This window comes from Streptomyces sp. NPDC090741 (genome assembly GCF_044769045.1).
Classification (GTDB): Bacteria; Actinomycetota; Actinomycetes; order Streptomycetales; family Streptomycetaceae; genus Streptomyces.
In genome coordinates, this window is the sequence record NZ_JBIVXF010000005.1 from 330,263 (window position 1) to 371,338 (window position 41,076).

Annotated in this window: 37 protein-coding genes (1 of these 37 running past the window's edge); 20 read left to right on the forward strand and 17 right to left on the reverse strand. The window is 71.6% G+C overall.

Features of this window, described 5'->3' with window-relative positions:
* The 4 genes from ACIQU4_RS16500 to ACIQU4_RS16515 all read left to right on the forward strand — a co-directional run.
* Nucleotides 1-524, forward strand: the 3' portion of a protein-coding gene (locus ACIQU4_RS16500) for a hypothetical protein (RefSeq protein WP_403730483.1). The gene continues 184 nt to the left of window position 1, outside the view; the window shows 524 of its 708 coding nt (coding positions 185-708); the start codon falls outside the window, past its left edge; the stop codon is at nt 522-524.
* A complete protein-coding gene (locus ACIQU4_RS16505) occupies nt 521-1,795 on the forward strand; it encodes an ATP-binding protein (protein ID WP_403730486.1) in 1,275 nt (424 codons plus the stop codon). Before ACIQU4_RS16500 ends, ACIQU4_RS16505 begins: the two co-directional genes overlap by 4 nt.
* Nucleotides 1,796-1,992: 197 nt before the next feature.
* Nucleotides 1,993-2,535: a hypothetical protein gene (locus tag ACIQU4_RS16510; RefSeq protein ID WP_403730489.1), complete on the forward strand. Its 543-nt coding sequence runs from the start codon at nt 1,993-1,995 to the stop codon at nt 2,533-2,535.
* A 202-nt stretch (nt 2,536-2,737) separates the two neighbouring features.
* Nucleotides 2,738-3,358 carry a class F sortase gene (locus ACIQU4_RS16515; RefSeq protein ID WP_403730492.1) on the forward strand — a complete coding sequence of 207 codons (621 nt, stop codon included), beginning with the start codon at nt 2,738-2,740 and terminating at the stop codon, nt 3,356-3,358.
* Between the two features lie 16 nt (nt 3,359-3,374).
* Here the strand turns inward: ACIQU4_RS16515 and ACIQU4_RS16520 are convergent, their stop codons facing one another.
* Nucleotides 3,375-4,151: a sulfite exporter TauE/SafE family protein gene (locus ACIQU4_RS16520; RefSeq protein WP_403730495.1), complete on the reverse strand. Its 777-nt coding sequence runs from the start codon at nt 4,149-4,151 to the stop codon at nt 3,375-3,377.
* A 420-nt stretch (nt 4,152-4,571) separates the two neighbouring features.
* The gene (locus ACIQU4_RS16525; RefSeq protein WP_403730498.1) at nt 4,572-5,867 is read right to left on the reverse strand and encodes a ferric reductase-like transmembrane domain-containing protein; all 1,296 of its coding nucleotides are present in this window, start codon (nt 5,865-5,867) and stop codon (nt 4,572-4,574) included.
* Nucleotides 5,868-6,130: 263 nt separating this feature from the next.
* Here ACIQU4_RS16525 and nirB point away from each other — a divergent pair, with 263 nt between their 5' ends.
* Both nirB and nirD read left to right on the forward strand, forming a co-directional pair.
* On the forward strand, nt 6,131-8,683 hold the full coding sequence (nirB, locus tag ACIQU4_RS16530; RefSeq protein WP_403730501.1) for a nitrite reductase large subunit NirB: 2,553 nt from the start codon (nt 6,131-6,133) through the stop codon (nt 8,681-8,683).
* On the forward strand, nt 8,680-9,024 hold the full coding sequence (gene nirD / locus ACIQU4_RS16535) for a nitrite reductase small subunit NirD (RefSeq protein WP_403730503.1): 345 nt from the start codon (nt 8,680-8,682) through the stop codon (nt 9,022-9,024). Before nirB ends, nirD begins: the two co-directional genes overlap by 4 nt.
* 7 nt (nt 9,025-9,031) lie before the next feature.
* Here nirD and ACIQU4_RS16540 read toward each other — a convergent pair whose 3' ends face one another.
* The 5 genes from ACIQU4_RS16540 to dusB form a co-directional block, all read right to left on the reverse strand.
* On the reverse strand, nt 9,032-9,436 hold the full coding sequence (locus ACIQU4_RS16540; RefSeq protein ID WP_385583090.1) for a VOC family protein: 405 nt from the start codon (nt 9,434-9,436) through the stop codon (nt 9,032-9,034).
* Between the two features lie 151 nt (nt 9,437-9,587).
* The gene (locus ACIQU4_RS16545) at nt 9,588-10,052 is read right to left on the reverse strand and encodes a group III truncated hemoglobin (RefSeq protein ID WP_403730506.1); all 465 of its coding nucleotides are present in this window, start codon (nt 10,050-10,052) and stop codon (nt 9,588-9,590) included.
* Nucleotides 10,053-10,249: 197 nt separating this feature from the next.
* Nucleotides 10,250-11,302 (reverse strand): helix-turn-helix domain-containing protein, encoded by a 1,053-nt coding sequence (locus ACIQU4_RS16550; RefSeq protein WP_385583085.1) that lies wholly within the window; start codon nt 11,300-11,302, stop codon nt 10,250-10,252.
* 389 nt (nt 11,303-11,691) lie between these two features.
* Nucleotides 11,692-14,400 (reverse strand): pyruvate, phosphate dikinase, encoded by a 2,709-nt coding sequence (ppdK, locus tag ACIQU4_RS16555; protein WP_403730509.1) that lies wholly within the window; start codon nt 14,398-14,400, stop codon nt 11,692-11,694.
* Nucleotides 14,401-14,776: 376 nt separating this feature from the next.
* On the reverse strand, nt 14,777-15,919 hold the full coding sequence (gene dusB, locus ACIQU4_RS16560; RefSeq protein WP_030162758.1) for a tRNA dihydrouridine synthase DusB: 1,143 nt from the start codon (nt 15,917-15,919) through the stop codon (nt 14,777-14,779).
* A gap of 64 nt (nt 15,920-15,983) precedes the next feature.
* Between dusB and ACIQU4_RS16565 the strand changes: the two genes are divergently transcribed.
* Complete coding sequence (locus ACIQU4_RS16565; protein WP_403730512.1) at nt 15,984-17,435, forward strand: MFS transporter; 1,452 nt, start codon at nt 15,984-15,986, stop codon at nt 17,433-17,435.
* 46 nt (nt 17,436-17,481) lie between these two features.
* On the opposite strand, the gene ACIQU4_RS16570 is transcribed toward ACIQU4_RS16565, so the two are convergent.
* Nucleotides 17,482-17,937: a MarR family winged helix-turn-helix transcriptional regulator gene (locus tag ACIQU4_RS16570; RefSeq protein WP_403730514.1), complete on the reverse strand. Its 456-nt coding sequence runs from the start codon at nt 17,935-17,937 to the stop codon at nt 17,482-17,484.
* Nucleotides 17,938-18,028: 91 nt separating this feature from the next.
* On the opposite strand from ACIQU4_RS16570, the gene ACIQU4_RS16575 reads away from it, so the two are divergent.
* The 4 genes from ACIQU4_RS16575 (at nt 18,029) to ACIQU4_RS16590 (ending at nt 20,916) form a co-directional block, all read left to right on the forward strand.
* The gene (locus ACIQU4_RS16575; RefSeq protein ID WP_403730516.1) at nt 18,029-18,373 is read left to right on the forward strand and encodes a DoxX family protein; all 345 of its coding nucleotides are present in this window, start codon (nt 18,029-18,031) and stop codon (nt 18,371-18,373) included.
* A gap of 56 nt (nt 18,374-18,429) precedes the next feature.
* Entirely contained in the window at nt 18,430-19,458 is a 1,029-nt protein-coding gene (locus ACIQU4_RS16580) for an aldo/keto reductase (protein ID WP_403730518.1), read from the forward strand.
* A 21-nt stretch (nt 19,459-19,479) separates the two neighbouring features.
* Complete coding sequence (locus ACIQU4_RS16585) at nt 19,480-20,073, forward strand: TetR family transcriptional regulator (protein ID WP_403730520.1); 594 nt, start codon at nt 19,480-19,482, stop codon at nt 20,071-20,073.
* 135 nt (nt 20,074-20,208) lie between these two features.
* Entirely contained in the window at nt 20,209-20,916 is a 708-nt protein-coding gene (locus ACIQU4_RS16590; RefSeq protein WP_403730522.1) for a VC0807 family protein, read from the forward strand.
* Between the two features lie 82 nt (nt 20,917-20,998).
* Here ACIQU4_RS16590 and ACIQU4_RS16595 read toward each other — a convergent pair whose 3' ends face one another.
* Nucleotides 20,999-22,381: a glycine--tRNA ligase gene (locus tag ACIQU4_RS16595; protein ID WP_403730525.1), complete on the reverse strand. Its 1,383-nt coding sequence runs from the start codon at nt 22,379-22,381 to the stop codon at nt 20,999-21,001.
* A 155-nt stretch (nt 22,382-22,536) separates the two neighbouring features.
* Between ACIQU4_RS16595 and ACIQU4_RS16600 the strand changes: the two genes are divergently transcribed.
* The 4 genes from ACIQU4_RS16600 to ACIQU4_RS16615 all read left to right on the forward strand — a co-directional run bounded on the left by ACIQU4_RS16600 (nt 22,537) and on the right by ACIQU4_RS16615 (nt 25,679).
* The gene (locus ACIQU4_RS16600; protein WP_403730527.1) at nt 22,537-23,499 is read left to right on the forward strand and encodes a metal ABC transporter substrate-binding protein; all 963 of its coding nucleotides are present in this window, start codon (nt 22,537-22,539) and stop codon (nt 23,497-23,499) included.
* 23 nt (nt 23,500-23,522) lie between these two features.
* Complete coding sequence (locus tag ACIQU4_RS16605; protein WP_403730530.1) at nt 23,523-24,314, forward strand: metal ABC transporter ATP-binding protein; 792 nt, start codon at nt 23,523-23,525, stop codon at nt 24,312-24,314.
* Entirely contained in the window at nt 24,314-25,180 is an 867-nt protein-coding gene (locus ACIQU4_RS16610; RefSeq protein ID WP_403730533.1) for a metal ABC transporter permease, read from the forward strand. The genes ACIQU4_RS16605 and ACIQU4_RS16610 overlap by 1 nt, the downstream gene beginning before the upstream one ends.
* A 61-nt stretch (nt 25,181-25,241) precedes the next feature.
* Entirely contained in the window at nt 25,242-25,679 is a 438-nt protein-coding gene (locus ACIQU4_RS16615) for a Fur family transcriptional regulator (RefSeq protein ID WP_385583050.1), read from the forward strand.
* 87 nt (nt 25,680-25,766) lie between these two features.
* Here the strand turns inward: ACIQU4_RS16615 and ACIQU4_RS16620 are convergent, their stop codons facing one another.
* From ACIQU4_RS16620 to ACIQU4_RS16635, 4 genes are all read right to left on the reverse strand, one after another.
* On the reverse strand, nt 25,767-26,591 hold the full coding sequence (locus ACIQU4_RS16620) for an isoprenyl transferase (protein ID WP_266667195.1): 825 nt from the start codon (nt 26,589-26,591) through the stop codon (nt 25,767-25,769).
* Nucleotides 26,592-26,602: 11 nt separating this feature from the next.
* Nucleotides 26,603-27,349, reverse strand: coding sequence for a DNA repair protein RecO (gene recO, locus ACIQU4_RS16625; RefSeq protein ID WP_403730537.1), 747 nt, complete (start codon nt 27,347-27,349; stop codon nt 26,603-26,605).
* An 87-nt stretch (nt 27,350-27,436) separates the two neighbouring features.
* The gene (locus ACIQU4_RS16630; RefSeq protein WP_403730540.1) at nt 27,437-29,017 is read right to left on the reverse strand and encodes a nucleobase:cation symporter-2 family protein; all 1,581 of its coding nucleotides are present in this window, start codon (nt 29,015-29,017) and stop codon (nt 27,437-27,439) included.
* A gap of 486 nt (nt 29,018-29,503) precedes the next feature.
* Nucleotides 29,504-30,199 carry a TerB family tellurite resistance protein gene (locus ACIQU4_RS16635; protein ID WP_385583040.1) on the reverse strand — a complete coding sequence of 232 codons (696 nt, stop codon included), beginning with the start codon at nt 30,197-30,199 and terminating at the stop codon, nt 29,504-29,506.
* A 160-nt stretch (nt 30,200-30,359) separates the two neighbouring features.
* Between ACIQU4_RS16635 and ACIQU4_RS16640 the strand changes: the two genes are divergently transcribed.
* Nucleotides 30,360-31,118, forward strand: a complete 759-nt coding sequence (locus ACIQU4_RS16640) for an SDR family NAD(P)-dependent oxidoreductase (RefSeq protein WP_403730542.1) — start codon at nt 30,360-30,362, stop codon at nt 31,116-31,118.
* Between the two features lie 60 nt (nt 31,119-31,178).
* Here ACIQU4_RS16640 and leuA read toward each other — a convergent pair whose 3' ends face one another.
* Complete coding sequence (gene leuA, locus ACIQU4_RS16645) at nt 31,179-32,942, reverse strand: 2-isopropylmalate synthase (protein WP_403730545.1); 1,764 nt, start codon at nt 32,940-32,942, stop codon at nt 31,179-31,181.
* 364 nt (nt 32,943-33,306) lie between these two features.
* On the opposite strand from leuA, the gene ACIQU4_RS16650 reads away from it, so the two are divergent.
* The 3 genes from ACIQU4_RS16650 (at nt 33,307) to ACIQU4_RS16660 (ending at nt 35,416) form a co-directional block, all read left to right on the forward strand.
* Entirely contained in the window at nt 33,307-34,371 is a 1,065-nt protein-coding gene (locus ACIQU4_RS16650) for a M4 family metallopeptidase (RefSeq protein WP_403730547.1), read from the forward strand.
* Nucleotides 34,372-34,381: 10 nt separating this feature from the next.
* Nucleotides 34,382-34,651, forward strand: a complete 270-nt coding sequence (locus tag ACIQU4_RS16655; RefSeq protein ID WP_385583029.1) for a protealysin inhibitor emfourin — start codon at nt 34,382-34,384, stop codon at nt 34,649-34,651.
* A 96-nt stretch (nt 34,652-34,747) separates the two neighbouring features.
* Nucleotides 34,748-35,416, forward strand: coding sequence for a class I SAM-dependent methyltransferase (locus ACIQU4_RS16660; RefSeq protein ID WP_403730550.1), 669 nt, complete (start codon nt 34,748-34,750; stop codon nt 35,414-35,416).
* Here ACIQU4_RS16660 and era read toward each other — a convergent pair.
* From era to ACIQU4_RS16675, 3 genes are all read right to left on the reverse strand, one after another.
* Nucleotides 35,413-36,363, reverse strand: coding sequence for a GTPase Era (era, locus tag ACIQU4_RS16665; RefSeq protein WP_403730956.1), 951 nt, complete (start codon nt 36,361-36,363; stop codon nt 35,413-35,415). The genes ACIQU4_RS16660 and era overlap by 4 nt on opposite strands.
* 898 nt (nt 36,364-37,261) lie before the next feature.
* Nucleotides 37,262-38,545 carry a beta-xylosidase gene (locus ACIQU4_RS16670; RefSeq protein WP_403730959.1) on the reverse strand — a complete coding sequence of 428 codons (1,284 nt, stop codon included), beginning with the start codon at nt 38,543-38,545 and terminating at the stop codon, nt 37,262-37,264.
* Between the two features lie 137 nt (nt 38,546-38,682).
* On the reverse strand, nt 38,683-39,675 hold the full coding sequence (locus ACIQU4_RS16675; protein ID WP_403730553.1) for a GlxA family transcriptional regulator: 993 nt from the start codon (nt 39,673-39,675) through the stop codon (nt 38,683-38,685).
* Nucleotides 39,676-39,746: 71 nt separating this feature from the next.
* Between ACIQU4_RS16675 and ACIQU4_RS16680 the strand changes: the two genes are divergently transcribed.
* On the forward strand, nt 39,747-41,076 hold a 1,330-nt coding region (locus tag ACIQU4_RS16680), incomplete at its 3' end, for an MFS transporter (RefSeq protein ID WP_403730556.1).

The following is a 41,076-nucleotide window of genomic DNA, read 5'->3' on the forward strand; positions in this document are numbered from 1 at the left end:
GCAAATCGGTCGGCACCCGGGAGCCCCCGCCGCAGCCGCTGAAGAACGCGCCCGAGGTGGGGGCCGGCGGGCTGCCTGCGGTGAACGTGCAGGACGTCGTACGCGCCGACAAGCAGATGAAGGCGTTCGCGGCGAAGGGCTGGATCGACGCGCCCGGCAAGGTCGGAATGCGCCCGCCCGTCTTGCGCGACCTCACGGGCGACGGGAGTCAGGAGCTGATCGTCGCCGCCGACGCGGAGACGGGGCGCACCGCGCTGACCGTGTACACCGCCGAAGGGACCCGGATCGTCCCCATCCTGTTCACCGTCGGCCGGCGGATGGCCGCCGAGACCATCGGCGGCGACCTGCTGCTGCGCACCGCCGCCGACGACGGCTCCGAGCAGGCCGTCCGCTACCACTGGGACGGCGAGCGGATGAGGGTCGTCAGCGACGAGCGGCGGTACAGCAAGTCCTTGCCGGGCTGCGACGGCGACCGGATCCCGCAGCCGAAGCGCACCGACAGATACGGCCAGGTGTGCGAGTGAACTCCCTCCTGGTCCGCTGCCGCCACCTCCTCCAGGCCCTCGGCCTGCGCTGGAAAATCTCGATCCTGCTCGCGGCCGGCTGCTCGCTGGTCGCGGTGACCATCGGCGTACTGATCCACGAGGCGCGGGCCCACCAGGTGGGCGACGCGGCCCGGGAGAGCGCGCTCGCGCAGCTGGTCCGGGTACGCCAGGTGTACGAGCTCACCGGCCGGCTGGACGAGGACAAGGTCGGCGAGGCCGACGCGTGGATCGACTGCCCGGGGCTGCCGGCGCCGCTGCGCCGGGCGGCCCTGGCGGGGCAGCGCACCACCTACCTCGACCTGTCCGGGCCGGATCCGGCGGTGTGGGCGGCGCGCCCGGTCGGTGGTGACCACGTGCTGTCCGTACGGCGGTCGCTGGCCGGGGAACAGGCCGAACTGGCCGAACTGGAGCAGCAGCTGGTGGCCTCCGGAGCCGGGGTCGTGACGCTCGCGGCGATCGCCGGGGCGCTGCTGGCGAGCCGGCTGAGCAAGGACCTGCGCACGGCCGCCGAGACGGCCCGCCGGATCAGCGAGGGCGAACTGGACGCGCGGATCGGGGCGTCGGGCGTGCCGGGAACCCGGAACGAGGTCGCCGAGCTGTCCTCGGCGGTGGACACGATGGCGGCCAGTCTCCAGCAGCGTCTGGAGGCGGAGCAGCGGTTCACGGCCGACGTGGCGCACGAGCTGCGGACCCCGCTGACGGGGCTGCACACCGCGGCCGAGCTGCTGCCGGCGGGGCGGCCCACGGAGCTGGTCCGGGACCGGGTCGCGGCTCTGCGGACGCTGACCGAGGACCTGCTGGAGGTGGCGCGGCTGGACGCGCGCCGGGAGGAGGCACAGCTGGCGGCGCACGCGCTGGGGCCGCTGGTCGCGACGATCGCGCGGCGGTCGGGGGTGGCGGCGGAGGTGGTCGGCGCGGACTGCCCGGCGGTGGTCCGTACGGACTCCCGGCGCCTGGAGCGGATCCTGACGAACCTGCTGGTCAACGCCCGCCGGCACGGCGGGGATCCGGTCACGGTGACGGTCTCACGGAACACGGTGACGGTACGGGACCGCGGTCCGGGCTTCCCGGTGAAGCTGCTGCGGGAGGGGCCGCAGCGGTTCCTGACGGGTGCGGCCGAGCGGGGGCAGGGGACGGGGCTGGGCCTGACCATCGCATTCGGCCAGGCGCAGGTGATCGGGGCGCGGGTGACGCTGTCGAACCCGGCCCCGGCGGGCGCGGCGGCGACGGTGACGCTGCCCGCGGCGTGAACCGCGGCGGGTCAGGGCCCGGGGCCCGGCCCGCGCCCCGGCTCACCCGGACGGCGTGGCGCCCCGAATGACCGAATGCGGGGCCGTGACCTGCTGGAACGGTAGCCGCCCGAGCAGATCTGACGGAACATCAGCAGGCGCTCCGCAGCCGGGCCGGGTTTCCTCGGGAACACGACCCCGTGTCTCCAGGAGCCCCCATGCGCCGACGCACCGCCCACGTGCTCACCGCCACCGCGCTGACCGCCGCCGCGTTCACGGGCCCGGTCGCCGGGGCGGTCGCCGCCGCGGAGCTCGGCACGGCGGGCTTCGCACCCGGCGACTTCGCGAAGCTGGAGGTATGGCCGAAAAGCGCCGCTCCCGGGGCCGGCGTCACCGTGAACACCACCGCCTGCGGCGCGGGCAGCCACGCCGACGGCGATGCCACCACGGTCGGCGGCGGCCGCTTCAAACTGCTTCCCGGCACCCACAAGGAGGTGGTCATCGGGCAGTTCCAGATCGCCCGGGACCTCCGCCCGGGCACCTACAACATCGGCGCGACCTGCGCCGACGGCAAGTTCGCCACCGGCGACCTGGTCGTCACCGAACGCGGCCCCAAAGGCCACGTCCGCACCGGGGTGGGTGGCGGGACGACCACCACCGTCGACCCCACCAAGATCACGGCGGGAGCGGTCGTGCTGGCCGCGGCCGCCGTCGGCGGTACCTGGCTCCTGCGTCGCCGGGCGAGCGGCACGCGGAGCTGACGGGCGCCCACCGCGGCTGCTGCCGCGGTCCGACCGGTACCGTCCCCCGTCGCCCGCCCCGCGAGGTCCCCCCGTTCGCGGGGCCGGGCGACGGCCTGCCACACGGAACCACGGACCCGGACCGGGACTCGGACCCGGACCAGGACTCGGACCCGGACCGGGACTCGGACCCGGACTCGGAACACACCGCCAGGGGGCACCCATGGGCAGAGGCCAGGCCGGCCGCGGCGGGCTCGTCGCGCTCGCCGCCTGCGTCGGCATCTGGCTCGTCGGCAGCGGCTCCGGCCAGTCCGTCGGACCCCCGCTGCCCTCCCCCGCGGACGCGCTGGAGCGGCAGGCGCACTACCCCGGCAGCATCGACCCGCTCCCCGGCTCCCCGCCGGCCCGGATCCGGATCCCGTCCATCCGGGTCGACGCCCCGCTGACCGGGCTGGGCCTCGGCCCCGACGGCAGCATCGAGGTGCCGCCGCCCGCCCGCCGCGATCTGGCGGGCTGGTACCGCGACGGCACCACCCCCGGCGCGGTCGGCACCGCCGTCGTCGTCGGCCACGTCGACCACGCCACCGGCCCGGCGGTCTTCTACCACCTCGGCGCGCTGCACCGCGGAGCCGCGATCGAGGTGCAGCGCGCGGACGGACGGACGGCCGTGTTCACCGTCCACGCGGTCGAGGTCTACGAGGCCGACCGCTTCCCCGACTCCCGCGTGTACGGGCCCTCGCCGCGCGCCGAGCTCCGCGTGATCACCTGCGGCGGGGGCTTCTCGCCGCGAACCGGCTACCAGGGCAACGTGGTCGTCTTCGCCCACCTCACCGGCACGTACTGACGGCAGCGCAGGCCCGTCAGCCCCACTGCTCCAGACCGAGCTTGACCACCAGCGCGGCAACCACCGTGAGCAGCACGCCGCGTACGAACCCGCTGCCCTTCTTCAGCGCCATCCGGGCTCCGACCATGCCTCCGGCCAGGTTGAACGCCGCCATCAGCGCGGCCAGCTGCCACAGCACCATGCCCTGGTACGCGAACATCGCGAGGGCCCCGGCGTTGGTACAGCAGTTGACGATCTTGGCGGTCGCGGAGGCGGTGACCAGGTCGAGGTGGAGCAGCGCGGTCAGGGCGAGCACCAGGAAGGTGCCGGTACCGGGCCCGATGAGCCCGTCGTAGAAGCCGATGCCGAGGCCGGCGAGCCCGATGGCGAGCAGCACGCGCTGCCGGCTGACGGGCGCGGTCGAGGGTGCGGTGCCGAAGCCCGGTTTGAAGATCACGACGGCCGCGACGATCACGAGCACGCCCATGATGAGCGGGCGCATGGTGTCCTTGCTGATCCCGCCGGCCAGCGCGGCGCCGCCCATGGATCCGGCGAGCGCGGCGAGGCCGATCCGGACGGCGAGCTTCACGTCCACCGGCGCCTTGCGTGCGTACGTCACCGCCGCGCCCGCGGTGCCGACGATGGCCACGGCCTTGTTGGTGCCGAGGACGGTGGCGGGGTGGGCGTTCGGCAGGCCGAGGAGCAGGGCGGGCAGGAGCAGTAGTCCGCCGCCGCCCACCACCGCGTCGATCCAGCCGGCCGCGGCGGCGGCCACGCACAGCACGATGATCATGGTCGTTGATATGTCAGGCACGGTCACGACCCTATGGAGCCGATGGGTGCAGCGACCATCAATCACCGGAAACTTGCGCAAAGGTTGAGCTTTGCCGGGCCGGCTCCCGGTCGGGGGCCACCGGGGCGGCCGGATTCACGGTCGCCGTCAGCGCCGTAGCGGCCAGCACACTGGCCAGCCCGAGCCCGGCCGCGAGCCGCCGCGGGGGCGGTACGGCGGCCAGCGCGGCCACGCCCGCCCGTAGGACGGAGGGCCGGCGGGGCCCCCGGTGCCGGGCCGCGGGCAGGGGCGCTGGGGCGGCGGCCCCGACCGGTACGGACAGGGGGACGTGCAGCGGGTGGCGCATGGCGCGGCGGCCTCTCGGAATCACGTACGGGTCGGGGCGTCGGCAAGGTCGTGGCGGAGGCAAAGCTGGGGGTCGGGTCGGGTCGTCGGGTCGGGTCAGAAGCTGAAGCATTCGGAATGGATGCGCCCGGCCGGCACCCCGGCCCGCAGCAGCGCGCCCTGCGTCGCCTCGGCCATCCCCGGCGGCCCGCACAGGTAGACGTCGTGCTCGGTCAGCTCCGGCACCAGCGCGAGCAGCGCCTGCGGGGCCAGCGGATCGTAGGCGGCGTCGGAGGACCCGAGCAGGTAGTGCAGCCCGGCCTGCCGCTCGGCGGCGATGGCCTCCAGCTCGGACCGCAGCACCAGCTGCTCCGCGGCCCCGGCCCGGTAGAGCAGCGTGATCTCCCCCGGTCCGCCGGGCAGCGTCTCGAACAGCGCCCGCATCGGCGTGATGCCGACCCCGCCCGCGATGAGCAGCACCTTGGGCCGGGTCCGCCGGGCGGCGGTGAGCGCCCCGAACGGCCCGGTGGCGATGACCCTGGTCCCGGGGCGCAGCCGGCGGATCCGGCGGGAGTGCCCGCCGAGCGCCTTCACGGTGATCCGCAGGGCGTGGCCCTGGACCGGCGCGGACAGCGAGAACGGCAGTGCGGTGCGCCACAGCCGCCGCTGCAGGAACCGCCAGCGCAGGAACTGGCCGGGCTCGGCGCGAAGTTCCGCCAGGTGCTCCCCGTACACGAGGACGGAGACCACCCCGGGCCCCTCGACCCGCACCTCGGCCACCCGCAGCGCGTGCCGCAGGGCCTGCCGTACGGGGACCACGGCCCGGTACCAGACCAGCAGGACGGCGACGGTGGCGTGGGCGAGGGCCCAGAACCAGCCGGCCAGGGCGAGATCGGGCCCGGCGAGCTGGTGGCCGAAGGCCAGGGAGGCGGCGAGATGGACGAGGAGGTGGACCCCGCGCCAGGTTTCGTGGCTGACCCGGCGGCGTACGGCCCGGGCGGAACTCACCCCGACGGCGGCCAGCAGGACCGTCCCGGCGAAGGCGGCGGCCACCGCCGGGTAGCCGAACAGCTCCCGGACGGAGGAGACTACGTCGACGCCCTCGTGGACGGCGTATCCGCACAAGGCGAAGAGGGCGTGCCCGAAGCAGAGCAGCAGCACGTGCCGGCCGCCCCGCGCATGCCGGCGGGCGAGCCGGTCGGCGCCGACCCCGTGCTCGACGGAGGGCACCCGGGCCATCAGGAAGAGCAGTACGAGCATCCCGTACCCGGCGAGCAGGCCGGTGAGGTGGGCGGCGGTTGCGAACAGTGCGTCGAGCCGCGCGGAGGGCCGCACCTGCGCCGCCCACAGCAGCGCCACCAGCCCCGCACCACCGAGCGTCCCGCCCTTGACCCGCATCGCCGCATCTCGCACACGGATCACGCTAAGGGCGGTCCGAGCGCCGCCGACCTGCCCGACCCGATCCTTAAGCCGCCCTTGAGGGATGCCTCACCGACCCTTAACCCGGGCGCTGAGGTGCGCGTTCCGTCCGGGTAACAGCGGCGATGCGGCGGGGAAACAGCGGACGCGCACGCTCGTGCCATGACCTCGGAGCAGCAGCGTGTGGCGGTGACGGGCGGCGCTCGCCGTCTCCGCGCCCCGCGCCACCTGCTCACCGACGACGGAGGCTCCTGATCATGGCCGCAGCCACGCCCACGCCCACCCCCGCCATCGTGCTCATCGGCCACGGCATGGTCGGCCAGCGCTACCTGGAGGCCCTCGCCGAGCGCGGGGCCACCGCCACGCACCGGATCACCGTGCTCTGCGAGGAGCCCCGGCCCGCCTACGACCGCGTGCACCTCTCCTCGTACTTCTCCGGCAGCACCCCCGAGGACCTCTCCCTCACCCCCGCCGGCTTCATGGAGCAGCACGGGATCGAGCTGCACCTCGGCGACCCCGCCGAGACCGTCGACCGCGACGCCCGCACCGTCACCTCCCGCTCGGGGCGGGTGTTCCCGTACGACGTGCTCGTCCTCGCGACCGGCAGCCACCCCTTCGTGCCGCCCGTCCCGGGCAAGGACGCCCCCGGCTGCTTCGTCTACCGCACCATCGAGGACCTGCTCGCCATCGAGGAGTACGCGAAGACCCGCACCAGCGGCGCGGTCGTCGGCGGCGGGCTGCTCGGGCTGGAGGCCGCTGGCGCCCTCCAGGGCCTCGGCCTCGCCACCCGCGTCGTGGAGTTCGCCCCGCGCCTGATGCCCGTCCAGGTCGACGACGGCGGTGGCGCGGCCCTGCTGCGCACCATCGAGTCGATGGGGCTGACGGTCCACACCGGCGTCGGCACCCAGGAGGTACTCACCGGAGCGGACGGTTCCGTCACCGGCATGCGGCTCTCCGACGGCTCCACCGTCGACACCGAACTCGTCGTCTTCTCCGCCGGGGTCCGCCCCCGTGACCAGCTCGCCCGCGCCTCGGGCCTGACCGTCGGCGAGCGCGGCGGCATCGGCGTCGACGCCCGCTGCCGCACCTCGGACCCGCGCGTCTACGCCATCGGCGAGTGCGCGCTGGCCGCCGACGGCCGGGTGTACGGGCTGGTCGGCCCCGGGTACGAGATGGCCGAGACGGCCGCCGAGGACCTCCTGGGCCGGGACAGGGAGTTCACCGGAGCCGACCTCTCCACCAAGCTCAAGCTGCTCGGCGTGGACGTGGCCTCCTTCGGCGACGCCCACGGCGCGGCCCCCGGCAGCCTCGACGTCGTCTACTCCGACTCCCGCTCCGGCGTCTACAAGAAGCTGGTCGTCTCCCCGGACGGGGTCCTGCTCGGCGGGGTCCTGATCGGCGACGCCGACTCGTACGGCCTGCTGCGCCCGCTCACCGGCAGCGTCCCGCCGGTCGGCCCCGACCAGCTGGTGCTGCCCGCCGGTCTCGGCGCGCCGGTCGCCCTCGGCCCGTCGGCGCTGCCCGACTCCGCGGTGATCTGCTCCTGCCACAACGTCACCAAGAAGGCGATCACCGCCTGCGCGACCCTCCCCGAGGTCAAGCAGTGCACCAAGGCGGGCACCGGCTGCGGCAGCTGCCTCAAGGTGATCGGCCAACTGCTGCCCTCGGCCGCCGACAAGGGGCTGTGCGGCTGCTTCCCCTTCACCCGTGCCGAGCTCTACGAGATCGTCCGGACCCGCCGGCTGACCTCGTACGAGCAGCTCCTCGACGGCCACGGCCGGGAGGCGGCCCGCGGCGGAGACGGCTGCGAGGTCTGCAAGCCGGCCGTCGGCTCGATCATCGCCTCGCTCGCCCCCACCCTCGGGGCGAGCGGCTACGTGCTCGACGGGGAGCAGGCCGCCCTCCAGGACACCAACGACCACTTCCTGGCGAACCTCCAGCGCAACGGCTCGTACTCGGTCGTCCCGCGCATCCCCGGTGGTGAGATCACCCCCGACAAGCTCATCGTGATCGGCGAGGTGGCCCGCGACTTCGGGCTCTACACGAAGATCACCGGCGGTCAGCGCATCGACCTCTTCGGTGCCGGCGTGGACCAGCTCCCGCGGATCTGGGCCCGGCTCGTGGAGGCCGGATTCGAGTCCGGGCACGCGTACGGGAAGGCGCTGCGCACGGTGAAGTCCTGCGTGGGCCAGACCTGGTGCCGGTACGGAGTCCAGGACTCCGTACGCATGGCCATCGACCTGGAGCTGCGCTACCGGGGCCTGCGGGCTCCGCACAAGCTCAAGTCGGCGGTGTCCGGCTGCGCGCGCGAGTGCGCGGAGGCACAGAGCAAGGACTTCGGGGTGATCGCGACGGCGAACGGCTGGAACCTCTACGTCGGCGGGAACGGCGGGGCCGTCCCGCGCCACGCGGACCTGCTGGCCCAGGACCTGTCGGACGCCGAACTGGTCCGGCTCATCGACCGGTTCCTGATGTTCTACATCCGCACGGCGGACCGGCTGGAGCGCACCTCCACCTGGCTGGACCGGCTGGAGGGCGGCCTGGACCACCTGCGGGACGTGGTCGTGCACGACTCGCTCGGGCTGTGCGCGGAGCTGGAATCGCTGATGGCCGACCACGTGGCGCACTACCGCGACGAATGGGCCGAGACCCTGCAGGACCCGGAGCGGCTGCGCCGGTTCGTGTCCTTCGTGAACGCACCCGGCACCCCCGACCCGACCGTGAAGTTCGTCCCCGAACGCGACCAGGTCAAGCCCGACCTGACCGTTCTCGACATCCGGCCGCTGGAGGCCGTGGGAGGCACCCGATGACCGTGGAACTGCAGGTGGCCGAAGGCTGGCTGACGGTGTGCGAACTGTCCGGCCTGACCCCCGGGCGCGGGGTGGCGGTCCTGCTGCCCGACGGGAGCCAGGCCGCGGTGTTCATCGACCGGTCGGGGCGTACGTACGCCATCGACAACCGGGATCCGTTCACCGGGGCGGCCGTGCTCTCGCGGGGGCTCGTCGGGGGCGCGGAGGGAAGGCCCTTCGTGGCCTCGCCGCTGCTGAAGCAGCGCTTCGACCTCGGGTCGGGGCGCTGCCTGGACGACGAGGAGGCGGCGGTCCGGACCTACCCGGTGCGGACCGCCGTGACCTCGGCGGCAGTGGCGTAGCGGGGCATCAGCCCTGGACGGCCGCCGGGTCCATCCAGACGTACTCCCAGACGTGGCCCTCCAGGTCCTCGAAGGCGCGACCGTACATGAAGCCGAGGTCCTGGGCCGGTCGGGGTTCGGTGGCGCCCGCCGCGAGGGCGGCGCCGACCACCTCGTCGACCTGCTCCCGGCTCTCCGCGCTCAGGGCGAGCATCACCTCGGTGGTCTTGGTGGCGTCCGCGACCTCCTTGGTGGCGAAGTCCTTGAAGCGGGCCTCGGTCATCAGCATCGCGAAGATCGTGTCGCTGATGACGAGGCAGCCGGTCTTGTCGTCGCTGAACTGGGGGTTGAAGGAGTAGCCGAGCTTGCCCCAGAACGCCTTGGAGGCCTCGATGTCCTTGACCGGCAGGTTGACGAAGATCATGGTGGGCATCTCGGTCCCTCTTCTCTCGTACGTGCGTCTCGTGTGCGCTTTCGAGATATAGACCGGGGCCCCCGGGAAAACTCATCGCTCTCGCGGAAACTTTTCCGAGGACTGCGCAGAAGATCGCTGCGAGCGGCCGGTCGAGGCACATCTGTGCAGGTCAGGACGGGGAGCGGAGCTCCAGGGCGGCCAGCGGGACGAAACCGCGGGCGTCCTTGCGGTGGAGCAGCGCGGGGTCCGGCCCGGCCAGCCGCCTGTGCAGGGCCAGGGCGATCCGCTCGCCCGTCGCCTTCGCCCGCTCCGCGTTCGGCCCCCGGTGCAGGCCGTCGACGGCGGCGTTCCACAGCTGGACCCAGCGCCCGAAGTCCTCGGCGGTCATCGCGCGCGCCGCGTGCAGGGCGGCGTGCGGGCCGAAGGCGTCGCGCCCGTAGCCGGCCGTACGGAACAGGGCCCGCTCCCAGAAGTCCGTGATCCGGGGCAGGTGGACCTCCAGGTCCGTGCCGGCGATCTCGGTGAAGAACGGCCCGATCCGCCGGTCGGCGAAAGCGGCGGTGTAGAAGCGGCGCAGCACGACGGTGAGGTCGGCGCGGCCGGAGATGTCGTTGTCCGCGGCGAACTGGTTCATGGCTGCACCATCCTGGCGCACGCGGGGGTGCCCCAGGGTGGAAAGTCCCGCCGTTCGTCACTTCGTGCGGATCGCGGGCGAACCGGTCGCCCGCGCGGGCCCCCGATCGCATGACCGGTCCGGGGGCCCTCGTCGACTGCCTCGGCTGACTGGCGCGGCCGATGCGGCCGATGCGGCCGCGGGCGGCCCCGGCCGGGTCAGGAAGCCACCGCTCCGCCCTTCAGCAGCGCGGCCCCCAGCGGGGTCACCGTGTGCAGGACGGCGTTGCCCCGGCGCAGGGTGGTGACCAGGCCCGCCTCGCGCATCACGCAGGCGTGCTGGCTGGCGGAGGCCAGCGAGACCCCGGCCCTGCGGGCCAGCTCGCTGGTGGTGGCTCCGTCGCCGATGGCCCGCAGCACCACCGAGCGGGTGTGCCCGACGAGCTTGCCCAGCGTGCGCTGGCGCTGCTCCTCCAGGGGCCGAATCGATTCGCCCGCGGCGGACGCCGAGGCCAGTTGCGCGGCGGCCGGGTAGACCAGCACCGGAGGCAGCTCCGGGTCGTGCAGGGTCACGGCGGTGCGCCGGCAGAAGAACGACGGCTGGAGCAGCAGCCCGCGCCCCCGCAGCCGGACATCGCGGTCCACGGGGTAGTCGCACTCCAGGACCGGCGCCCGCCAGCGCAGCATCGGCGGCAGTGAGGCCAGCAGCTCGTCCGCGCCCCCGTCCAGCAGGGCCCGGCCGCGCGCGGCCCGCTCGGCCTCGATCTGGGCCTGTATGTGGGTCCAGTACGGCTCCACGGCCGCCCGGTGGTAGCCGCGCAGCTCGCCCATCAGCCTCGGCAGGTGTTTGGTACCGCCCTCCATGAAGTCCCGCAGCCGCCGCGGGACCGGCCCGTCGACGCCCCCGCTGACGGCCGAGGGCATGCCGAACGCGGCCCCGACGCCGGTGCCCGCGCCCAGCAGCGCGAGCTCGCGCCGCATCCGCTCGGGGCGGATCCCGCGCAGGGCGTCCAGTCCCACGTCCCACCCGTACTGCCCCTCCACAGGGGTCAGGAAATCGGGAAAATAACCACGACTCGGTATGAGCGCACCGAGCAAGCGTGTTTCACTATTCAACCTGCTCCGGGTTTCCGTACGCCATTCACCGAAGAGCCGCGCATCACGCCGGTCTCTTAAGCGGTGAAAACTCAGAATCGTTTCCCACAACGCATCGGGACGCCCTGCCATCCGTACGCGTGCCAGGTCCACTCCAGTGAAATGGATACGCAGCACCGAACCCCCACCTGTGCAACCGCAATCCCCCCGCCTCATGAGTATGCATGCCGTCACACGACGTCACCACGCCCTTTCAGCCACAGTTGAAACCCCTTTCGGCGGGGGCGTGACAACCGAAATCCTGTACTCCGCCAGGCACACTCCGGTGCGACCGAAACGCTCCGTGAAGGCCGTGGGGGGCTTTGCGGGGCCTGGCGGTCGGTCGCACCGGGAAGCGCCGACGTGTCTGGCAGATTGACAGCAGGCGGTGGACGGGTGGGGATCCGTCCACCGCCTGCTGGCGTAAGGATTTGTTGAACAACAAAAAAGAGGCGCGTCCGCCCTCGGGGGTCAGGGAACCCGGGGGCGGACGCGCAGTCAGCGGGCCGTGTCAGGCCTGGCGGGACTCAGCGGCTGTCGCTGCCCTTCGCCTCGGCGGCGGCACGGCCGGCCTCCAGGCGCGCCACCGGAATCCGGAACGGCGAGCAGGAGACGTAGTCGAGACCCACCTCGTGGAAGAAGTGGACGGACTCGGGGTCGCCGCCGTGCTCGCCGCAGACGCCGAGCTTCAGGTCGGGGCGGGTCGCCCGGCCGGCCTGGACCGCGCTGCGGACCAGCGCGCCGACGCCGTCCTTGTCGATGGTCTCGAACGGCGAGACCCCGAAGATGCCCTTCTCCAGGTACGCGGTGAAGAAGCTGGCCTCGACGTCGTCGCGGGAGAAGCCCCACACCGTCTGGGTCAGGTCGTTCGTACCGAAGGAGAAGAACTGCGCGGCCTCGGCGATCTGCCCGGCCGTGAGGGCGGCGCGGGGCAGCTCGATCATCGTGCCGACGGTCAGCTTGAGGCTGGTGCCCGTGGCGGCCTCGACCTCGGCGATGACCGCGTCGGCCTCGTCGCGGACGATCTCCAGTTCCTGGACGGTGCCCACGAGCGGGACCATGATCTCGGCGCGCGGGTCGCCCTTGGCGTTCTTGCGCTCGGCCGCGGCCTCGGCGATCGCCCGGACCTGCATGGCGAACAGACCGGGGATGACCAGGCCGAGGCGGACACCGCGCAGACCCAGCATCGGGTTCTGCTCGTGCAGCTTGTGCACGGCCTGGAGCAGGCGCAGGTCGTTCTCGTTGGCGTCCTTGCGGGCCTCGGCGAGGGCGACGCGCACCGACAGCTCGGTGATGTCGGGCAGGAACTCGTGCAGCGGCGGGTCGAGGAGGCGGACGGTGACGGGCAGTCCGTCCATGGCCTCGAACAGCTCGACGAAGTCCTTCTTCTGGAGCGGCAGGAGGGCACTCAGTGCCTCCTCGCGCTCCTTGTCGGTGTCCGCGAGGATCAGGTGCTCGACCAGCTCGCGGCGCTCGCCGAGGAACATGTGCTCGGTGCGGCACAGGCCGATGCCCTGGGCACCGAAGCGGCGGGCGCGCAGCGCGTCCTCGGCGTTGTCGGCGTTGGCGCGCACCCGCAGCCGGCGGACGCGGTCCGCGTAGGCCATGATCCGGTGGACGGCCTGGACCAGCTCGTCGGCGTCGTCGGCGCCGGCGTGCATGCGGCCCTCGAAGTACTCGACGACCGGGGACGGTACGACGGGTACCTCACCGAGGTAGACCTTGCCGGTCGAGCCGTCGATGGAGACGACGTCACCCTCCTCGATCACCTTGCCGCCGACCGTCATACGGCGGCGCTTGGTGTCGACTTCGAGGTCCTCGGCGCCGCAGACGCAGGTCTTGCCCATGCCGCGGGCCACGACGGCGGCGTGCGAGGTCTTGCCTCCGCGCGAGGTCAGGATGCCCTCGGCGGCGATCATGCCGTCCAGGTCGTCCGGGTTGGTCTCGCGGCGGATCAGGATGACCTTCTCGCCGGAGCGCGACCACTTGACGGCCGTGTACGAGTCGAAGACGGCCTTGCCGACGGCCGCGCCCGGGGAGGCGGCGATGCCGCGGCCGAGCAGCTCCGTCTTGGCGTCGTCGTCGAAGCGCGGGAACATCAGCTGCGCCAGCTGGGCGCCGTTGACACGCTGGAGCGCCTCGGCCTCGTCGATCAGGCCCTGGTCCACGAGCTGGGTGGCGATGCGGAAGGCGGCGCCGGCGGTGCGCTTGCCGACGCGGGTCTGCAGCATCCACAGCTGGCCGCGCTCGATGGTGAACTCGATGTCGCAGAGATCCTTGTAGTGGGTCTCCAGCGTCGTCATGATCGTCATGAGCTGGTCGTAGGAGGCCTTGTCGATGGTCTCCAGGTCCGCCAGCGGGACGGTGTTGCGGATGCCCGCGACGACGTCCTCGCCCTGGGCGTTCTGCAGGTAGTCGCCGTACACGCCCGCGTGGCCGCTGGCCGGGTCGCGGGTGAAGGCGACGCCGGTGCCGGAGTCGGGGCCGAGGTTGCCGAAGACCATGGAGCAGATGTTGACCGCGGTGCCCAGGTCGCTCGGGATGCGCTCCTGGCGGCGGTAGAGCTTGGCGCGCTCGGTGTTCCAGGAGTTGAAGACCGCCTCGACGGCGAGGTCCAGCTGCTCGCGGGCGTCCTGCGGGAACTCGCGGCCGGCCTGCTTGGCGACGATCTTCTTGAAGCGGGTGACCAGCTTCTTCAGGTCGGCGGCGTCGAGGTCGGTGTCGACGGCGACCTTCTTGGCGGCCTTGGCCTCGTCGAGGGCTTCCTCGAAGAGCTCTCCGTCCACGTCCAGGACGGTCTTGCCGAACATCTGGATCAGACGGCGGTACGAGTCCCACGCGAAGCGCTCGTTGCCGGCCTGGGCGGCGAGGCCGGCCACGGACTCGTCGGAGAGGCCGATGTTGAGGACCGTGTCCATCATGCCCGGCATGGAGAACTTGGCACCGGAGCGCACGGAGACCAGGAGCGGGTCGTCCGACTGGCCGAGCTTCTTGCCCATCTTCGCCTCGAGGGCGGCCAGGTGGGCGCTGACCTCGTCGCGCAGCGCGGCCGGAGCCTCACCGCTGGCGAGGTAGACCTTGCAGGCCTCGGTGGTGATGGTGAAGCCGGGAGGGACCGGCAGACCCAGGTTGGTCATCTCGGCGAGGTTGGCCCCCTTGCCGCCGAGAAGGTCCTTGAGGTCGCGGTTTCCCTCGGTGAAGTCGTAGACGAACTTCTGATCTTTGTTTTCCGACACGGGTCTCGACTCCTCGAGGACTCGGTGGCTGCCCTGACGGCCAGGAACATACCCAGATCGAAGGCTTCTGGGTACGTCCACTTGGCCGTCATGTGGCTGTAACCACTCGTGCGCCACCAGATCGAAAGTAACCAATGAGTAGCCAGAACATACGAAGAGTGTTCACCTCCCGAAGACGGAAGGGCTCCCTGAGGCTTGTTCCCGCTCGGATGAGCGATCATCGATACATTTGCGTTCAACTCTTGAACGAACAAAGGGTGGCACCCAGTGCCACCCTTTGGAAGTCATACCCGTGATTTTCGCGCTCATGTGAGCGCAACCCCACCCATGCGTGGCGTATGTCACGCCGCTGACGGCACAGTTTGTCAGCTGATTCTCAGCCCCCGGACGTGTCCAGTTCGGCATCCTCGCTCACGCCCGCGCAGTCGTACGGATCCTTCAGCCAGCCATCCGGGAGGACAACCCGGTTGTTTCCGGACGTCCGGCCGCGCGGGCCGTCCGCGCTCTCGGGCCACGGCTGGTCCAGGTCGAGCTCGCTCAGATGAGCGTTCAACTCGGCCAGCGACGAGGTGACGGCCAGCTTCTTCCGCATCTCGGAACCCACCGAGAAGCCCTTGAGGTACCAGGCCACGTGCTTACGGAAGTCGATCACCCCGCGCGCCTCGTCACCGATCCACTCGCCCAGCAGCTGGGCGTGCCGGTGCATGGTGGCCGCGACCTCGCGCAGCGTGGGCTTGTGGAAGTCCTCGGGGCGCCCCTCGAAGGCCGCGACCAGGTCGTTGAACAGCCACGGCCGGCCGAGGCAGCCGCGCCCCACGACCACGCCGTCGCAGCCGGTCTCGCGGACCATGCGCAGCGCGTCCTCGGCGCACCAGATGTCGCCGTTGCCGAGCACGGGGATCTCCGGCACGTGCTCCTTGAGCCGGGCGATGGCGTCCCAGTCGGCGGTGCCGCCGTAGTGCTGGGCGGTGGTGCGCCCGTGCAGGGCGATGGCGGTGACGCCCTCCTCGACGGCGATGCGGCCGGCGTCCAGGTAGGTGAGGTGGTCGTCGTTGATGCCCTTGCGCATCTTCATGGTGACCGGCAGGTCGCCGGCGCCCGCGACCGCCTCGCGCAGGATCGCGCGCAGCAGGTTCCGCTTGTACGGGAGGGCGGAGCCGCCGCCCTTGCGGGTCACCTTGGGTACCGGGCAGCCGAAGTTGAGGTCGATGTGGTCGGCGCGGTCCTCTTCGACGATCATGCGGACCGCCTTGCCGACCGTCGCCGGGTCGACTCCGTACAGCTGGATCGAGCGGGGCTTCTCGGTCTCGTCGAAGTGGATCAGCTGCATGGTCTTCTCGTTGCGCTCGACCAGGGCGCGGGTCGTGATCATCTCGCTCACGAACAGCCCCTTGCCGCCGCTGAACTCCCGGCAGAGGGTACGGAACGGGGCATTGGTGATGCCGGCCATGGGGGCGAGCACCACGGGGGGCTGCACGGTGTGCGGGCCGATCGCGAGCGGCGGGGGGAGCGTGGTCATCCCCCCATTGTCGCCCAGCCGAACCGGAGCACGCATCTCTTTAGTTAGGCGTACTATCGGAACCATGCCGGAGTTGAGCCGCCGACGGAGGATGCTGGTCCTGGCGATCTGCTGCATGAGCCTGCTCATCGTCAGCCTCGACGTGACCGTCCTGAACGTCGCACTCCCCTCGATGCGCCGTGAGCTGCACGCCTCGGTCTCCGGGATGCAGTGGACGCTCGACGCGTACACGCTGGTCCTGGCCTCGCTGCTGATGCTGGCGGGCTCCACGGCGGACCGGATCGGACGCCGCAAGGTCTTCAAGGCGGGCCTCGTGGTCTTCACGGCGGGCTCGCTGCTCTGTTCGCTGGCGCCGACGCTGGAGTGGCTGATCGTCTTCCGGATGGTCCAGGCCGTGGGCGGCTCGATGCTCAACCCGGTCGCCATGTCGATCATCACCAACACCTTCACGGATCCGCGGGAGCGGGCCCGCGCCATCGGCGCCTGGGGCGCGGTGGTCGGCATCTCCATGGCCGTGGGCCCGCTGATCGGCGGGCTGCTGGTGGAATCCGTCGGCTGGCGGTCCATTTTCTGGATCAACCTTCCGGTCGGGCTGCTGGCCCTGGCGCTGACCCTGCGGTTCGTCCCCGAGTCGCGGGCCGCGCGCCCGCGCCGCCCCGACCCGGTGGGACAGCTGCTGGTCATGGCCCTGCTGGGCTCCATGACGTACGGGATCATCGAGGCCCCGAGCGCGGGGTGGAACGCTCCCGTCATCCTCGGCTGCGCGGCGCTGGCCGTGGCCTCGCTGACGGGACTGCTGCTCTACGAGCCGCGGCGGGCGGAGCCGCTGATCGACCCGCGGTTCTTCCGGAGCGCTCCGTTCAGCGGCGCCACGGTGATCGCGGTCAGCGCCTTCGCCGCGCTGTCGGGGTTCCTGTTCCTGAACACCCTGTACCTGCAGGACGTACGCGGGCTCAGCGCGCTCGACGCCGGGCTCTACATGCTGCCGATGGCGCTGATGACCTTCCTCTGCGCCCCGCTGTCGGGCCGTCTCGTCGGCAGTCGGGGGCCGCGGCCGTCGCTGCTGATCGCCGGGACGGCGATGGCGGCGAGCGGGGTGCTGTTCGCCGCCTTCTCGGCGGAGACCTCGACGCCGCTGCTGTTCACCGCGTACGTGCTGTTCGGGCTGGGCTTCGGCATGGTGAACGCGCCCATCACCAACACGGCGGTCTCCGGGATGCCCCGGGCCCAGGCGGGGGTGGCTGCCGCGGTGGCCTCGACCAGCAGGCAGACCGGCGGCACGCTGGGCGTGGCCGTGATCGGCGCGGTCCTGGCGTCGGGGACGGCGGGCGGCGCCGGTTTCATCGAGGCGACGCGGCCGGCCTGGTGGATCATCACGGGCTGCGGACTGGTCGCGCTCGTGGTGGGGGCCGCGACCAGCGGCCGGTGGGCCATGGGGACGGCGGCGCGGACGGCCCGCACGCTGGAGCGGGCGGCGGCAGGGCCTTCGCGGGCCGCGGCTCCGCCGCGCGGCTGAGAGCCCGGGTGGGTCCGGCGGCGGACGTCCGGGGAGGTGTCGTCCTCTACTCGCCGCAGTTGAAGTGTTCGGGGTTCGAGTCGATCCGGCCCAGCAGTCCGCGCAGCGCGTCCTGATCCTGCTGCGAGAACGCGGAGAACAGCGAGACCTCGACCTCGTCGAGCGCCGCGTTCGTCTTGGCGAGGGCGGTTGATCCCGCCTCGGTGATGGCCACGTTGTGGCGGCGGCGGTCGGCCGGATCCCGGCGGCGGACGGCCAGGCCCTCGCCCTCCAGGTCGTTGAGGATGCCGACCAGCACGCTCGGATCCACCTCCAGCCGCTCGGCGAGCACCCGCTGGCCGATGGGGCCGTCCTCCAGGTGCATCAACGTCATCGCGTGCCGCGGGGCGAGCCCGGCCGCGCTGAGCGCCTTCTTCATGAGGGTCTCGGTGATCGAGCCGTGCCAGGCCAGCAGCAGGCCCAGCCGCTGCGGGGGGTGCGGGGATTCCTGAGCTGCCGTCATATCGGACATCGTAACAATCAGGGAATGGTTGCGGAGTTTCGATCGTTGATGAGTTTCAATGATTTGAAACCCCCGATCATTGGAGCTCATCATGTTCATTGCGTACGCCATCGTCGCCGGCCTGCTCGCACTCGTCCTGGCCGCGTCGGCCACGTTCACGCTCCAGCGGAACGAGGCGGTCATGGCGAGCATGCGGAAGGTCGAGGTCCCGGACGCCTGGCTGCCCCGGCTGGCCGCCCTGAAGGCGGCCGGCGCGGTGGGCCTGGTCGCGGGCCTGTGGGTGACCCCTCTGGGCGTGGCCGCCGCGGTCGGAGTGACGCTCTACTTCATCGGCGCGGTCATCAGCCATCTGCGCGTCAAGGACTTCGAACTGGCCCCGGCGGCCATCCTCGCCCTGGTCGCGGCGGTGGCGCTGGCCCTGCGGGTGGCGGCGTAGCGCCCGGACGGGTGACAGATATTGAAATCTGTCACCCGTCATGCCATGGTTGTTCCATGACCGCGAACGAGAACATCCGCACCCTCGGCTCGACCGGCCCCTCCGTCTTCCCGCTGGGGCTGGGCTGCATGGGCATGTCCGCCCTGTACGGGGAGGCCGACCGCACCGAGTCCATCGCGACCATCCACGCCTATCTGGACGCCGTCCCCGACGGCACGGGCGCGCTGCTCGACACCGGCGACTTCTACGGCATGGGGCACAACGAGATGCTCATCGGCGAAGCGCTGCGCACCGCGCCGGCCGCAGCCCGCGAGCAGGCGCTGATCAGCGTGAAGTTCGGCGCCCTGCGCACCGTCGAGGGCGGTTTCGCCGGCTACGACGGCCGTCCCGAGGCCGTCAAGAACTTCCTCGCCTACTCGCTCCAGCGCCTGGGCCGGGACCACATCGACATCTACCGGATCGCCCGCGTCGACCCGTCCGTCCCGATCGAGGAGACCGTCGGCGCCATCGCCGAGGCCGTCGAGGCCGGGCACGTACGGCACATCGGCCTCTCCGAGGTCGGCGCGGACACCCTGCGCCGGGCCGCGGCGGTGGCGCCGATCGCGGACCTCCAGATCGAGTACTCGCTCATCTCCCGCGGCATCGAGGCGGAGATCCTGCCGACCGCCCGCGAGCTGGGCATCGGGGTCACGGCGTACGGGGTGCTGAGCCGCGGCCTGATCAGCGGGCACTTCAGCCGCGACCGGGAGCTGGCGCCGGGCGACTTCCGCGGGATGAGCCCCCGCTTCCAGGGCGAGAACCTGCAGCGCAACCTCGACCTGGTCGACGCCCTGCGCAAGGTCGCGGAGGACAAGGGGGTCAGCGTCGCCCAGACCGCCATCGCCTGGGTGCTCTCGCGCGGCGAGGACATCGTGCCGCTGGTGGGCGCCCGCCGCCGGGACAGACTGGCCGAGGCACTGGGTGCCATGGCCGTGGAACTGAGCGCCGCGGACCTGGCGGCCATCGAGGAGGCGGTCCCGGCGGGAGCCGCGGCCGGCGAGCGGTACCCGGAAGCGCAGATGGCCCACCTCGACAGCGAGCACTGAGCGGGCGGTACGGTCGTACTCATGCCCCCCGCTGCCGGCGAGCCCCTGACACCCGAGCGCATCCTCGCGACCACCGAGGAGGTGCTGCGCCGCTACGGCCCCACCAAGGCGACCGTGGTGGACGTGGCCCGCGCCCTGGGCGTCAGCCACGGCAGCGTGTACCGGCACTTCCCGTCGAAGGCGGCGCTGCGCGAGGCCGTCACGGACCGCTGGCTCGCCAAGAGCGTGGTGCGGCTGGAGGAGATCGCCTCGGCCTCCACGGGCACCGCGCCCTCCAAGTTGGAGGCCTGGCTGGAGGCGCTCTTCGAGGCCAAGCGCCACAAGGCGGGTGACGACCCGGAGCTGTTCGCGACGTACACGGTGCTGCTCGCCGAGAACAGCGGCGTGGTGGACCACCACCTGACGCAGCTGATCGACCAGCTGGGCCGGATCATCGCCGAGGGCGTCGAGGCGGGCTCGCTCAGTGCGTCCGATGTGCCGGCCGCCGCCCGTGCGGTGTTCGACGCCACCGGCCGTTTCCACGATCCGCAGTACGCGGCGGAATGGCTCAAGCCCACGATCATCACGGAGTTCGAGGCGGTCACCGCGCTGGTGATCAGGGGCCTGCGCGCCTGACCCGTCGAGAACGTCCGGAACGAGCCGCTCCGCACGACTTGATGATCATTTTGGGCGTGGCTGACTTGTCCGTACCCCGTCAAACTCCATACGGTCCCCCTACCGCACTTCATCAGGCACGTTCCAGGGGGAATCTTGTCCGCTCAAACGACTCAGGCAGTACAGCCCGGGCCTCCGGCCCGTTCCGGCGGCGCCGCCGCGCTCGGCTGGATCCTGACCATCGGCCTCAACGTGGTCGCGCCGATCCTCACGTACAACCAGCTGCACGACCACGGCTGGAGCGAGTTCGGCGCGCTGCTGGTCAGCAGCGCCTGGCCGGTGCTCGACAGCGTGATCAGCCTGGCCTGGCGCCGCAAGCTCGACGAATTCGCCGTCGTCACCCTGGTGTTCCTGGTGATCACGGCCGTCGTCTCGCTCGTCGGCGCGCACTCGGCCCGCGCACTGCTGATCAAGGACTCGGGTGTGACCGGGCTGTTCGGGCTGCTCTGCCTCGCCACCCTGCTCGCGCCGCGGCCGCTGATGTTCTACTTCGGCCGCAAGTTCGCCACCGACGGCACCCCCGAGAGCACCGCCTGGTGGAACGGCCTCTGGCAGTTCGACGGCTTCCGCCGCACGATGACCGTGATGACCGCGGTGTGGGGCGTGGCCTACCTCGCCGAGGCGGCGGTCCGGGTCGTCCTGGCGTACACGCTGCCCACCGACACCATGGTGGTGATCAGCCCGATCATGATCTACGGGGTGCTCGGCCTGCTGGCCGTGTGGACCACGCTCTACGGCAAGCGCTCGAAGGCCGAGGGTGAGCGGCGCGCCGCCGCGGCCGAGGCCCAGGTCCAGGGCGCCTGAGCGGAGTCGGAAAACGACGGTGGCCCGGTGCGCGTGACGCGCACCGGGCCACCGGCCGTTTCACCCCGGTCGGGGCAAGGTCCTAGCAGCCGAGCAGGCGGCTGCCGAGGTAGCTCTGGATCTGGTCCAGGGAGACGCGCTCCTGCTTCATGGTGTCGCGCTCGCGCACGGTCACCGCGTTGTCGTCCAGGGTGTCGAAGTCGACGGTGACGCAGAACGGCGTGCCGATCTCGTCCTGGCGGCGGTAGCGGCGGCCGATGGCGCCCGCGTCGTCGAACTCGATGTTCCAGTTCTTGCGCAGGTCGGCGGCGAGGCCCTTGGCCTTCGGCGACAGCTGCGGGTTGCGGGACAGCGGCAGGACGGCGACCTTGATCGGGGCCAGGCGCGGGTCGAAGCGCATCACGGTGCGCTTCTCCATGACGCCCTTGGCGTTCGGGGCCTCGTCCTCGATGTACGCGTCGAGCATGAAGGCGAGCATGGCGCGGTTCACACCGGCCGCCGGCTCGATGACGTACGGGGTGTAGCGCTCACCGGCCTCCTGGTCGAAGTAGGTGAGGTCCTGGCCGGAGGCCGCGGAGTGCGCCTTCAGGTCGAAGTCGGTGCGGTTGGCGACGCCCTCCAGCTCGGAGAACTCGCTGCCGCCGAAGTTGAAGCGGTACTCGATGTCGGCGGTGCGCTTCGAGTAGTGGGACAGCTTCTCCTTCGGGTGGTCGTACCAGCGGATGTTCTCCTCGCGGATGCCGAGGCCGCGGTACCAGTTCCACCGCTCCTGCATCCAGTACTCCTGCCACTGCTCGTCCTCGCCCGGCTTGACGAAGAACTCCATCTCCATCTGCTCGAACTCGCGCGTGCGGAAGATGAAGTTGCCCGGAGTGATCTCGTTGCGGAAGGACTTGCCCATCTGCGCGATGCCGAACGGGGGCTTCTTGCGCGAGGTGGTCTGCACGTGGGCGAAGTTGGTGAAGATGCCCTGGGCGGTCTCGGGGCGCAGGTACGCCTTCGAGCCGGTGTCCTGGGTCGGGCCGAGGTGGGTCTCCAGCATGCCGGAGAACTGCTTGGGCTCGGTGAACTGGCCCTTCACACCGCAGTGCGGGCAGTTGATGTCGGCGAGGCCGTTCTCGGGCGGACGGCCGTGCTTGGCCTCGTACGCCTCTTCCAGGTGGTCCGCACGGTGGCGCTTGTGACAGGAGGTGCACTCGGTCAGCGGGTCCGAGAAGGTCGCGACGTGACCGGAGGCCACCCAGACCTCGGGGGCCAGGATCACGGAAGAGTCGAGGCCGACGATGTCCTCGCGCCCGGTGACCATGGCCTTCCACCACTGGCGCTTGATGTTCTCCTTGAGCTCGACACCCAGCGGACCGTAGTCCCAGGCAGCCCTGGAGCCGCCGTAGATGTCACTGCACGGGAAAACGAAGCCACGGCGCTTGCTCAGGCTGACGATGGTTTCGATCTTGTCGGCGGCCACGGTGCTCTCTTCATTACGAGGACGAACGGCGAAGGCTTCAGGTTACCGGCGCCCACACCCCCCCTTTCAAATCGGTTACCCGTTCCCGGCGCCTCACCCGGGCCCCTCACCTGGGTTTTTGACAATCGTTTCCATCTTTGATGAAAATGGATGTCATGAACGTACGACGCCTCATACCCGCCGCCGCCCTCGCCGGAGCCGTAGCCCTCGGCGCCACGGCCCTCACCGCCTGCTCCGCAGGCTCCGCCGGAGGCGGCAAGGACGGCAAGCTCGACGTCATGTCGTCGTTCTACCCGATGCAGTTCCTCGCCGAACAGATCGGCAAGGACCACGTGAAGGTCGCCACCCTGACCAAGCCGGGCGTCGAACCGCACGACCTGGAGATCACCCCGAAGCAGACCGGGCAGCTGGGCGAATCCGACATCGTCCTCTACCTCAAGGGCCTGCAGCCCGCCGTCGACAAGGCCGTCGCCCAGTCCGGCGTGAAGCACGTCGTCGACGCCGCCGAGCTCACCAAGCTGGAGGTCCACGGCTCCTCCGGCCACGACCACGCCGCCGAAGGCGAAGAAGGCCACGATCATGCCCACGGCGAGGCCGGCGAGGACCCGCACGTCTGGCTGGACCCGGTGAAGTACGCCGAGGTCGCCAAGGGCGTCGGCGCGGCCCTGGAGAAGGCCGACCCGGACCACGCGGCGGACTACCGCAAGAACACCGACGAGCTGCTCGGCAAGCTGACCGCGCTCGACACGGAGTTCAAGGACGGCCTGAAGAACACCGCGTCCAAGACCTTCATCACCACGCACTCCGCCTTCGGCTACCTCGCCGAGCGCTACGGCCTCGACCAGGAGGGCATCTCCGGCGTCGACCCCGAGTCCGAGCCGAGCCCGGCCCGGATGAAGGAGCTCCAGGCCGTCGCGAAGAAGGACAATGTCTCGACCGTGTTCTTCGAGACCCTGGCCAGCGACAAGACGGCCAAGACGCTCGCCACCGACACGAGCCTGAAGACCGACGTCCTCGATCCGCTCGAGGGAATCACCGACAAGTCCCAGGGCGCTGACTACTTCGAGGTCATGCGGTCCAACCTGAAGAACCTGCAGAAGGCGCTCGGTAGCAAGTAATGGCAGTAACGGAGGCGCGTGCCATGGAGTCCCAGCCCGCGGAGGCAGCGGACCAGCCCGTCATATCCCTGCGCGGGGCCACGGCCTCGCTCGGCTCGCGCCCCGTGCTGCGCGGGGTCGACCTCACCGTCCGGCGCGGCGAGGTCGTCGCCCTGCTCGGCGCCAACGGCTCCGGCAAGTCCACGGCCGTGCGCGCGGTCGTCGGGCAGGTCCCGCTGTCCGACGGGGAGCTGGCGCTGTTCGGCACGGACTTCAAGCGCTTCCGCGCCTGGTCGCGCATCGGGTACGTCCCGCAGCGCACCACCGCCGCCAGCGGCGTCCCGGCCACCGTCCGCGAGGTGGTCTCCTCCGGCCGGCTCGCCCGCTCCCGCTTCGGCATCCTCCGCAAGGCCGACAAGGCGGCCGTCGAGCGGGCCCTGGCCCTCGTCGACATGAGCCAGTACGCCGACGCCTCCGTCAACGCGCTCTCCGGCGGCCAGCACCAGCGCGTGCTCATCGCGCGGGCGCTCGCCGTGGAGCCCGAACTCCTGATCATGGACGAGCCGATGGCCGGTGTGGACCTCGCCAACCAGGAGGTCCTCGCGAACGCCCTGCGCGAGCAGGTGGCCGCCGGCTCGACCGTCCTGCTCGTCCTGCACGAGCTGGGCCCGCTGGAGCCGCTGATCGACCGCGCCGTCGTCCTGCGCGACGGCTGCGTCGTCCACGACGGCCCGCCCCCGGAGGCAGTGGGGCAGCACGCCCTGCCCGGCCACGACCACGTACACCCCCACGCGGCGCACGACGCCGAGCCGCTCCGGACGGGACTGCTGAGCTGATGGACCTCCTCGACTACGCCTTCATGCAGCGGGCCCTGCTCGCGGCCGTCCTGGTCGGCGTCACCGCCCCGGCCATCGGCACGTATCTGGTGCAGCGCCGCCAGGCCGTCATGGGCGACGGCATCGGGCACGTGGCCATGACCGGTGTCGCGCTCGGCTTCCTGTTCAACGCGAGCCCGGTGTGGACGGCCACCCTGGTCGCGGTCATCGGCGCGGTCGGCATGGAGCTGATCCGCTCCCGCGGCAAGACCAGCGGCGACATCGCACTCGCCATGCTCTTCTACGGCGGCCTCGCCGGCGGTGTGATGATCATCAACCTGGCTCCGGGCGGCTCGACGGCCAATCTGACCAGCTACCTCTTCGGCTCGATCACCACGGTCTCCGCCGAGGACGTCACCGCGGTCGTGATCCTCGCGGCCTTCGTCATCGCCGTCACCCTCGGGTTGCGCCGCCAGCTGTTCGCCGTCTGCCAGGACGAGGAGTTCGCCCGGGTCACCGGCCTGCCGGTGCGCTTCCTGAACCTGCTGATCGCGGTCACCGCCGCCGTCACCGTCACCGTGGCCATGCGGATCGTCGGCCTGCTGCTGGTCAGCGCCATGATGGTGATCCCGGTCGCGGCGGCGCAGCGCGTCACCCGCGGGTTCACCGCCACCCTGTCGGTGGCCATGGTGATCGGCGTGCTGGTCTCGCTCTCCGGTACGACCCTCACGTACTACATCGACGCCCCCTCCGGCGGCACCATCGTGCTGCTCGCGATCGGCGTCTTCATGGTCATGACCGCACTGTCCACGCCGCTGGCCCGGCGCCGCGCGAACGCGGCCCGCGCCGCCGAAGAGGTCTGCACGCGCGATGATGTGAAGGTATAGGAAGGTCGGGGAGGTACGGCCGCCTGGCACAATGGGCCGAGGCCGATACGAGGAGGAACCGGTGGCGACTGCGCCTGGCGAGATGAATACCGCGCCAGTACGAGGACGATCCACCCGGCAGCGGGCAGCCGTCGCCGCGGCGCTGGACGAGGTGGACGAGTTCCGCAGCGCCCAGGAACTGCACGACATGCTCAAGCACCGCGGTGACTCGGTGGGCCTGACCACCGTGTACCGCACCCTCCAGTCGCTCGCCGACGCCGGCGAGGTCGACGTGCTGCGCACCAGCGACGGGGAGTCGGTCTACCGGCGCTGTTCCACCGGGGATCACCACCATCACCTGGTCTGCCGCAAGTGCGGCAAGGCGGTCGAGGTGGAGGGCCCGGCGGTGGAGAAGTGGGCGGAGTCCATCGCCGCCGAACACGGCTACGTGAACGTCGCCCACACGGTGGAGATCTTCGGCACCTGCGCCGACTGCGCGGCCGCTGCCGCCTCCGCCTAGACGCGGCCCGGTCCCAGGACACACATGACGAACCCGGCGGTGATCAGCACCGCCGGGTTCGCGTCATGACACGGAGAGCTCAGGGGGTCAGGCCTTCGGACCCGGCTCGGCCTGGTTCGGGACGGCGCCGCCGAAGCGGCGGTCGCGCTGGGCGTACTCCAGGCAGGCCGCCCACAGGTTGCGGCGGTCGAAGTCCGGCCACAGCACGTCCTGGAAGACCATCTCGGCGTACGCGCTCTGCCACAGCAGGTAGTTGGAGGTGCGCTGCTCGCCGCTCGGCCGCAGGAACAGGTCCACGTCCGGCATGTCCGGGTAGTACATGTACTTCGCGAAGGTCTTCTCGTTGACCTTCGACGGGTCCAGCCTGCCCGCGGCCACGTCCCGCGCGATCGCCTGCGCCGCGTCCGCGATCTCCGCGCGGCCGCCGTAGTTCACGCAGAAGTACAGGGTCATCGCGTCGTTGTCGACGGTCTGCTCCTGGGCGACCTGGAGCTCCTGGACGACCGACTTCCACATCTTCGGCATACGGCCGACCCAGCGGATCCGGATGCCCAGCTCGTTCATCTCGTCGCGGCGGCGCCGGATGACATCGCGGTTGAAGTTCATCAGGAAGCGGACCTCGTCGGGCGAGCGCTTCCAGTTCTCCGTCGAGAAGGCGTACAGGGAGAGGTTCTTGACGCCCATCTCCAGGCAGCCCTTGAGCACGTCGAGCACGACGCCCTCGCCGACCTTGTGGCCCTCGGTGCGCGGCAGGCCGCGCTCCTTGGCCCAGCGACCGTTGCCGTCCATGACCACCGCGACGTGGTTGGGGACGAGCTCGCCGGGGATCTTCGGCGGGCGCTCACCGGACGGGTGCGGCTCGGGAACCTTGTACTCCCGGCGAGAGCGTCCCAGAATCCCGCGTCGTGCCATGTGTCCAGCTCCTATTTCTCGACGTATCGCAGGGAGCGTAGCCCGCGCTCCAGATGCCAGTGCAAATAGGCGGAGACGAGCCCGCTGCCCTCCCGCACGTACCGCGCCTCGCAGGCGTCCGCATGCCCCCAGTCGCCCGTCAGCAGCGCGCTGAGCAGGGCGATGGCCTCCGACGAGGGTACGACGCTGCCGGCCACCCGGCAGTCCCCGCAGACGACCCCGCCCGCGGCGACCGAGAAGTGCCGGTTGGGGCCGTGGATCCCGCACTTCGCGCAGTCCGTGAAGCTGGGCGCGTAACCGTTGACGGCGAGCGAGCGCAGGAGGAACGCGTCGAGGATGAGGTTCGGCTCGTGCTCCCCGCGCGAGAGCGTGCGCAGGGCGCCGATCAGCAGCAGGTACTGCTGCACGGCGGGCTCGCCCTCGTTCTCGGCGAACCGCTCGGCGGTCTCCAGCATCGCGGTGCCGGCGGTGTAGCGGGCGTAGTCGGTGACGATGCCGTTGCCGTACGGGGCGATGATCTCGGTCTGGGTGCAGAGCGGGAGGCTGCGGCCGATCAGCTCGCTGCCCCGGGCGAAGAACTGCACGTCGGCGTGGGAGAAAGGTTCCAGCCCGGCGCCGAACTTGGACTTCGTACGCCGCACCCCGCGGGCGACGGCCCGCACCCGGCCGTGGCCCCGGGTGAGGAGCGTGATGATGCGGTCCGCCTCACCCAGCTTCTGGGTGCGCAGCACGATGCCGTCGTCGCGGAACAGACTCATGCGCCCATTGTCGCCTGTACGGGCACGGCGGAAGGCCCTCCGTCCGGACACGGGTCCGGGACGGAGGGCCTTCGCCCCTTGGGAGGGTCAGGAGGCGGGCGCGGCCTCCTCGGCCGCGTCGGGCTTCACGGCGGTGACGGCGGCTGCGCTCACGGCGGCGCCGACCGTGGCCTCGGCCACCGTCTCGGCCACCGTCTCGGCCTCGGCCGGGGCCGCCGCTTCCGCCGGGGCCTCGGTCTCCGGCTCGGCTTCCTCCACGGCCGGGGGCGCCGCCTGGGCGGGCACCGCGGCCGGTGCGGCGCCGTGCGCATCGTCCTTGGCCAGGCCGTTGAAGATCAGGTTGAGCAGGATCGCGGCCGAGGCACCGAGCGTCACACCGCTGTTGAGGAGCGAGGAGAGGTCCGCGTCCATGTGGTCCTTGAAGAAGGCCGGGACGGTGGCCGGGAGCAGCGCGAAGGCCAGGGAGACACCCACGACCAGCGCGTTCTTCTCCTCCTTGAGGTCGACCTTGGCGAGGGTCTGGATACCGGCCAGGGCCACCATCGCGAACATCACCGTCGCCGCGCCGCCGAGCACTCCGTGCGGGACGGCGGCGACGATCGCGGCGGCCTTGGGGATCAGCCCGAGCACGATCATGAAGACGCCCGCGGCGACCACGACGAAGCGGCTCTTGACCTTGGTCATCCGGACCAGGCCGACGTTCTCGGCGAAGGCCACGTAGGGGAAGGAGTTGAGGACGCCGCCGAGGGCGGTCGCGGCTCCGTCGGCGCGCAGGGCGCGGGCCACGGTCTCGCTGTCGATGTCCTTGCCGACGATGTCGCCGACGGCGTACGTGTCACCGGTCGTCTCGACCATGGTGATCAGCATGACGATGAGCATCAGCAGGATCGGGAACCAGGCGAACTTCGGTGCTCCGTAGTGGAACGGGGTGCTGACGCCGATCCAGTCCGAGTTGCTCACGTTGCCGAACTTGGCGTCGCCGAGCAGGAACGCGACGGCGGTGCCGCCGACCAGGCCGATCAGGATGGAGATGCTGGAGAGGAAGGGCTTGCCGAGCTTCATCAGGACGAGGATGAAGAGCATCGTGCCGCCGGCGTACGCGAAGTTCTTCGGGTCGCCGAAGTCGGGGCTGCCGAGGCCGCCCGCGGCGTCGTTGAGGCCGACGGGGATCAGCACGATGCCGAGTACGGTGATCACCGTGCCGGTGACGACCGGCGGGAAGAGCCGCATGACCGCCCGGAACGCCTTGGGGGGCAGCCAGGCGAAGGCGAAGGTCGCGATGCCGGCCGTGATGACCGCTCCGTAGATGACGAGCAGGCCCGCCGTACCGCCGCCGGCTCCGAGCCCGATGGCGATCATCGGGGAGACCGCGGTGAAGGTGACGCCCTGGATCAGCGGCAGTCGCGCGCCGATCCGGCCGATGCCCCACGCCTGGATGATCGAGGCGATGCCACAGGTGAACAGGTCGGCGTTGATCAGGTAGACCAGCTGCTCGGTGGTCAGGCCGAGGGCACCGCCCACGATGATCGGAACGATCACCGCACCGGCGTAGAAGGCGAGTACGTGCTGGAAGCCGTACAGCGCGAGCTTGGGGAGGGGGAGCACCTCGTCGACCGGGTGCGTGCTCTGCTCTCCGTTGGCGGAAAGCCGGGCGGCGACACGTGCCATCTCTGCCTTGCCCTTCAAGAGGTAGGTAAACGAGAGGAATCTGGTTGTCCCTGGTGAAGTGGGTCGCTATCCCGTTGGTTCGCCAGGGTTGTCAGTGCGTTCACGTGAATCGAAGCCCCGCTGTGTTACCGGCGGCGTCTCGTCGTGTGACCGGAATTGAACGCCTGTGTGGGTGCTCACAGGTATCGTGGACTTCCACAAAGTGTTGACCTCTGGAGAGCCGAGGTCTGTAGGTATCTCCAGTGGCGGGATGTCCCCGCAAGGGCGTAAGGCCAGCGGCCGCAAATCCTGAACGTGCAGGTCACGGGTCGGTCCGGGTGTCCAATGGGTGGACGGCCGAGGCCGGAACGCACGAATCCCCCCTTCACGCAGCGTGCGAAGGGGGGCGGATTCAGTCGCACGAGGCCGGATCGTTACCCCGCCGAAGGCGTACCGAGGCCGTGCCGAGCCCGTATCGAAGCCGTACCGAGGTTGTTTCGGTCAGCGTTACGGTGCCCGGACCGCCGACAGCAGGCGGGACACGTCCTCGGAGGCGATCCGCAGGGCGCCGCCCACCGTGGCGAGCACCTCGCGCTCGGCCGGGGTGTACGGGCCGTCCGCGAGGGCGATCCGCGCCCCCTGGAGCAGGATCGATTCTCGTCCGGGCCCGGCCAGGTGCGGAGCCAGCGGTTCCAGGGCCTCGTGGAGCTCTATCGCCAGCGCGGCGCCGCAGCACTCGGGGACGTCGTACAGCCCGAGCCGGCCCTCGTCGGTGGCCAGCGCCTCCACCAGGGACTCCAGCTGCTCCTCCGTGCAGTCCTGGAAGCCCGCCGTCCGTACGGCCGACACGGCGGCCTCCAGCGCGCCGCGCGAGGCGGTCCCGCCGGCCGCGAGCACGGCCAGCGTCACCGTGTGCACGGCGTCGCGCAGCATCGCCGAGAAGCGGGTGGTGGTCAGGTGGTCGAGGACCTCGGTGTCGAAGCGCTCCCGGCAGCCCTGGCACTCGATGACGGGCCCGGCCGCTCCGCGCGGCAGCAGCGGGACCCCGAGGACCGTGAACCGGCGGCGCCCGGTGCGCCGGCGGTAGTTGCGGTCGCCACCGCAGTCGGGGCAGAAGAACTCCCCGTCACCCACGGTGCTCCAGGTGGTACGGATGCCCCAGACCGTCAGCTTCCGGCCGTCCCCACCCCGAACTGGCAGCACGTCGCACCTCCGTCACCTACCGGCAGCATCGCCGGCTTGGCGTGATGTTAGCCACATCGATGAGGATCCGTCAGTCGTGTGACAAGACAACCTGCGCCACCCAGGGGACTTGGCCGAACTGCGCCCCCGCCGGCCTCCGTTTTTCCCTAGGCTCTGGCGCGTGAACGAGAAGTCCTGTCTGGTGACCGGGGCCGCGAGCGGCATCGGCAAGGCCACCGCCCTGTTGCTGGCCCGCTCCGGGGCCCGGGTCACCGCGGCTGACATCAATGGCCCCGGGGTCGCGCAACTGTGTACGGAACTGGCCGCCGAGGGCATCGGCATCACCGTGGTCACGGGTGACGTCGCCGATCCGGAGGCCAACCGGGCGATGGTCGACGCGGCCGTGGAGGCGTACGGGAGGCTCGACGTCGCCGTGGCGAACGCCGGGGTGCTCCCGCTTTCGGACGTGGCGCAGACCAGCCCCGAGGACTGGGACCGGGTCATGGCGATCGACGGCCGGGGCATGTTCCTGACCTGCAAGTACGCGATCGAGGCGATGACCGCGCAGGAGCGGCCCGGCGGGGCGCTGGTCTGCGTGTCCTCGGTCTCCGGGGTGGCCGGGCAGGCCCGGCAGGCCGCGTACGGGCCGGCGAAGTTCGTGGCGTCGGGGCTGACCAAGCACCTGGCGGTGGAGTGGGCGGCGCGCGGGATCCGGGTCAACGCGGTGGCCCCCGGCACCATCCGTACGGAGCGGGTGCTGGCGCTGAAGGACGAGCCGGGCGGCCCGGAGTACCTGGCGGAGGTCTCCGCGGCCCATCCGATGGGCCGGCTGGGCGAGCCGGAGGAGGTGGCCCGGGTCATCGCCTTCCTGGCCTCCGACGCGGCCTCGTTCGTGACGGGCGTGATCCTGCCGGTGGACGGCGGCTACCTGGCCCGCTGACTCCGGGGACGACGCAGCCCCGCCCCTCCGCGGGGAGGGACGGGGCTCACGTACGAGGGGTCAGCGGCCCGCTCGGTTGACGGCGGAGATGACCGCCTTCAGGGAGGCGCGGGTGGTGTTGGCGTCGATGCCGATGCCCCACAGGACCCGGCCGTCGATCGCGCACTCGATGTACGAGGCGGCCACGGCGGAGGCGCCCTCGCTCATCGTGTGCTCGGTGTAGTCCAGCAGGCGGGCGTCGACGCCGATGCCGGCCAGCGCGTCGAAGAAGGCCGAGATCGGACCGTTGCCGGTGCCGTCCAGGACCGTCTCGACCCCGTCCACGACCGCCTCGACGGTCAGCGTGTCCGTACCGTCCTTGTCCGTGGCCGTCGAGCCGGAGCGCAGCTGGATGCGGCCCCACGGGTTCTCGGGGTTGGGCAGGTACTCGTCGCAGAACACGTCCCAGATCGCCTTCGGCGTGACCTCGCCGCCCTCGGCGTCGGTCTTGGCCTGGATGATCCGCGAGAACTCGATCTGCATGCGGCGCGGCAGGTCCAGCTTGTGGTCGTTCTTCAGGACGTACGCGATTCCGCCCTTGCCGGACTGCGAGTTGACGCGGATGACCGCCTCGTAGGAGCGGCCGACGTCCTTCGGGTCGATCGGCAGGTACGGGACCGCCCACTCGATGTCGTCGACGGTCTTGCCGGCGGCGGCCGCGTCGGCCTCCATGGCGTCGAAGCCCTTCTTGATGGCGTCCTGGTGGGAGCCGGAGAAGGCGGTGTAGACCAGGTCGCCCGCGTAGGGGTGGCGCGGGTGGACCTCCATCTGGTTGCAGTACTCGCTGGTGCGACGGATCTCGTCGATCTGCGAGAAGTCGATCTGCGGGTCGATGCCCTGCGAGAACAGGTTCATGCCCAGCGTGATCAGGTCGACGTTGCCGGTGCGCTCGCCCTGCCCGAACAGGCAGCCCTCGATGCGGTCGGCGCCGGCCATCAGGGCCAGCTCGGCGGCGGCGACGGCGGTGCCGCGGTCGTTGTGCGGGTGCACGGAGATGCAGACGTGCTCGCGACGGGTCAGGTTGCGGGCCATCCACTCGAAGCGGTCCGCGTGCGTGGACGGCGTCGAACGCTCCACGGTGGCGGGCAGGTTCAAGATGATCTCGCGGCCCTCGGACGGCTGCCAGACGTCGCAGACGGCCTCGCAGACCTCCAGGGCGAAGTCCAGCTCGGTGTCGGTGAAGATCTCCGGGCTGTACTGGTAGCCGAAGGTGGTCTCCGGGCCCAGCAGCTTCTCGGCGTACTCCATGACCAGGCGGGTGCCGTCGACGGCGATCTGCTTGATCTGCTCCTTGGAGCCGCGGAAGACGACCCGGCGGAAGGTCGGGGCGGTCGCGTTGTACAGGTGCACGGTGGCGCGCTTGGCGCCGATCAGCGACTCCACGGTCCGCTCGATCAGGTCCTCGCGGGCCTGGGTCAGCACGGAAATGGTGACGCCGTCCGGGATCGCGCCCTCTTCGATGATGGAGCGTACGAAGGCGAAGTCGGTCTCGCCGGAGGAGGGGAAGCCGACCTCGATCTCCTTGTAGCCCATGCGCACCAGCAGGTCGAACATCTCGCGCTTGCGGGCGGGGGTCATCGGGTCGATCAGCGACTGGTTGCCGTCGCGCAGGTCGGTGGAGAGCCAGCGGGGAGCCTTGGTGACGCGGGCGTCCGGCCAGGTGCGGTCGGGGATGTCCACCTGCTCGTACCGGCCGTACTTGTGGATCGGCATCCCGGAGGTCTTCTGGGTGTGGGTCGCGTTGGTGATGGGCGTGGGGCGACCGACAAAAGGCTGCTGGCTCATGGCGTTGGGCTCCTCGCGTGTCCGCGTGTAGTTCGCTGGAACGGCCGACGGCGGTCGTAAAAACCGCAACACCAAACTCCGCGGGGAGGGGGTCGGCCTACGACTACAGACCCTCGCCGCGGCAGCTAAGGAGAAGCAGCCCGAAACGCATGATGGGCCGAGCCTAACCGAGCCGCGCCGTATCGCGAGGACCTGTTTCAGTATGCAAGACCGCCCTGTCCGATTTGTGCCTAATGTGAAGTACATCGCTTTTCTCGATACAGGTCCGGTCGATCCGTCAACGCGGCGTGACCACTTTCAGACAACCGAATGAATCATGGTTGCGGGTAGTGACACCGCGATGACCCGCTGCCACATTGCCGGGATGGATGCCTCCCACGTTCACCGCCACCCCGTCTTCTGCACGGTGGTCCCGCCCCACCTGCTCGACAGGATCGCCCGGTCCGAGGTGGTCCGGCGCGCCGACGCCGCCCAGCGCACCCTCGAACAGGACGCCCTGCTGCGCACCCGGCGCAGCGTCACCACCCTGCGCGGGATCGCCCCCGCCGTGGGGACGCCCGTCGCCGACGAGCCCCGCCGGACCATCTACGACGCCCAGCACCGCACCCGGCTGCCCGGGAAGAAGGTCCGCGGGGAGGGCGACGAGGCCGCCGGCGACGCCACCGTCAACCGCGCGTACGCGGGGCTCGGCGCCACGTACGAACTGTTCCTGAAGGGCTTCGGCCGGCACTCGATCGACGATTCCGGGCTGGCCCTGGACGCGAGCGTCCACTACGGCCAGGAGTACAACAACGCCTTCTGGGACGGGCAGCAGATGGTGTTCGGCGACGGGGACGGGGACATCTTCCTCGACTTCACCGTGTCCATCGACGTCATCGGGCACGAGCTCACCCACGGGGTCACCCAGTACACGGCGAACCTCGACTACCACGGGCAGTCCGGCGCCCTGAACGAGTCGATGTCCGACGTCTTCGGTTCTCTGATCAAGCAGTACTCGCTCGACCAGACGGCCCAGGACGCGGACTGGCTGATCGGCGCCGGGCTGCTGGGCCCGAACGTCAGCGGGGTCGCGCTGCGCTCGATGAAGGCGCCTGGCACGGCGTACGACGACGACGAGCTCGGCAAGGACCCGCAGCCGGCGACGATGGACGACTACGTGAAGACCTCGCAGGACAACGGCGGGGTGCACATCAACTCCGGCATCCCGAACCACGCCTTCTACCTCGTGGCGAGCGAGCTCGGCGGCAAGGCGTGGGAGCGGGCCGGGCGGATCTGGTACGACACGCTGACGGGCGGCGAGCTGGCCTCGGACGCGGACTTCAAGGACTTCGCCCGGCTGTCGGTCGCGGCCGCGGTGACCCGGTACGGGGACGGCGGGGCGGAGCACCAGGCCCTCCAGAAGGCGTGGTCGGCGGTCGGCCTGGGGTAGAAGGCAGGGCATGCGGATTCTGGTGGTGCGGACGGGCGGCTTCGCGGGCATCGAGCGCCGGGCCGAGGTGGACACCTCGGGCCGGCCCGACGAAGACGAGTGGCGGGCCCTGGCCCAGCTGGCGCTGCGGCCCGTCCCGCCCGCGCCCGGGTCGGACCGGGTACGGGACGGGTTCTCGTACCGGATCACCGTCGACGGCCGGACGGTCTCCTGCCAGGAGCCGAACCTGTCGGAGGCGCAGCGGACGCTGATCTCCCGGCTGCTGAAGGAAGGCGCCTGACCGCCGGCGCGTTGCCGAAGCGGCAACGATGTTTGTCCGGCCGTGGGCCGCGGCGGAGCATCGAGGGGACAGGCAGCCGCACCGGAAGAGGTCCCCATGTCACAGCACCGACAGCAGCACGCAGCCGCGCCCGCGCCCGCCTCCGAGTTCGTCGGCGAGGAGTTCTGGGACTCCCGCTACCGCGAGAGCGGCCGGATCTGGAGCGGGGAACCCAACGCCGTGCTGGTCCGGGAGGCCTCGGACCTCGCGCCCGGGCGCGCCCTCGACCTCGGCAGCGGCGAAGGCGGCGACGCCGTCTGGCTGGCCCGCCGCGGCTGGCGGGTCACCGGGAGCGACATCTCGGGCGTGGCCCTGGAGCGGGCCGCCGGGCACGCCGCCGCGGCGGGCGTGGCCGACCGGATCGACTGGGAGCGGCACGACCTCGCCGAGTCCTTCCCCGCCGGGGAATTCGACCTCGTCTCCGCGTGCTTCCTGCACTCGTTCGGGGACTTCCCCCGAGCCCGGATCCTGCGCAGCGCCGCCGCGGCGGTGGCACCCGGCGGGACCCTGCTGGTCGCCGGCCACGCCGGCTGGCCGGCCTGGCAGCGGGACACCCGCCCCGAGGTCCACTTCCCGACCCCGGACGAGGTCGTGGCGCAGCTGGAGCTGCCCGAGGGCGCGTGGGAGGTCCTGCTCGCCGAGGAGCACGAACGGGTCCAGAACCAGCCTGACGGCAGGCCCGGGACCCGTACGGACAACGCGGTGAAGGTGCGCCGGCTCCGCTAAAACCCCAGCTTGCGGAGCTGCTTGGGGTCGCGCTGCCAGTCCTTCGCGACCTTGACGTGCAGGTCGAGGAAGACCGGGGTGCCGAGCAGCGCCTCGATGTGCTTGCGCGACTTCATCCCGACCTCCTTCAGCCGGGAGCCCTTCGGGCCGATGATGATGCCCTTCTGGCTGGGCCGCTCGATGTAGACGTTCGCGTGGATGTCCAGCAGCGGGCGGTCCGCCGGGCGGTTCTCCCGGGGGATCATCTCCTCGACCACGACGGCGATCGAGTGCGGGAGCTCGTCCCGTACGCCCTCCAGCGCGGCCTCGCGGATCAGCTCCGCGACCATCACCATCTCGGGCTCGTCGGTGAGGTCGCCCTCCGGGTACAGCGGCGGGCTCTCGGGCAGCAGCGGCGCGATCAGGTCGGCCAGCAGCTGGACCTGGGTGCCGTCGACCGCCGAGACGGGGACGATCTCGGCCCACTCGAAGCCGAGCTCGGCGCCGAGCTGGTGGATCGCGAGGAGCTGCTCGGCCAGGGCCTTGGAGTCGACCAGGTCGGTCTTCGTCACGATGGCGATCTTGGGGGTCTTCTTGATCCCCGCGAGCTCCTTCGCGATGAACTTGTCGCCGGGGCCGAGCTTCTGGTCGGCCGGCAGGCAGAAGCCGATCACGTCGACCTCGGCCCAGGTGGTCCGCACGACGTCGTTCAGCCGCTCGCCGAGGAGCGTGCGCGGCTTGTGCAGGCCGGGTGTGTCGACCAGCACGAGCTGGGCGTCGGGGCGGTGCACGATGCCGCGGACGGTGTGGCGGGTGGTCTGCGGCCGGTTGGAGGTGATCGCGACCTTGGTGCCCACGAGTGCGTTGGTCAGGGTCGACTTCCCCGCGTTGGGGCGGCCGACGAAGCAGGCGAAGCCCGCACGGTGCGGGGCAGTGGACTCGGGGGAACGATCGCTCATACGGGCCATTCTCCCCGATGCGGGTCCCAGCGCCGACCAGCCTGCCGCGAGGAGGGCGAGGGCGCCCGCGAGAACGGCCGCGAGCGGGGGCCGGGCGGCGTAGCCGGTGGCGGTCCGGGCGACGGCCCCCGCGGCCTCGGCGCGCACCGTGACCTCGGCCCATTCCACGGCGGGCGGGTGCTCCCACCTGGTGCCGAGCCGGACCTCCTGGCCGGGGAGCAGCTCGGCGGGCAGCCCGGTGAGCTCGCGGCCGAGGAGGCGGCGGCCGAGGGCGCCGGAGGCGGTGAGGGTGGCGCGGGGGCGCAGGGTGACATTGCCGAGGTTGTGGAGCGTGTACGAGATCTCCGTCCCGGAGGCGCGCAGGTCCCGGACGGCCAGGGCGGGGGCGGTGGGGCCGGCCACCCGCAGGTAGAGCCGGGCGGCGACGGCGCGGCGCACGCTCTCGTCGAGGGCGACGACGGCGCCGGGGTGGTCGCCCGGTTCCGCCCGGTCCGGGACGGTGAGGGTGAAGCCGACGTCCACCGCGCCGCGGGCCGGGACGGTGACCCGCTCCTGCGCGAGCCGCGCCCAGGCGGCGGTGGCACGGCGCGGCTCGTCGGGACCGCGGAGGGCGAAGCCTCCGTCGCGGCGGTGTTGTAGGCATCGGCCGCGTAGAGGCGGAAGGTGCGGGGGTGGTCGGTGCGGTTGGTGACGGTGACGGCGTCGCCGACGGTGTCGCCGGGGGCGGCGGCGAGGTAGAGGCAGGGCCTTGGGGCCGCGCGGTTGGCCACCGGAACCACGGACCACTGCCCGTCGTCGTCGGCCGCCGCCGTCGCGGCGGGCAGGAGCAGCAGAACGGCGCCGAGCATCCCGAGCACCAGGGCCGCGGCCCTGCCCACGGGCCGGGGCTGGAGCCGCGGAGCGGGTGTCACGAGAGGGTCAGGGTCAGGACCGCCCGGTACGCGCCCGGCGGGGTGTACGGCGGCACCGTGAGGGTGACCGCCGCGTCGATCGTGAACGTCCCGCCCACCAGAGCCCCGTCCGGCGCGGACGCGAGCACCGCCCCTTCCGGCCCGACCACCCCGGCACTGCCCGCCACGCACCGGCTCGGGCTGCCCGGCGCCGCCGTGCACGTCGGGGTCCAGCTCAGCGAAACCCCCGGGATCCGGACCCCGCCCGGGCCCGTGAAGTCCGTGACCTTGCCGATCAGCGACCACCCCGCCGGCCCGCCCCGTGCGTCCTTGACCGTGACCGTCCCGATCCGGCCGGGGGCCGCGCCGCGCTCCCCGTACGGGACCGCGCCCAGCGTGATCGACTCGCCCGCCTGGGTCATCGTCAGCGCGCCCGGCTCGACCACCGCCGTCACCTTCTGCATGCCCGGCGTCGCAGGCGCCGAGGCGACGACCGTGTACGCCGCCGGGCCGGATCCCTGCTGCGCCGACCACGCCGTGCCCTCGTACGCCACCACCGCCGTCGTCGCCCTGTCGGTGACCGGCAGCTCCGCCACGACCGCGCCCCGCGCGTCCGCCGTGGCCGCCACCCGGTCCGCGGTCTCGGCGGCGCCAGCCCGGCCGGCCACCGTCACGGCCGCGCCCGGGGCGAAGCCGGCGCCGGTGACCTTGACCTTGGCGCCCGGCTTCCCGTACGCCGCACCGAGCACGACCGACCGCAGGTCGGCCCGGGGCAGGGGGCTCGCGGTGAGCCGTTCGGACACCGGCGCCCCGGTGACGGCGCAGGCGGTGTCCAGGTCCAGCAGGTGGCTGGTGTGCAGCGTGTAGCCGCCCGGTGCCAGGGTGATCCCGCCGGCCCCGGTGACGGTGAACGTGCCGGTCATGGTGACGGCAGGCAGCCCCGCCCCCGCCTGGACGGGGTCGTTCCGCTTCGCCCCCACGACGGTGACCTCACCGCTCTGCGCACCCCCCAGCAAGATCCGTCCGGTCGGGGTCAGCACATCGGCCGGGAGCTCGGCGGCGATCGGGTTCACGGCGGGGGTCCGGTCCACCTGATACGTCACGGTGACCGTGTCGCCGACCTTCGGCGCCGGGTCGTCCACGGCGATCCGGGCCGCGGTCGGCCCGTCGGCGGGCGGCAGACCGGCCTCCTGCGGCGGCACGCAGTGCGTCGGGAACTCCACCTGCCGAGGCGGCGCCTCCCCTTCGGCCGCGGCGGGCGGGCTCAGCGCACCCCCGGCCGTCGCCGCGAGGGCGGCCACGCCGACGGCCACCGACCATCTCCTGCTGCCCGCCCGTGTTCGCACGGCCCGCCCCCTCCCTCGCGCCGACAGGGGGCCATTCACGAGCGGGCGGCGGGAGAAGTCAATGCACGGACCCGGCATCAACTGATGGCCCATCAGGAGATGGCGGACTCCCCGTGTCCACCGGCCGCGCGGAACGTGCGCCGGTACGCCGTCGGGCTCACGCCCAGCGCCGCCTGCACGTGCTTGCGCAGCGACTGGGCCGTCCCGAACCCCGTCTCCCGCGCCACCTGTTCCATCGGCAGATCCGTCCGCTCCAGCAGTCGCCGGGCCCGTTCCACCCGCTGGCCGACGATCCACTCGCCGGGGCTGACCCCCGACTCCTCCCGGAACCGGCGCGTGAACGTCCGTACGGACATGGCCTCCTGCCGGGCCAGGTCGACCAGCCGTACCGGCTCGTGCAGCCGGTCCAGCACCCACGCGCGGGCCGCCGCCGTACTGGCCAGCTGCGGCTGAGGCACCGGCCGGTCGATGAACTGGGCCTGCCCGCCGTCCCGGTGGGGCGGTACGACGGTCCGCCGGGCCACGTCGTTGGCGACGGCCGCGCCGTGGTCGCGGCGCACGATGTGCAGGCACAGGTCGATGCCCGCGGCCACCCCCGCCGAGGTCAGCACGTCCCCGTCGTCGGTGTAGAGCACGCCGGCGTCCACCCGCACGGCCGGGAAGAGCCGCTGGAAGTGCTCGGCGTGCGCCCAGTGGGTGGTGGCCGGACGGCCGTCCAGGAACCCGGCGGCGGCCAGTACGTACCCGCCCGTGCAGATGGAGACGAGCCGCGTCCCGGGCCGGATGCGGGCGAGCGCCTCGGCGAGCTCGCCGGTCAGCCGGCCCTCCTCGTACACCGGCCCCAGCTCGTACGAGGCGGGGACCACCACGGTGTCCGCGGTGGCCAGCAGCTCGGGACCGTGCTCGACGTGGACCGCGAAATCGGCGTCCGTGCGCACCGGCCCGGGGGCGAGGGCGCAGGTGAGGATCTCGTACAGCGGCGCTCCGGCGGGGTCCTTGGCGCGGCCGAAGATCCGGTGCGGGATGCCGAGCTCGAAGGGCAGCAGCCCGGTGAGTGCGAGGACGACGACGCGGTGAGGGGCCATGGCCCAATCGTATCGAAGGGTGTCGGTCAGGCCACTGTCGTAGGGGGCCCTTCCGGCCGGAAGCTGTCTGCGTGACGCAGACAGCACCCAAGCCCCGGCCCGATCCCACCCCTGCCCCCGCCCCCGCCCCCGCCCCCACGAGTCCGGCCCCGGCGCCGGCCGCCCCCGGGCGCATCCACCGCGCCTGGTTCGTCGCGGCCGTCGCGTTCGTGACGATCATCGGGGCCGCCGCCTTCGCCTCCCTGCCCGGACTGCTCATCGAGCCGCTGCACGAGGAGTTCGACTGGTCGCGCGGCACGATCGGCCTCGCCGTCTCGGTGAACCTCGCGCTGTACGGGCTCACCGCGCCCTTCGCCGCCGCACTGATGGACCGTTTCGGCATCCGCAAGGTGGTGGCCCTGGCCCTGCTGGTCATATCCGGCGGCACGGTGGCCACCCTGTGGATGACGCAGTCCTGGCAGCTGGTGCTGTTCTGGGGCGTGCTGGTGGGGCTGGGCAGCGGCTCCATGGCCCTGGCCTTCGCGGCGACGGTGACCAACCGCTGGTTCACCGCCCGGCGCGGGCTCGTCACCGGCATCCTGACCGCGGCCGGGGCCTCCGGTCAGCTGATCTTCCTGCCGCTGCTGTCCTGGCTGGTGGAGCACCACGGCTGGCGGCCGGCGGCGGTGACGGTCTCACTGGCGGCCCTGGCCGTGGTCCCGTTCGTCTGGCTGCTGCTGCGCGACCACCCGGCGGACACGGGACTCGCGCCGTACGGGGGCACGTACGCGGAACGGCCCGCCCCGGTGACGGGCGCGGCGCGGCGGACGGTGACGGTGCTGTTCAAGGCGGCCCGCACCGGCCCGTTCTGGCTGCTGGCGGGCACCTTCGCGATCTGCGGGGCCTCGACGAACGGGCTGGTCAAGACCCACTTCGTACCCGCCGCGCACGACCACGGCATGCCGGTGACCGCGGCGGCCGGGCTGCTGGCGGTGGTCGGCGTCTTCGACGTGATCGGCACCATCGCCTCCGGGTGGTTCACCGACCGCTTCGAGGCGCGCCGCCTGCTGGCGGTGTACTACGCGCTGCGCGGGATCTCGCTGATGTTCCTGCCGATGCTGCTGGCGCCGTCCGTGCACCCGCCGATGATCTTCTTCATCATCTTCTACGGGCTGGACTGGGTCGCGACCGTCCCGCCGACCATCGCGCTGTGCCGCGAGCACTACGGGGAGGACAGCGCGATCGTCTTCGGCTGGGTCCTGGCCTCGCACCAGGTGGGCGCGGCGCTGGTGGCCTTCCTGGGCGGCCTGGCCCGCGACGCCTTCGGCTCGTACGACCTGGTCTGGTACGCCTCGGGCGCGCTGTGCGCGATGGCGGCGCTGATGGCGATGGTGATCCGCCGCCGCCCCGCCGCGATCGCGG

Bases quoted from the DNA above. Each gene is read 5' to 3' on its own strand.
- ACIQU4_RS16510 (WP_403730489.1), top strand. From the start codon at position 1,993: ATGCGCCGACGCACCGCCCACGTGCTCACCGCCACCGCGCTGACCGCC.
- ACIQU4_RS16515 (WP_403730492.1), top strand. From the start codon at position 2,738: ATGGGCAGAGGCCAGGCCGGCCGCGGCGGGCTCGTCGCGCTCGCCGCC.
- nirB (WP_403730501.1), top strand. From the start codon at position 6,131: ATGGCCGCAGCCACGCCCACGCCCACCCCCGCCATCGTGCTCATCGGC.
- nirD (WP_403730503.1), top strand. From the start codon at position 8,680: ATGACCGTGGAACTGCAGGTGGCCGAAGGCTGGCTGACGGTGTGCGAA.
- ACIQU4_RS16540 (WP_385583090.1), bottom strand. From the start codon at position 9,436: ATGCCCACCATGATCTTCGTCAACCTGCCGGTCAAGGACATCGAGGCC.
- ACIQU4_RS16545 (WP_403730506.1), bottom strand. From the start codon at position 10,052: ATGAACCAGTTCGCCGCGGACAACGACATCTCCGGCCGCGCCGACCTC.
- dusB (WP_030162758.1), bottom strand. From the start codon at position 15,919: ATGACCACGCTCCCCCCGCCGCTCGCGATCGGCCCGCACACCGTGCAG.
- ACIQU4_RS16565 (WP_403730512.1), top strand. From the start codon at position 15,984: ATGCCGGAGTTGAGCCGCCGACGGAGGATGCTGGTCCTGGCGATCTGC.
- ACIQU4_RS16570 (WP_403730514.1), bottom strand. From the start codon at position 17,937: ATGACGGCAGCTCAGGAATCCCCGCACCCCCCGCAGCGGCTGGGCCTG.
- ACIQU4_RS16575 (WP_403730516.1), top strand. From the start codon at position 18,029: ATGTTCATTGCGTACGCCATCGTCGCCGGCCTGCTCGCACTCGTCCTG.
- ACIQU4_RS16580 (WP_403730518.1), top strand. From the start codon at position 18,430: ATGACCGCGAACGAGAACATCCGCACCCTCGGCTCGACCGGCCCCTCC.
- ACIQU4_RS16585 (WP_403730520.1), top strand. From the start codon at position 19,480: ATGCCCCCCGCTGCCGGCGAGCCCCTGACACCCGAGCGCATCCTCGCG.
- ACIQU4_RS16600 (WP_403730527.1), top strand. From the start codon at position 22,537: ATGAACGTACGACGCCTCATACCCGCCGCCGCCCTCGCCGGAGCCGTA.
- ACIQU4_RS16605 (WP_403730530.1), top strand. From the start codon at position 23,523: ATGGAGTCCCAGCCCGCGGAGGCAGCGGACCAGCCCGTCATATCCCTG.
- ACIQU4_RS16610 (WP_403730533.1), top strand. From the start codon at position 24,314: ATGGACCTCCTCGACTACGCCTTCATGCAGCGGGCCCTGCTCGCGGCC.
- ACIQU4_RS16620 (WP_266667195.1), bottom strand. From the start codon at position 26,591: ATGGCACGACGCGGGATTCTGGGACGCTCTCGCCGGGAGTACAAGGTT.
- recO (WP_403730537.1), bottom strand. From the start codon at position 27,349: ATGAGTCTGTTCCGCGACGACGGCATCGTGCTGCGCACCCAGAAGCTG.
- ACIQU4_RS16630 (WP_403730540.1), bottom strand. From the start codon at position 29,017: ATGGCACGTGTCGCCGCCCGGCTTTCCGCCAACGGAGAGCAGAGCACG.
- leuA (WP_403730545.1), bottom strand. From the start codon at position 32,942: ATGAGCCAGCAGCCTTTTGTCGGTCGCCCCACGCCCATCACCAACGCG.
- ACIQU4_RS16650 (WP_403730547.1), top strand. From the start codon at position 33,307: ATGGATGCCTCCCACGTTCACCGCCACCCCGTCTTCTGCACGGTGGTC.
- ACIQU4_RS16655 (WP_385583029.1), top strand. From the start codon at position 34,382: ATGCGGATTCTGGTGGTGCGGACGGGCGGCTTCGCGGGCATCGAGCGC.
- ACIQU4_RS16660 (WP_403730550.1), top strand. From the start codon at position 34,748: ATGTCACAGCACCGACAGCAGCACGCAGCCGCGCCCGCGCCCGCCTCC.
- era (WP_403730956.1), bottom strand. From the start codon at position 36,363: ATGGCCCGTATGAGCGATCGTTCCCCCGAGTCCACTGCCCCGCACCGT.
- ACIQU4_RS16675 (WP_403730553.1), bottom strand. From the start codon at position 39,675: ATGGCCCCTCACCGCGTCGTCGTCCTCGCACTCACCGGGCTGCTGCCC.